This is a genomic window from Pseudoalteromonas sp. SG43-5 (assembly GCF_014164345.1).
Taxonomy (GTDB): domain Bacteria; phylum Pseudomonadota; class Gammaproteobacteria; order Enterobacterales; family Alteromonadaceae; genus Pseudoalteromonas; species Pseudoalteromonas distincta.
On the sequence record NZ_JACJFA010000005.1, the window covers coordinates 1 to 57671 of the forward strand.

Below are 57671 nucleotides of genomic sequence, written 5' to 3' on the forward strand. Positions count from 1 at the left end.
AGTGGTGTGAGCCATTAAGCTAACTTGTACTAATTACCCGTGAGGCTTAACCATACAACGCCAAACGCGTTTTATGCGACAGTTTGACAGAAGTTAATATGACTAAAGTAGATATTACTTAGAAAGACTTAAAAAATATTATCAGATATTTTCCAAATTCAGTTAATGCGTAGAGATACGAATTAACGCCCAAATTTGCTTGGTGACAATAGCGTTTTGGACCCACCTGATTCCATGCCGAACTCAGTAGTGAAACGAAACAGCGCCGATGATAGTGTAGCATTTGCTATGTGAAAGTAGGACATTACCAGGCTTCAAATTCAGTCGAAGGACTTTAACCTTAATAATTAAAATAAGAAAATTGAAAAGAATTTTCTTGGTGACAATAGCGTTTTGGACCCACCTGATCCCATGCCGAACTCAGTAGTGAAACGAAACAGCGCCGATGATAGTGTAGCATTTGCTATGTGAAAGTAGGACATTACCAGGATTTAATTAAGAGAAACCCGTTACAGTAATGTGACGGGTTTTTTGCTTTTTTGCTTTTTGGAATTTTGTAAATAGTCCATGCCGAACTCAGTGGCGAAATAAAATAGTTCTAAGGCGAGCCCCGCAGAAGGACGCCCCGACACAAAGATAGTGTAGCATTTGCTATGTGGCTCTCCACCGCTGTGGCACTACGATATTACCAAGATTTAATTAAGAGAAACCCGTTACAGTAATGTGACGTTTTTTGCTTTTTTAAATTAAGAAAAACATCCCCCATTAAATTCAACAACAAAACTAGTTGCGTTTATTCGCGCGTGCTAAAATCCAATTTTTATGAATGATGATATAGAGGTCTAGTTTGCCTACAGCTGATTACCAAAAGGTGCTTGATGAAATAGCACATGAAGTACGCCCTTTATTATCACAAGGAAAAGTAGCTGATTATATACCAGCCCTTGCAGAGGTCGATCCTGAGCAATTTTCTATCGCTATTTATACAACTGATGGTAAGACTGTATGTGCGGGGGATTGCTCTCAACGTTTTACCATTCAGTCTGTTTCAAAAGTTATGACACTTACTATGGCACTGCAACGTTATGGTGATGAACTTTGGCATCGAGTTGGAAAGGAGCCTTCAGGTACTGCCTTTAATTCGCTTACACAGCTTGAGTTTGAAAAAGGGATTCCTCGTAACCCTTTCATAAATGCAGGCGCAATTGTAACGTGTGATGCGTTATACAGCCGCTTATCTGCACCAATGCACTCTATGCTCGAGACCTTTAGGTTGTTAGCTGGTAATAGAGGGATAGTGATTGATAAAAAAGTCGCTAATTCTGAGTATGAATTTAGGCATCGTAATGCTGCTATGGCACATTTAATGAAGTCGTTTGGTAATTTTGAAAATGAAGTCGATGATGTTTTATGGTCTTACTTTAACTTTTGTTCTATTGAGCTCAACTGTATTGAATTAGCCAAAGCTTATAATTTTTTAGCAAATAAAGGTGTTGATAATCGATCGGGCGATCGTGTTTTAAGTAGCCGTCAAAATAAGCAGCTTAATTCGCTATTATTTACCAGTGGCTTATACGATGCTGCGGGGGATTTTGGTTACAGAGTAGGTATGCCAGGTAAATCGGGAGTGTCAGGGACTATTTTAGCCGTGTTACCAAATAAGTTTACGGTAGCTGTTTATTCTCCGGGACTTAATTCGTTTGGTAATTCGGTTGCAGGAATTGCAGCGTTGGAACTGCTATCTAAAAAGCTCGATATTTCTATTTTTTAGGAAGTTGATAGGGAGCAATGATTGCTCCCACCGTTATTATTGTTCCCAATAAACCTGTTCTAAGCAGTCTTCGCGTTCTGGTAAACCGCGAGATAAACGAGGAGAGTGCTGAACTAACACTTCATAACTAGCTCGGTTAGCATATTTACTAATTTGCGATAGTGACGAGTAAGTAATAGCTTGTTGCTGATGCTTAGCAGAGTTTGCCACATTAAGTTTATGATAAACATTTGCTGATAAGTCATGTAGCACAGCCGCTAAAGCACAATCGCCTGCACCATTGGTGTTTTTGATTGAATCAGGTCCACCCATAAATGGGGCTGTATGGCTATATGCTCTGATAGGCTCATCACACTCGGTTTTACGCATAGCACGTGAAAATTCGTATCGATTAAAATCAGGTATGGCGCCTGGTAATAATGGATATTCGGTTTCACGCTTTAAGCTTTCGTCTACGTAGCCGGCCATAAATAAGCCTTTTTCGCCAGCGGTGCAAATTACCAAATCTACCCAATCAAGTGCTTTATCGGCAGCTAGAAGAGGGTCTTCAAAACCTGTAATAGCTAACCCTTCTTCTTCGTTCATAGCAAGAATATCAACATGCTTTTCAACAAAGTTTGCCCACCAGGTCGGGTCTTGTTCAATTAAGAATTTAGTTCCGAGTGTAAGAACAACTGGCACACCTGCATCATTAGCGTATTTTACCGCTTGCATAGTCGCTTCAGTCATCGTTTCACTACCTTGCGTACGCATGAGGTAGGCACTGATCACTAATGCTGATGAATTTTCAATAAGGTTTTTATCGATAGATTCAGGACGTAAGTGATTCATTAGGCCCGCACTTATCGCAAAAGTACGCTCACCGGTTTCATCAATTAATGTAAAACAACGACCTATAGGCCCATCTACTGGTTGGAGATAGTTTAAATCTACACGGCTTGAGGTATTACATAAAAAGCGGTAAGCATAGCTACCTATTTTTATATTTTCGCTCATTACGCCTAATAAAACTGAGCGATCATCTGCAAGTACAGAGTAGTTGTGCATAGTGTTACCAATGGTCCCACCGGCAAACTCAAAATCAACCATATCGTTTAATTTTAAACGATCGTATAAGGCGTTCGTTATGTCGCTATCAATAACTTGTGACATACCTCTACGTAGTTGAAATTCGTCAAGGAAAGCTTGATCAACTTTTGCCTCTATATCAACAACGATCTGATCGATACCCGTAATATAACTACGTTGTAATCGCTCTGTTGCGTTAAGTTGATTAGTAAGTGGATCTTTGGCTTCCACTGGAAAATAATGTTTATGCCTGCGGCGTCCAGGAAATTTCATTTGCTACCCGTGTTGTGAGCTAAATAAAAAAAGCGTGAGATTATAGCGTAAATCCACACTAGTGAGCCATTACAAACAGGTAAATATCGTTTTATTTTTGCAATAAAGTAATGAATGACGCACTTTAGAGTGCTAACTAGGTATAATTACAGCATAAAAAGTTATTTAAGTAGAAAGAATGAACGAGCCATTTAATGATTCCTACTGGATGGAGCAAGCGCTTTTGTATGCAAAGCAAGCAGAGTTGCTTGATGAAATTCCGGTTGGAGCAATTGTAGTAAAAGATAACCAGCTAATTTCAGTGGGGTACAACCGCTCAATAACGGATAACGACCCATCAGCCCATGCGGAAATGATTGCAGTGCGAGAAGCTGGAAAAGTACTTAATAATTACCGCTTAATTGATTGCACACTATATGTAACGTTAGAGCCTTGCTCTATGTGTGCAGGACTGTTGGTGCATAGCAGAATAAAGCGTTTAGTATTTGGTGCCCTCGATGCTAAAACAGGGTCTGCAGGTTCAATTATGAACTTATTACAAGAGCCGAGGTTAAATCATCAAGTTGAGGTGTGCGGTGGTGTTTTGGCACAGCAATGCGGTGATACTATTTCGAATTTTTTTAAGCGTAGAAGAGCGCAAATTAAAGCAGCTAAGAAAGCTGCTCGTGATGAACAAATAAATAAACCTAGCTAGAGTTAACTAGCGATTGGCTCTATTTCTGTTTCAGCCATTTGCTGCATAGCAAACATTCGGCGGCGCCAGATGATTTTTTTGTGCAGTTTTCTTAGCATAACACGACGACGTGTGGCTGTTGAATAAATCACATTGCGTTTTAATTTTTGTGTGCGTCTACGTTTTAGCATGTTTTCTCCTAATGCAAGAGTGAGAAAGGCGCAGGGTATATCTTATAAAATAATAATATACAAGTAATACACATTAGTGATCATTTGATGACAAGTAAACAGATATTTAATTTACTTAAATTTTGCTTACTGGTTTGCTCAAAAAACTGATACCTATATAAATCTTAGTTATTGTTTTCACTCGGTTGTTCGGGCTCAATTATAGGCTGTTGTTTTTCTGTTTGCGCTTCATCTTTGTTACTTTTATCGTCACTTTCTTCATTTAAGTTTGGCTCGGTATCAGTGCTCTGCTCTGTGATTGGTTCTGGCTCAGACTCTACAGCAATAGCATTATTCTCATCTAGCCAAACAAGTGCATCGTAATAGCGACGAATATTATCAACATATTTAACCGCTACATCGCCACGCGCATAACCATAGCGAGTTTTACGGTAATAGCGCTTTTTAATTAACAGCGGTAAGCGTTTTTTTACATCAGCCCATTTATCAGGGCTTGCGCCTTGCTGCTCGGTAATTATACGCGCGTCGTTAACGTGCCCCCAACCTACATTGTAAGCCGCTAGTGCAAGCCATGTTCTATCAGGTTGAGGAATTCTATCAGGTATACGCTTAATCAGTTTACTTAAATACTTACCACCACCGCGAATATTTTGCTCTGGCTCTAAGCGGTTGGTAACACCTACTTGTTTTGCTGTACTGCGGGTTAGCATCATAATACCGCGAACGCCTGTTGGCGATTTAGCACGAGGATTCCACATAGATTCTTGATAGCTAAGTGCCGCTAATAAACGCCAATCAAGGCTACCAGCATATTGTTCAAACCATGGTTGGTATGTTGGTAAGGTTTCTTTGATAGCTTCGATATAAGCAAGGGTATTTACATAGTTAAATTGGCGTACGTGGCCAAAGTATTTTTCTTCAAGTACGTAGAGCTGATTACTCTGTTTTATATCGCCAAAAAATGGCACTAATAAGGAATATAAAGAATCATCTTTTGATTTATTAAGTATCCATGCAATCGGGTCGTTATGACTAACAGAAAAACCGATACTTAAATTTGGATGATAACGGCGAAATAACGATAGCGTATGTGTATCAGCGAGTGTGTAATCAATCTCGCCATCAATAACTGCTTGAAGTAGTTCTTCTTCATCAAACTCTTCGCTTTCTATCCAAGTAAGATCTGGATTGTTTTTTTTCATTTTTTGCAGAGTAAGCGAATGACTACTTTTAGCGATAACAGTAAAGTTGCCATCTAAGTCGGCAAACTCTCGAGGACGAACACGTCCTTGCTTATAAACTAATTTTTGGCTGATTGTTCTGTAAGTTGGTCCATAACGGTATTGCTCTGCACGGGTTTTATTATAGGTAAGTCCTGAGGCAATTAAATCTAAATCACCGCTTTCAAGGCGTTCAAACATATCGGATAAGTTAAAAAATGGCACTATTTCAAGCTCTACACCTAGATATTCAGCAAATGCTTGAGATAGCTCATATTCAAAGCCTTGTTCACCTTGAACGGCTTGATAATAATTACTAGCACTTGCAAGTGTACCCACACGTATTTTGTTTTGTTCTTTTATTTGGGCGAGTTGAGTTGGCTGCTCTTGCATATCACATGCACATAACAGCATAACTAAAGTAATGATTATTATTAGTTTTTCTTTGAACATTGAGTGCCCCTTAAGCTCGCCAGCCACCGTTATAGCAAAACTAAGCCATCGCGTCACTTTACCTTTTATTTTATTAACCAAAAGAGGCTATAAATAAAGCTAAAAAGTTAATTTTATGAAAAGCGTAATTTTGAGTTAAATCTGAATGCTAATTGGACTATAATGCGTGCCTAAAATATCGTTCAATCCCTAACCCCGGATGAAATTACCTATGTTGATCCTTCGTGGTGCACCAGCACTTTCAGAGTTCAGAGTTAATAAAATTTTAGCGCGTTGCCAACAATCGCAACTTCCAGTCACTAACGTATACGCCGAGTATACTCACTTTGCCGATTTAACATCGCCGTTGAGTAGCTCTGAGCAAACCAAGCTTGAAAAACTATTAACTTACGGTCCAACTATTGCTGAGCATACCCCAGCTGGCAAACTTGTACTTGTTACACCTCGCCCAGGTACCATTTCACCTTGGGCATCTAAAGCTACCGACATCGCCCACAACTGTGGTTTAAAGCAGGTTCACCGTGTTGAACGCGGTATTGCTTATTATGTTGAAGGTGATTTAAACGCAGAACAACTTGCACAAGTAACTGCGTTATTGCACGACCGCATGACTGAAGCCACACACAATGAACTTGAAGATGCGGCTCAGCTGTTTCGCAGTGATGCCCCACGCCAAATGTCGTCTGTCGATATTTTAGGTGGTGGACGCGAAGCACTAGCAACAGCCAATGTTGAGCAAGGCTTTGCGCTTGCTGATGACGAAATAGACTACTTAGTAGAAAATTTTACAAAGTTAGGACGTAACCCTAACGACATCGAATTGTTTATGTTTGCACAAGCGAACTCAGAGCATTGTCGCCATAAAATATTTAATGCTGACTGGACAATCGATGGTAAAGAGCAGCCAAAATCGCTGTTTAAAATGATTAAAAATACGTTTGAGCTAAATCCTGAAAATGTATTGTCGGCGTATAAAGATAACGCGGCAGTAATGAAAGGCTCAAAAGCGGGTCGCTTCTTCCCAAATGCGCAAGGTGAATATGCGTATCATCAAGAAGACATTGAAATACTAATGAAAGTTGAAACTCATAACCACCCAACAGCTATTGCGCCATTCTCAGGTGCTGCTACAGGTTCTGGTGGTGAGATTCGCGATGAAGGCGCAACTGGTCGTGGCTCTAAGCCAAAAGCAGGGTTAGTTGGCTTTACTGTATCAAATTTACGTATTCCAGGTTATGAGCAACCGTGGGAAAGCGATTTTGGTAAGCCGGGTCGTATTGTAAACGCACTTGATATAATGACAGAAGGTCCACTAGGTGGCGCTGCATTTAATAATGAGTTTGGTCGTCCTAACTTATTAGGCTACTTCCGTACTTACGAAGAAAAAGTAACAAGCCATAATGGTGAAGAAGTACGTGGTTACCATAAACCAATTATGCTTGCCGGTGGTTTAGGTAATATTCGCTCTGATCATGTTCAAAAAGGTGATATTCCTGTAGGCGCTAAATTAATTGCGCTAGGCGGGCCTGCAATGAACATTGGTTTAGGCGGTGGTGCTGCATCAAGTATGGCCTCAGGTCAGTCAAACGAAGATTTAGACTTTGCTTCAGTACAGCGCGAAAACCCAGAAATGGAACGTCGTTGCCAAGAAGTTATCGATAAATGTTGGCAGCTAGGCGATGAAAACCCAATCGCGTTTATCCATGATGTAGGTGCCGGCGGTTTATCTAACGCGTTTCCTGAGCTTGTTAATGATGGCGGACGTGGTGGTAAGTTCCAATTACGTAGCATCCCTAACGATGAGCCAGGCATGGCACCACACGAAATTTGGTGTAATGAATCACAAGAGCGTTATGTACTCGCTGTTGGCGTAGAGGACTTTGACCGCTTTGAAGCAATTTGTAAGCGCGAACGTGCCCAGTACGCTGTTATTGGTGAAGCAACAGCTGAACCTCACTTAACTGTGTCAGACAGCCACTTTGAAAATAACCCTGTTGATTTGCCGCTGGACGTATTATTAGGTAAAGCACCTAAAATGCACCGCGATGTAACGTCAAAGCAAGTTGTTGGCAAAGCGCTTGATATCACATCAATAAATGCAGCAGATGCAGCGCAGCGATTAATGCGTTTACCAACCATTGCAGAAAAAACATTCTTAATAACAATCGGCGATCGCTCAGTTACGGGTTTAGTAGCGCGCGACCAAATGGTTGGTCCTTGGCAAGTACCTGTTGCTAACTGTGCTGTAACTGCGGCAACGTATGATACTTACCACGGTGAAGCTATGTCACTCGGTGAGCGTACTCCGGCTGCATTACTTAATTACGGTGCATCTGCTCGTTTAGCTGTGGCAGAGTCGTTAACTAATATTGCCTGTGCAAATATTGGTAGCCTTGAAAACATTAAGTTATCGGCAAACTGGATGGCAGCAGCGGGTCACCCAGGTGAAGATGCTGGTTTATATGAAGCTGTTAAAGCCGTAGGCGAAGAGCTTTGTCCTGCGCTTGGTTTAACGATTCCTGTAGGTAAAGATTCTATGTCGATGAAAACGACATGGAAAGATGAAGGTGACTCACAAGAGAAGTCAGTAACATCGCCGCTTTCACTGGTTATAACTGCGTTTGGTCGTGTTGACGACGTACGTAAAACAGTAACTCCACAACTGCGCACAGATAAAGGCGATACATCGCTTATATTAGTTGATTTAGGTGCGGGTAAAAACCGCATGGGCGCATCAAGCCTTGCACAAGTTTATAAGCAATTAGGTGATGTAACCCCTGATGTTGATAGCCCTGAGTTATTAAAAGGCTTCTATAACGCAATGCAAGCACTTGTGGCTGATAGTAAGTTACTTGCTTATCATGACCGCTCAGATGGTGGTTTATTTACCACAGTAGCTGAAATGGCGTTTACGGGTCATACCGGTGTAACTGTTGATTTAGCAGCTTTAACAGGTTCAGACATTGAAGCGCTTTATAACGAAGAGCTAGGTGCGGTAATTCAAGTTGCAAATGCTGATTTAGATGCAGTAAATGCGGTGTTTGAACAACATGGTATAGCAGCCATTAGTCACAATATTGGCACGCTTAACAGTGACGATACGATTATGTTTAACCGTGGCGAAAATACGGTACTTAATCATACGCGTACTGAGCTTCGTACTATTTGGGCTGAAACAACGTATCAAATGCAAGCGCGCCGTGATAACCCTGAGTGTGCTAAGCAAGAGTTTGATGCTAAATTTGATGCAAAAGATCCAGGCTTAAACGTAAAACTTAACTTTGATTTAAATGAAGATATAGCAGCGCCATACATTGCAACCGGTGCTAAACCGCAAATGGCTATTTTACGTGAGCAGGGTGTTAACTCTCATTTAGAAATGGCGGCGGCGTTTAATCGCGCAGGTTTTGCAGCCGTTGATGTACACATGAGCGACATTTTAGAAGGTCGTTTAACACTAGAGCAATTTAAAGGTTTAGTGGCCTGTGGTGGTTTCTCATACGGTGACGTACTTGGTGCGGGTGAAGGTTGGGCTAAGTCTATTTTGTTTAACGACATGGCACGCGATCAATTCCAAAACTTTTTCCACCGTGAAGATACTTTCAGCTTAGGTGTATGTAACGGTTGCCAAATGTTATCAACGTTAAAAGAGTTGATCCCTGGTACTGAACATTGGCCGCGCTTTGTAACTAATAAATCAGAGCGTTTTGAAGCACGCTTTAGTTTAGTAGAAATACAAGAGAATCCGTCTGTGTTCTTTAACGGAATGGCTGGCTCGCGTATGCCTATAGCGGTTTCTCATGGTGAAGGTCATGCTGAGTTTGCAAACGATGCAGCCACTAAAGCGGCGCTTGATAGCGGCACTGTAGCGGTTAAATTTGTAGATAACTACGGTAACCCTACAACGCAGTACCCAGCGAATCCTAATGGTTCTCCAGAAGGTATTACCGGTATTACGTCAACTGATGGTCGTGCCACTGTAATGATGCCGCATCCAGAACGTGTATTCAGAAGCGTTGCCAACTCTTGGCACCCAGATGAGTGGCTCGAGGATAGCCCGTGGATGCGTATGTTCCGTAATGCACGTAAAAACGTAGGTTAATTATATTTACGTTTATACAAGTTAGATTCATAATCTTACTGTAAAATAAAAAAGGCTGCATTGTGCAGCCTTTTTTGATTATACCAATCTGCTTATATATGGGGTCTATTTAACGTTAAAAAAATTACGCTAGAACTAGGCAAAAGTTTTTATATCTAGTTGTTCTAAATAAAAAACTTTTAACGACGTTATAGTGCAACTTAATTCGTTAAATTGATCAAAGATTTATGCAGGTTGGTATTAGTATAGCAAAAAGCACAAAGCATTTAAGGATAGTATGTTTAAGCGAATTGGTTTAATTGTTGGAGCTGTATTACTAAGTAACTTACTGCTTGGTTATGTATTTCGCTTGCCTTTATTACAGTGGGTTATAGCGCCTGAGCTCGAAAAAGCGGGTGTCACATTAAACTGCCTTGATTTTTCAATTACGTCTGAACTAAATATTCATGCTGATAAAGTGTGTTTAAATTATCAAAATCAACAATTACAACTTACTGGTGTTACTGCAAATACAAAGCGTGTAGATATTGAAAATGCAGTGCTAACAGTTAATCCACTCCCTAAAAGTGATAATGCTAATCAGCTTGCTAAAAATCTCGATTTAGCACTTCCCTTAAATCGCCCATTAATCAATATTAAACAGCTTGTAGTAAAAAGTGATGAGCTCAATAAGCCACTTAAAATAAGCATATTAGAACCCGAATTAAATAAATTTAATGTCTCAGGTGATATAAACGCAAGTGCAATTTTGACTGCTAATAAAGTAAGGGGTCAGTTTGAAATTAATGACACTTTTTTAAAGCACGTTATAAACACTAAAAATACATTAATAGCAGATTTTAACTTTAATACTCAGCAAGCATTTAGCTTTGATGGTATAGAACTTGAGTTAAATGGCGATATTAGCTCCCAGTTTGCTCACACGTATGAGCAGTGCAAAGTTAACGTATTAACCACTGGTAAATTGGCGACGCGTTTTAATTTAAATAGCCAAGCGTTAATGTTTAATACCGATTTGCTTAATAACAAAATTAATTTAACACCAAGCTGTACTGAGTTAATTCCACCAAGTGAATATGCAGGCTTTATTAGCAAACAAGTTCCTTTAAATTGGCAACTTAAACTCCCTCAATCAATTAGCTTAGAGGCTAGTGGGTTGAGGGTACCTGCAATTAATTTGGTAAGCGTGGGCGATAAGCAATTTGATATTTTAATAACAGATACAACACTAAATATTACATCTCCATTTAAAGACTTACAGTCAACTTTATCAGCTCAAATAAATACACCCGATATAAATAATATTAACGTTAATGCTCAGTTATCTGGCACTGCAATTAAAGGCGATTACGCCGTTATGCTTGAAAATTTACCTGAGTTTGTACCCGCAACAGCGGATGGGCTTAGCCTTAGTGGTCACTTTAATATAAGTGAGTTTATAGACTCAAAACCAATTGGGCTTATAAATGCTAAATTAACGCTTAATAGTGTAGATGCGTTTAATATAAGTGCAGTGCAATACCAAGGTGATTTAATAGCAAAAATGGATAAGCAGTTAAATGCAGAAGTAACATTAACTCAGCAATTAAAAAGCGCAGAAAATAAAGAATTTAAAGTCACAGATATAAGTAACACATTAACAGCAAACGCTAATTTAGGCGTGGGCGAGTTATTTGCCGAGTTAATAGCAAAAACGAATATAAAAGCTGTTAATAGCCCCGACATAAAACTTAATAATATAAAAGTAGAGTCTACGGGCTTGCAAAGCCGAGCGCTAAAAGCCACGCATCATGTATTTGTAAACGATGTAGAGTTAGTGATAAATCATCATGTATCGTCGCAAGCTCATCCGTTTGAAGTGATTATTCCTGAGCAAAGTGTACTGCCATTAAATACTTTTATTAATCAATTTGAGCCACTTTCACAGCTAACTGAGGGCGAATTTAATGGCTATATTAGTGGCGATGTAAACTTGCAAAATGCATCGTTCAATATGGGAATTAGTCATACAAGTGCATTGTATAACGATTACCTTGCGAGTGATTTAAGCAGTACATTTAGCGGGGAATATAATTCAGGTAAGCTTAATGTAAAACCAACTACCTTTAATTTAAATGAATTTAGAGCCGGTGCCGTAGTTAAAACTATTAAAGGTCAATGGCAAGTTAATAACAATACCGCGCTTATAAATGATGTAAAAGGAAGTGTGTTTGGTGGTGAGTTTTCATTAGATAGCTACACAGTAGGGAAGCCAAATCAAGTTGCTAATGTTAAGTTTGAAAATATTGATGCAAGCAAACTTGTTACACTCGACGATAAGTCGGGCATTGTATTAACGGGACGCTTGGCGGGGTCTTTACCGGTTCACTTTGATAGTGGAAAAATTGAAATAATTGACGGTAGCTTATTTAGCCAAGGAACAGGTAATTTAAAAATTACCAATAATGCCGCTTTTGATTCAGTAATGCAGCAACAGCAAGAGTTACAACCTGTGTTAGGGCTATTAACTAATTTAGATATTCAAAAACTTAATAGCAGTGTGGCACTAAAAAATGATGGTTGGTTAAAACTAGGGGTTAATTTGCAAGGCTATAATAAAGCAGAGCAGCAGCAGGTTAACTTTAATTATAACCACGAAGAAAACGTATTTACACTTTTACGCGCACTGCGTTTAAGTGACGAAATTACACAAAAAGTTGAGCAACAATACTCACAAAAAGGAAACTAATAATGAGACAGTCGTTATTGATAAAAGTACTGCTCGCGCTGAGTGCTATTAGTGCACTCAGTGCTTGCACGCATCGTGTTGAGGTGTCTGCTAAAGAGCCCATTACTATTAATTTAAATGTGAAGGTCGATCACGAAATTCGCGTAAAAGTAGATAAAGAACTCGACAATTTATTTAGTGACGACAGTGAGTTATTTTGAGGAGCTAGAACATGAATACGAAGAAAAAATTAAATATTATTACGTTAGTTAGTGCAGTATGTATGTCTTTCTCTGCTTGGGCTATTAGCCTTGATGACGCTAAAAACCAAGGTCTAGTAGGTGAAGATAGCTCTGGTTATTTAGGACTTGTTGTACAAAACGCAGAGGCAAAAGCCGTTGTTGATGACATAAATGCAAAGCGTAAAGCGCAGTACTTAAAGCTCGCTAAAAAGAATAACTTGTCGCTTTCACAAGTAGAAGCACTTGCTGCTGCTAAAACAATTGAAAAAACCCAAAGTGGTCATTACGTTGAAGTAAATGGTAACTGGGTTAAAAAATAAGCGTTTGTTATTGTCTTGTTCTGCACAAACCAAAATAAAACCGAGCATTTAAGCGCTCGGTTTTTTACAGCCTTCAAGTAACTGCTGCCAAAAATCAATCCCCTTACGCCTTGCTAGATTTATATTATGCTCAGGAATAGATTCAGGCTCGTTATAACTATCAAGTGCTTCGCTCATACTTGCTTCGCGGATTAAATGCAATGTAGGAAAGGGCGCTCTATTTGTGTAGTTTGCGGCATCGGTTTCATCACTGTCAGCAAATACGTAATCAGGATGAAAATTAGCGATTTGATACTTACCTTCAAAGCCTTGCGCGACTAAAAGTGCATTAGCTAAATCGACCAAGTCTAAAAAGTCTTCAAAGTCACTAAAGCCATTGTCAAACATGATAAGGGTTGTTTCGCGCTCTGGTTCACGGTCAAGCTCAACACATTGCTCAAGCATATCCATTACAGCATCATCCATGCTCGTTGCAGAGCTTACTATGTAATGAATACAGTTATTTTCCACTTCTTTACGTGCAAATGGGCAAAAGTTATATTTAACAATAACAGATGACACCCATTCACGGGTTTGGCTTATAGCTATGTTGGTCACGGTTTTGGCTCTAAATATTGATTAATAATGTTAAGTGTTTTTTGTATAGCACCTTGGTTTTTAGCTACGCATTGCGCAGCTTTAATACCTAAGGTTTGGCACGCTTTTGTGTTTTGGCTAAACGTTATAAGCTGCTTAGCTAGTTCGTCGTTACTATCAACCACTACAGCACCTTTGAGCTTTATTAGCTCTGGATAAACATGGTCAAAATTGTATGTGTGTGGACCTGTTATTACACCTACCGAAAACGCTGCTGATTCCAGTGGGTTATGCCCACCTCTGCGAATTAAGCTGCCACCAATAAAGCTCACATTTGCAGCGCCATATAAACACTGTAATTCACCAAGCGTATCAGCAAGGAGTATTTGCTCATTATTATAGTTATTTTGGCTACGACGGCTAAAGCTAAGTGGGCTTTGCGTTAAAAGCTCTGCCATTTTGTCAAATTGCTCTGGATGGCGCGGGGCAATTATAAGTAATGCGTTCGGTTGCTTTTTTAGTAATTCTTGATGGGCTAAAAGTACCAGCTCATGCTCAACAGGATGTGTTGAGCCTGCCACCCATACAAAGCGTTCATTACTACTATAAAGCTGTTTAAGGTTGAGTACTTTAGCTAGTTGCTCTTCACTTGGTGTTATATCAAATTTTATTGAGCCTGTTACATAGCTTTTTGAAGCTTCAAGACCAAGTTCAATAAAGCGTGTAGCATCTGTTTTATTGTGACTCGCAAGTACCGTAATTGAGCGCATAATAATATGCGTTAATTTAGCGACCTTTTGATAGCCCTGCTGTGACTTTTCAGAGAGTCTTGCATTGATGACAAGCACTGGTATGTTTTTTTTGTGGCTTATCGCCATTAAATTTGGCCATAGCTCGGTTTCTAAAATACATAATGCTTGTGGCTTTATACGCTTTAAAAATCGAGCCGTCGCAAACGGGAAATCGATTGGTAAATAGCTACACGCTACAGTATTTTTAAACTGGCTAAGTATTTGCTCTCTGCCTGTTGGAGTATTACAGGTTATAAGTATATTTAAATTTGGATGCACTTTTTGCAAAGCTTTAATAAGTGGCGTTGCGGCAAGTACCTCGCCAACAGAAGCACAATGAAAAACTAAAGGTTTAGTTTTAACCGTAAATAAAGACTTACTGACAAACCCAAAGCGCTCTTTAAAGTGTGCACGATAGCCTTGGTTTTTTTTACCTCGTAAAATATAGAGATAAAATACAATCAGTGGGCTAATAATAATTAATGCGAATGAGTAAAAAATGCGTGCCATACTGATCTTTCTTAAAGGGAATTGGCGTTAGTTTACCGTGAAATAGCCGTTTTCTAAACAGACTCGTTATAAAATATGGTCTGGGTTCAGTTATAACCCGATAAAATACACACAATTAAATAAAATTATGGAATAATGAATTTAATTTTTCCTGCCATTTCAGTTCCAAGAGGAATTTTTTCATGTCAATTATCGATTCAGTGGCAACTAGCTACGTTGAAACATTAAACCGTCATCAGGCATTATTTGAAACGATGGAGGCTTATCATCAAGAATCTATGCAATTGTTAGAAGCATGCCATAGTGCATTACAAGCTGGTGGCAAGATTGTTTGGTTTGGTAACGGTGGTAGTGCAGCAGATGCACAGCATTTAGCTGCAGAATTTGTAGTGCGTTATAAATTAGAACGTGGTCCGCTTGCTTCAATGGCATTGACCACCGACACCTCAATTTTAACAGCGCACAGCAACGACTATCACTTTGATACGGTATTTGAACGCCAAGTTCAAGCGTTATGTAAGCCAGAAGATTTAGTAATTGGTTTAACTACATCAGGTACTAGTAACAATATTAATTTAGCATTAGAGGCTGCAAATAAACTAGGCGCTTTTACAGTGGCATTAACTGGGCGTGATGGCGGTAAAGTAAAAGATATTGCTAAGTTACCTATTATTATAAAAAATGACGAAACAGCACGTATTCAAGAAGCTCACATGTTTATAGGTCACTGGTTATGTGAAGCCATGGATATGGTTGTTGCGGAGCAGCAGTAATGGATTTATCGTTATTAAAAAACTTATCAGCGGCACGAATATTAGTTGTTGGCGATGTAATGCTAGACCGCTATTGGTATGGTGATACAGGTCGCATTTCGCCAGAAGCGCCAGTACCGGTTGTTAAAGTAAGTAAATTTGAAGACAAAGCGGGCGGTGCAGCTAACGTTGCAAAAAATATAGCGCGGTTAGATGCAAAAGTTGGCTTATTGGGTTTAATTGGTGAGGACGAAAGCGGGCAGATTTTAGAGACCATCCTAAAAGGTGAAAAAATAAGCTCACAATTAGTGAGTGTATGTGATTTACCGACTATTTCAAAAATGCGTGTTATTAGCCGCCACCAACAATTGGTTCGACTTGATTTAGAAGAAATGTTTACTGAGCAACATAGCCAGCTTTTATTAAACCGCTTAGAGCTTGTACTTGATGAATACGACTTTATAGTGTTCTCTGATTACAGCAAAGGATCTTTAAGCTTAATTAAAGAGATGATAAGCCTTGCTAAGGGCGCCGGAAAAACGGTTTTAATCGACCCTAAATCGCCAGATTTACATTTATATGAAGGTGCTGATTACATTACACCTAACTTACATGAGTTTAAGTTAGCGGGTGGTCAAACCGATTCAGAAGAGGCTTTAGCAGCAAGTGCGCGTGATTTAATAAACAAAAATGGCATTAAAGCCATGTTACTTACGCGTTCTGAGCAAGGTATGTCGTTAATTAATGCAGATGAAAAGTTTGATTTTGCAGCACAAGAGCTTGAAGTAAGCGATGTGACTGGGGCCGGTGATACGGTTATAGCTACATTGGCCGTTATGCTTGGCGCAGGTATGGAAGCTAAAGATGCTGTCGAAATTGCTAATTTAGCGGCAGGTATAGCGGTTAGTAAATTTGGTGCAGCTACAGTTTCGCCAGAAGAGTTAAGTCGTAAGCTTGGTCAGTATTTACATACTACTGGTGAGCATTACCAAACACCATTTGATGATGTACTTCAGCATATTGAATTTGCAAAACAAAACGGCGAAACCATTGTATTCACTAATGGCTGTTTTGATATTTTACATGCGGGGCATGTACGTTATTTAGCGCAAGCTAAAGCACGAGGCGATAGACTCGTTGTTGGATTAAATAATGATGAATCAATTACGCGTTTAAAAGGGGCAGAACGTCCTATTAACTCACTAGATGAGCGTGCGATGGTACTTAGCGCACTTTCATCAGTTGATTGGGTTATTCCGTTTGGTAGCTTAGATGAAAACGACACTCCCGCTAACTTAATTGAGCAAATAAGCCCTGATATTTTAGTTAAGGGTGGCGACTACACTGTAGATCAAATCGCGGGTGCTGAGCATGTACTTCGCCATGGCGGAAAAGTTGAAGTGCTTGAATTTTTAGATGGGTGCTCAACATCAAAAGTAATAAGTAAAATTAAACAGTAATACCAATTTTATTAAAAACATGAGCATTCTAGCGTATTAAATAACTCACTAACTACGTTAAAAATTATTTATATAGAACAACTATGTATCATAATTTTAGCCTTGTTATTGAGCTGTTTTCTTATCGCTATAATAGAACACTAATTTAATGCAATTGGTATAATTACTGATTTAAGTTACTAAAAATACAAAAAAGGGATGAAAACAGTGTTTTCATCCCTTTTTATTTTTAATAAAGTAACTTACTAAAAATTTAATTCATACTTAGCAAATGCTGATGTATCGTTTTCAGCACCGTCATTGTTAGATGCAAAAGCACCTAAAGTGACTCGCCCTCCCATAGAAAGCATTCTATAACGCATTTCTAGCTGCTTAGAGTTAAACCCTATTTTAGTAATAGTGTTACCTAAGTCTGGATTGTTAGGATAAAGGTCACGGTTATCGCTGTTGTAATCAACACTGCGTAATTTTACCTGCCAATCGTCTCCATTAGATAACTGACCTAATAGGGTTAAAACAACTGACTGTGCATCGTTATCATAAGTAGAGCCAATAGTGCGACCGTGGTAACGGTAACCCGATTTGTAATCTGAATGCTCATAGTAGCAATTTTCATTGGTAGACTCTGCTGAACATGAAACACCTGTATCTATGTACTCTACATTTATTAATAAGTTTTGATCATATACACGTTGTGTTGTCTGTACACCATACAAATAGGCTCTATCGGCTGGCTTAAACTGTGAACTGGCATCTTCTCCAATCGTACTGGCATATACAGCATAAGGTTGGTTGAAAAGTGTATCTGACCAGCGAATATCTATGCCTGCTAATTGATTACCTATTTTTGACTCTAATTGGCTATCACAACTAACATTGCCATCAATACATGCTGTTTGCCCAGTTATGACATCAATAAAATCACCTGCAGAGCCTGGTTGGCCGTCTCCTGCCCATTGTGCAGACCAGCTAACAGCAATTTCTAATTGTTGTATTGGGCGTATATTTAATCTACTGCTCCAAAGTAAAGCATCAGGAATTACACGTGTAGACTCAAGTTTAGCCATTTGTGCGGTAAAGCCCCATTGACCAATCCAGCTTAACCATGGTGTTTCAAAAGCAGTACTTTTTTCTCTGGTTACACTTAGTGCAGGTAAAGGTTTCGCATTACCAGACATAATTAAGCTGTTATCAACACCAGGTCCCCAAAATTGCTCAACAGCACCGGCTCTAAAAATCCAGTTACCTAAACGGTAAGCTAAGTAACTATCGTCAAGTGAGGTATCGTTACAATCGGTTAAAGCTTGCTCATCGGTAACTATATCGTCAGTCGTTTTTCCATCAACTAAACATTTTTTACCGTCTTTTCTGTAATTTATAGCTACTTTAGCTGCAAAGTTATCGCCTAAATAAGCGTAAGCTGCTGAAAGCTCTGTTTCTTGTGTATTTGTTGCACCAAAGCTTGTTGCTATGATCGGATCTGTGGCTGCAAAAGCTGATAATTGAAGACTATGCGAGCTGCTATTTTCTGATTTATATCGATGCTTAACGCGAAGTAAAGCATCTTGCAAGCTTGGAGATAATTGCTCAAGCGGCATGCTTTGCACATCACTTATAAAACTTTTCCACATAAGCGGATAGGTAGTTACAGGAGCTAAAATCACACCGGCATCAGCTAATTGTTGAATATCAGCTCTAAGACCGTAATCATCGGGTTTTACCCATGGTTCAGCATTAACTGACGCGCTCATAGCGCAAAAAAGAGTAGAAAGTAGAAAAATTCTGTTTCGCAAAGTTCAGATCCTTGTGATTTAGATTGCGGCTAAGTTTATCAACCTAAGCTTGTTATTGCAGTAAATAATCAAATTTATAGAGCTAATTTAATATATTAAAATGTAACCTAGCTATCGTAATAAGTATCTGATTGGTATACTGGAGTTCAAATAGGAAATTGAGAATGTAATGAGCAACAAACGACTTTTATTTATTCCCGTATCATCACCAGAAGGCATTGGTGAATATATGCGCTCGTTGTTGTTGGCTCAAAGTTTAAAGGCAGAACTTACTGATTCTCTCGATATTCACTTCATACTAAACAAGCATACAAGCTACGCAAAAAAGTGTCCTTTTGAAGCAACATTGCTTGAACACTCAGCGACTAAAGAGCTTGATTCTGTTTGCGACTTTATAGAGCAATTTAAACCTGACGTCGTTGTTTTTGATTGTGCAGGACGTGCAGGGCATATGAAAGCGGCTAAAAAAGTAGGCGCTAAAGTTGTATTTATTTCTCAGCATGCAAAAAAACGCGCTAAGGGATTGAAGTTAAACAGGATTAATTTAATTGATACACATTGGGTTGTACAGCCTGATTATTGTATTGAGCCACTTACATGGGCTGAAAGTGCGAAGTTAGACATGTTTCCCTTGGCACACCCTCGTAATGTAGGCCCTTTTGTTCCATTTGCTTCTTGTGAGCAAAAACGTGATGTTTTAAATCGCTATAACTTAGTATCTGATGGCTATTTTATTGTTAATGCGGGTTCTGGCGGGCATATATTAAATAATCTTAATTGTGCTGAGGTTTACTTTAAAGCCGCGCTTAAAATTACTAAGCATACTGGTTTAAAAGCAGTTGTTGTGTTTGGTGCAAATTATAATAAAGCAATTCCTAAAAGTGATGAGGTTACTTGTTTATCAAGCCTGCAAGGAACCGAATTTTTGGCATTAATGAGCCAAGCTAAAGTCGCATTACTTAGTGGTGGAGATACTTTATTGCAAGCAATTGCAGTTCAAACCCCTGTTGTGGCATGTGCTATCTCAAAAGATCAAAATACACGTTTGGATCATTGCGTTAATGCAGGTGTTGTAATAAAAGCAAATCTTGATATTGATGAAATTACAACGAAAATAGCTCAAGTTATTACCGAGCCTTTTTATAGTGAATTTATTGGTAAATATAAGCAACTCGATAGCACACATAGCTTCGACGTGATCACTACTGGCATAAAAAATATGCTTGTAGGAGATCGCTTATGAATATAGTGATTGTAATTGATTCACTAGTAGGTGGTGGTGCTGAAAAAGTAATGCTTACTTTGGCTGAAAAAATGGCGAAACTACAGCACAATGTCACTATATTATCTCTTGCGAGCAACGCTGAGTATGACATTCCTGATATAGTTAAAGTTGATAGCCTTTTTCCTGATAGAGCATCTAAAGTAGATAGATTCTGGCAGCGAAAAAATAGTATTTTGCGATTAGAAGCGTGGTTTGAAAAAAAACAAAGCGAGATTGGCAATATTGACCTAGTGCTTTCTAACCTTGATAGAAGTAATAACTTGCTCGCGCTTAGTAATATCAAAAATGTTCACTTTGTTATTCATAACTCCGTCAATGCAGAACTTGCCCGTCAAAAAAAGTTAGGTCCATTTTCATATTTATACCTTAAAAAAAGTAAGCAAAACTTAAATGGTAAATCACTTATTTGCGTATCAAAGGGTGTTGAAAAAGAAATAACACAAGGGGATTTAATTAACCCAAGTGCAATCGCGACTATTTATAACCCGTTCGATTTTGAAAAAATAAACCAACAAGCAAATGAGAAAAATAACGACATCCCAAATGAGCCTTACTTAATTCATGTAGGAAGGCTCGCTAAACAAAAACGCCACGATATATTATTTGCAGCATTTGCAAAGCTTGATAAAAAATACAAGTTAGTCCTTTTATGTAATAAACCTGCAAAAGTGTTAAAGCTTGCACAGCAATATGGCATAGATAAACAGTTAGTAGTGCCTGGATTTCAACAAAACCCGTACAACTGGATTCAGCATGCCAAAGCTTTAGTTTTGAGCTCTGATTTTGAAGGGCTGCCAACGGTATTAATTGAGGCTTTAACGGTGGGTACTCCGGTAGTTAGCACTAATTGTACATTTGGACCAAGCGAGATATTAACAGGCGAGCTGAGTAAATATTTAGTACCCGTTCAACAAAGTGAGGCATTAGCCAATGCCGTTGAGCAGGTGCTAGCAGATAAGCCAAATGTAGAAAACGCAGATATTCTAAAACAAGTACAGGCAGAGCAGGTTGCTCTGCAGTATTTAGCATTGGCTAACTAAGTTAACTTATATTAGCGAGTGTTTTGAGGTAGTTGCTGTGCAGAGTTTGCCAGTCATTCACTTGCCAATTAAATACATCATTTCGACCTTGCTCTTTTAAAAATGAGCGCTCAAGGCGTGCCATATTACTTTGTTGCCACTGTGGGTTCGGCGCTCTTATTTCACCTCTATCAAAGTCGATAATATACACATCACCAGTATCATTAAACAATATGTTATTAATGTTTAAATCGGCGTGATACACACCTTTTGAATGAAATAGCGCGATTGTTTTAGCAATGCGCTCCAACTCATCTTCAGTCAATGAGCGTTCAATTAATATATCGAGTACACTTTTAGCGCCTTTAACAGCCTCGGTAATGATATCACCACGGTAAATTAATCCGCTGTGGGTTACTTTAGCTGCAACAGGGGTTGGTACGTTTAAACCAAGCTCTATAAGCTTACTCATTAAGCTAAACTCTTTAAATACGCGGGTTTGTTCAAGTCCTGGGTATAAATATTGATCGCTTAGCAATTTACCCACTAAGCCACCGCGCCAATAATGCCTAAGTACGGCTGTTAATTCGTCTTGCTTAAAAAACCACGCAGTTGCTCGACCTTTTTTAGCGCCCACAATTTTATTTTGTTGTTGCCAATAATTTGCATCAAACCAATCGAGGGTAATTTGGCTTGTGTATTTAGGGTGGCTTAATAGCGTGTGATTGCCTTGCACGTGTTGTTTAAACATAGCTCTGTGTAATTGCTAAATAATGAGTCTATATTAGCGCGTTTTAAAGCGCAGGATAAGTGCTTGCAATAGCGTGATTATAATTTAAGATCGGCTTTTGTATTTAATACCTAAGGGAATGTGTGACTCAAGCTCCTAATTATTCATCTATTTGTATATTAAGACTCTCAGCCATTGGTGACGTATGTCATGCTGTGAGTGCAGTACAAGCTATTCAAAAGGCACACCCGAATGCAAAAATCACCTGGGTAATTGGCAAAATAGAAGCCATGTTACTTGCTGACTTACCGGGTGTTGAGCTGGTGGTATTTGATAAAAAGCAAGGCAAAGCAGCGCTTAAAAGCTTAAAGCAACGCTTCAACAACCAAAAATTTGATGTGCTTCTTAATATGCAAGTTGCATTAAGGGCTGGGTTTGTAGCGCGTTGTATTCCTGCAAAAGTAAAAATAGGGTTCGATAGGGCTCGTTCAAAAGAATTGCACAGCTTATTTATTAATAAACGAATAGACCCACAAGCCCAGGCGCATGTGCTTGAAGGCTTTAAAGGTTTTGCAAAAGCCATTGGTGTTTCTGATTATAAACCGAGTTGGGACATGCCATACACCGAGCAAGACCAAGCGGTTGCAGATGAGTTATTAACATCAGAATACCTAACTAATAAACTATTAGTAATATCGCCCGCAGCTAGTAAAGCGCAGCGTAATTGGCTCGCTGATCGTTATGCCACATTGGCTGATTATGCAAGCGAGCAAGGCTTTAAGGTGGTATTGACGGGTGGCCCAACAGAGCTTGAGATTAACCTAGCAAATAGCATTATTGAGCACAGCAACACGCCTATTTTAAATTTAGTAGGTAAAACAAAACTCAAAGAGTTGTTGTGCGTGTTAAAGCGTGGCAGCTTAGTGCTCGCGCCCGATACGGGTCCTGCGCATATGGCAGTAACAGTTGGTACGCCGGTTATTGGTTTATATGCACATTCAAATCCAGCACGCACAGGTCCTTATTTATATCAAGACTACGTGGTAGAGGTTTATCATCAAAACTTGTTTAAGCAAACAGGTAAAACGGCTGAGCAAGTACCGTGGGGTACACGCGTAAAAGGCGATGATTTAATGAGCCAAATTACAGTTGATGATGTAAAAGCGATGTTTGACCATGTTGTACAAAAAGAGTCTTTGTAATGAATGCACAACAAAAAAATAAAGCGCTTTTTTTAGATCGAGATGGCGTGGTAAATGTTGATCATGGTTATGTGTATCAAAGCGATAAATTTGAATTTATTGACGGTGTTTTTAGCACTTGTAAAGCATTTTATGATGCAGGCTATAAAATCATAATCGTCACTAATCAATCTGGAATTGGTCGAGGTTATTACACCGAAGCTGATTTTTTAGCACTGACCGAGTGGATGAAAGACCAGTTTAGTGCCCACAGCATTGCAGTTACCGATGTGTATTTTTGCCCGCATCACCCTAAAAAAGCGGGCCCTGAATATTTGAAAGAGTGCAGTTGCAGAAAGCCTGCGCCAGGTATGTTATTACAAGGCATACAAGAGCATAATATCGACCCTGCTTGCAGTATTATGGTGGGCGATAAACTCAGTGATATGCAGGCTGCGAAAAAAGCAGGGATCACTACCCGTGTTTTAGTGCGTTCAGGGCAAAGCTTTGACGAAAGCGCTAAGCAAGAAGCTGATTTAATTATCGATTCTATAAGTAGTTTACCTGCACTTTTAAACACATAAATAAACAGCCTGTAAACTGGCAGGAATTCCTTCCAACTTAGGGTGTTTGCGACGAACTGCAAACCGTGCATTTTACCCATTAAACTTTTACAATACCCCGCATAATAAACAGCCGTGAAAGTGCGGTTGTTTACCCGTTCAAATAGATGGAGAACCTAGATGAGAGCATCTGCTTTTTTTAGCCAGTTACAACAGCAAATTGAAGACGTAAAAACCGAAGGTTTGTATAAAAACGAACGTATTATTAAGTCCCAGCAGCAAGCTCAAATCGAAGTTGCATCAGGTAAAGTAATCAACTTTTGTGCTAATAACTACTTAGGTTTAGCTAATAGCCCAGAGTTAATTGAAGCGGCGCAAAATGGTTTAAATAATCATGGTTTTGGTGTGGCTTCAGTACGTTTTATTTGTGGCACGCAAGATATCCATAAAACACTAGAGCAAAAAATCAGTGCGTTTTTAGAAACAGAAGATACTATTTTATATTCTTCATGTTTTGACGCAAATACAGGTTTGTTCGAAACTATTTTAGGCGCAGAAGACGCTATTATTTCTGATTCATTAAATCATGCATCAATTATTGACGGTGTACGTTTATGTAAAGCTAAACGTTTTCGTTATGCAAATAACGACATGGCTGATCTTGAGAAGCAACTTATTGCAGCAGACGAAGCCGGTGCTAAAACTAAACTAATTGCTACCGATGGCGTGTTTTCTATGGACGGCGTTATTTGTAATTTAGAAGCTGTGTGCGACTTAGCCGATAAATATGATGCGCTTGTAATGGTAGATGACTCTCACGCAGTTGGCTTTGTTGGCGAAAACGGTAAGGGTACACCTGAGTACTGTAATGTATTAGACCGTGTAGATATTATCACCGGTACATTAGGTAAGGCGCTAGGCGGTGCTTCAGGTGGTTATACATCAGGTAAAAAAGAAATTGTTGAATGGTTACGTCAGCGTTCACGCCCATACTTGTTCTCAAACTCATTAGCGCCTTCAATTGTTACTGCATCAATTAAAGTACTTGAAATGCTTGAAAATGGCGGCGAGCTTCGCGCTAAACTTTGGTCAAATGCTAAATATTTCCGTGAGCAAATGGAAGCTGCTGGTTTTACGTGTGCAGGTAAAGATCATGCAATTATCCCCGTAATGCTAGGAGATGCCAAAGTAGCCTCGTTAATGGCTGATAAATTACTTGCTGAAGGCATTTACGTAACCGGTTTTTCATTCCCTGTAGTACCAAAAGGGCAAGCGCGTATTCGTACACAAATTTCAGCGGCACATAGTATTGAGCAACTCGATACAGCTATCGATGCATTTACCCGTATTGGTAAAGAAATGGGCGTTATTTAATTTTATTTTAAACCGAAGCCTCGCTTCGGTTTTTTAATTGAGTGTGGATTATGAAAGCATTATCAAAATTAAAAGCAGAACCGGGCATTTGGATGACAGATGCACCAAAGCCAGAAGTAGGTCATAACGACTTACTGATTAAAATTCGCAAAACAGCTATTTGTGGTACCGACGTACATATTTACAAGTGGGACGAATGGGCAAGTAAAACCATTCCAACGCCTATGGTTGTTGGCCATGAATATGTTGGTGAAGTCGTTGATATGGGCCAAGAAGTTCGTGGCTTTCAGGTTGGCGACCGCGTATCTGGCGAAGGGCATATTACGTGTGGGCATTGTCGAAATTGTCGTGCAGGGCGTGTACATTTATGCCGTAATACAACGGGTGTAGGTGTAAACCGTGAAGGTGCGTTTGCCGAATATTTAGTTATTCCTGCATTTAACGCATTTAAAATTCCAGATAATATTTCTGACGAACTCGCTTCTATTTTCGACCCATTTGGTAACGCAGTTCATACCGCACTATCGTTTGACTTAGTTGGCGAAGATGTACTTATCACTGGTGCAGGCCCAATTGGTATTATGGCAGCAGCTGTTGCAAAACATGTTGGTGCTCGCCACGTTGTAATTACCGACGTAAACGAATACCGCCTAGATTTAGCTCGTAAAATGGGGGCTTCACGCGCTGTAAACGTTGCCAATGAAAAGCTTGAAGATGTAATGAAAGAGCTAGGTATGACAGAGGGTTTTGATATTGGCCTTGAAATGTCAGGTGTGCCAAGCGCGTTTAATTCAATGCTTAATAATATGAACCACGGCGGTAAAATTGCCATGCTGGGTATTCCACCATCTGATATGGCAGTTGACTGGAACCAAGTTATTTTTAAAGGTTTAGTGATTAAAGGTATTTACGGTCGCGAAATGTTCGAAACGTGGTACAAAATGGCAAGTTTGATTCAATCTGGCCTAGATTTAAACCCAATCATTACACATCAATATTCTGTGGATGACTTCCAAGCTGGCTTTGATATGATGATTTCAGGTCAGTCAGGTAAAGTAATTTTAAACTGGGATTAGTTCCTAACAAAATTACAAGAAGGGCGGCTTTAGCCGCCTTTTTTATACTATTAATTAAAGAGATTTCAATGGCATTTAAACATATTTCTATAGCGCAAACGTTAGAGCTTTTAGATAAAGAAGACGTGGTAATTGCAGATATTCGCGATCCTAATTCGTATCAAGCCGGTCGCATTCCAGGCTCAGAAGCACTTTCTAACGGTAATATCGCACAATTTATGATGGAAAAAGAATTCGATCAGCCAATTATTATTGTCTGCTACCACGGTATGAGCTCACAAGGCGCAGCTAGCTACTTAGTTGAGCAAGGTTTTGAAGACGTTTACAGTATGGATGGCGGCTTTACAGCTTGGGAAGCTGCTTACAGCGAGAAAGTAGAGCGATGATAGAGCTTGGCAGTTTAAATAACCCGCGCGCCGCACAGGGCTTTATAGATTATTTAAAAAGCCAAGGTTTACAAGGACAATTAAGCTCCTCAGATGGTAGCAATGTCATTATTAGTGTTGCGCCTGAGCATTTTCATCAAATACAACCTTTATGGGCCGAATTTACACAAAACCCTAACCATGAACGCTATCAACAAGCTTCATGGGATGTAGGTAGCACACAATCGCCGCTTAAATACCAAGGGCAATCACTTAATCTAATGACGCGATTTAAAGCGCTTAGCTGGTTAAATCAAACCGTAAGTATTGTAAGCGTTATAATTTATTTTGCTTTTTTACTAGGTGGTTTTGAGACCATTTACACCATGATGCAGTTTAAACCTACGCAGCCTTTAAGTTGGTTAACGCCCGCCCTCGTACATTTTAGCGCGATGCATATAGTGTTTAATTTAATTTGGTGGATGTCGCTTGGTGACAATATCGAAAAACAATGCGGAAAACTCACCCTAATAGGTTTGTTTTTAGTAACTGCACTTATTAGTAATTGGGCGCAATACCTAATGGTTGGTCCTAACTTTGGCGGTTTGAGTGGCGTAGTATATGGATTACTTGGTTTTTGTTGGATTCATAGCTTTTTAAATCCTAACAAGCCTGCCCTAGTTAGTACGGCTATTATTGGTTTTATGTTGATTTGGTTAGTGCTTGGGTTTGCTGATGTATTGTTTGTAGGTATGGCTAATTGGGCGCACTTAGGTGGGTTAGTTAGCGGTATGGCTTTTGCCTATACCGCCAAAATATTTAACGCAAAACGTTAAATACTAATGATATAAATATTTAGTGAACAAGACTTCACGGATGATCTCTTGTCCTGTTTCTTCTTTTAGCAGGCTTTTTAGTTTTTCGGCGCACTTTGCACGTATTTCTTCACGGCCAGTAAGTGATTTTATTTTTTCTTCTGGTTCTTTAGATAAAATCTCTACTAGGGCATCACGAAGTAATGGCGTGTGGTGTTCAACCACTGCAATATCAGAAGTATCAGTAAGCATTAAATCAATAGTTACACGCACATAGCCCATTTTTTTACTTGATGCGCCAATGTAGTTGGTGATTATATCTGGCTCAAAACCAAAATAACCAACTGTGGATTCAGCACGAGCTGTAAAGCTTATAACGCTTACAAAGAACGTAAAAAGACCTGCGTATACTATTTTTTTCATATTTAAAGCGTTTCTTAAAACTTGTTACAAATAGTTTATACTTAATAGTAGGTAATAAACAGCGCCAAGCAATTATTTATGGTTATAAAACATGACTTTTTCAAAAGCTTTGGCAATGGTATCATCTCGTTGTTTTTTATTTTGTTGAGCTATTGTGATTACTTATCCTCTGTCTATATCTGCTAATTGGCAGTCCACTTCTTATATAAGTGACTTATCTCCTCTAGAGCAAGAGTGGCTTTTTGAACAGAATTCATTAACGGCTAAATTAAAAAGTAACTCAAAAACTTTTAATGTAAAGGTATTAAGTGAGCAGTTATTTACTTTAAGCCCAGAGCAAAACTTACTACTAAACAGCACAGCTAAAACAGCTATTAATAGAGAAGTTCTCTTACTGTGCGATAACAAACCTGTGGTGTACGCACAAAGCTGGCTTCCTAAAAATGATTCTATTAATCCTTTGCACAATATGGGCGAGCGTCCTTTAGGTGATGTGATTTTTCAAGACCCAGCATTAAAACGAACGGATATAGAAATTGCTTATTTTGATGACACGCACCCTATTCAGCAATTAGTTACAAAATTGAACTTACCCGAGAAAAACTTACTAGGGCGTCGAAGTGTATTCTCACTCAAAGAATATAAGTTTTTAGTGTGTGAAGTGTTTTTACCTGGAGCATATTTATACTCATGAAATTAGCCGCTTTAAAGCCAAAACATATTCCTTATTATATACAGTTAATGCGTATAGATAAGCCCATTGGTACCTTGTTATTACTTTGGCCAACATACTGGGCTTTATGGCTTGCTAATAGTGGGGTGCCGAGCTTACTCAACTTTATTATATTTACGCTGGGCGTTGTTGTTATGCGTAGCGCAGGGTGTGTAATTAATGATTTTGCAGATAGAAAAATAGACGGCTCGGTAAAACGCACAGCTCAACGGCCGCTAGCTTCAGGACAGGTGAGTAGTGGTGAAGCACTTAGCCTATTTTTACTACTCATAGTTATTGCGTTCATTTTAGTATTAATGCTTAGCGTCAATACTATTTTGCTTTCTTTTGGTGCTTTGGCTTTAGCCTTTTGTTACCCCTTTATGAAGCGCTATACACAGTTACCTCAAGTTATTTTAGGGGCTGCATTTGGTTGGGCTATTCCTATGGCTTATATGGCTTCAATTAATGCACTACCACAGCAGGCATGGTTATTATTTATAGCCAATATTTGCTGGACAGTGGCTTACGATACCATGTATGCGATGGTTGATAGGGACGACGATTTAAAAATAGGGGTAAAATCAACCGCTATTTTATTTGGTAAATACGACCGCCATATTATCTTTTTACTTAATGCTGTATTTATAGCGTTGGTTGCTTTTATTGGTATAAGCAATCATTTAAGTGTCGCATTTGGCGTTGGTTTAAGTATTGCTGCGGGCCTATTGGCATACCAACAAGCGCTTATTCATAAACGTGAAAGAGATGCCTGTTTTAAAGCGTTTTTAAATAATCATTACGTGGGTTTGGCTATCTTTATAGGGTTATTACTTTCATACCCAATAGCATTTTAAAAGCCTCAATAAAGGCTGTTAAAATGCTCTATTAGGAGTTATCGGGGCGGATCAATAATGCCGCTAATAGAGGCGTTTTTCCTAAACCAGCCTGCAATAGAATAGCGATCGTCAACGGCGGGAAGTACTTCGTGGGCAAAGCGTTCGCTTTCAAACATTACTAATGTGCCAGCAGTTGGTTTAATTGTTATTTCTATCTCTTTACTTTTAGGTTTATAAATAACAAGTTCGCCACCTTGCTTAGGCGTATTTAAATAAAGTACCGTTGTAAATACTCGATTAGAGCGACCTTTAAATGCATCTAAGTGCTTTTTGTAAAAATCACCCTGTGTATATTTTGCATAATGGCATTCGTAATCAAATAACCCCATAAAAAAACTGCGATTTAACGTGGTCTTTATACTTTGCATTATTGCTTGATAGGTAAGCTGTGCTTGAGAGCTACCGTCAAACCAATAGGTTTTATCAGTACGTACGGCTTTATCTATTTGTAAGTCATTTAATCGACCAATACCAGCAAGGCTAAAGTGAGGGTTTATACGGTGGCAGTCTGCAACTAAATCGTTAACTAAATCGGCAATAAGCGCGTTATGAATTACGGTATATCCTTGGCGTTCTATATCATCTAAATAGACATCAGGACCAAAAAGTGTGTTCATTCACATCAGCTGTTTAAAAAAGGTGCGACAGTGTAGCCGAAAAGCTGTTAAAAGCTACTGTTTATTGTGCCGCACTTTTTGAAACATCAGATTAGCTAAATGCAGCACCCGCTTTTTTTATAAGCGATAGTAAATGCTCTACATGTTCAGTAATCGACGTCTGTTGGCTTGTTTGTACAACGAGTTGTTCGTGGTTTAAACCTTTATTTGTTTTAAGTTGTACTAATTCAGAATTCTCTGCGATTGCATTAGCATGTTCAATGCTTGCAATAGCAAAATGATCTGATTTAACTACACCTGCCATTACTTGCTCAATACTGCCCACTTTAATACTTGATGATTTATTTAAAGAATCAATTGCTTCATTAAGCATAGTTTGTACTTGTTTAGACTCAGAGAAACAGCCAAACATCGGGTAGCTATCAAGGTTTTGTTTACTTATATCGTTTTTATGGGCAAGAGGGTGGTTTTTTGAAACAAATAACACAAGCTGATCAGGTAAGTGAATGTCACTGCCAATACTATTAATAGCTTGAGAGTATACGCTAATGTCTATTTCACCTTGTTGGAGTTTGCGTGTTAGCTCTTGCTGATCTTGTAGCTGCATCTCAATTTTTATATGAGGGTATTGAGCTAAAAACTGTCCACAAGAAATAGGTACTATGCTGCTTGCCTTATTGGTATACCCAATAACGAGCTTTTCATTGGCATTACCGTTTACTGATTGAAAAATCCGCTTTTTCGTTAGCTCAAGTTCCGATAGGGTCGTTTTAGCATATTCTAGAAAAAGCTCGCCTTCTGGCGTTAATTTAACAGAGCGTGTTGAGCGTTTTACTAACTCATATCCCATTTCATCTTCAAGTGTTTGAATGCTGCGCGTTAGCGCTGAAGTACTAATTTGGGTTTGTTCAGCAGCTTGTCTAAAATGACGTAATATACCAAGTGCTACAAATTGCTCTAATTGTTCAAATCTCACTTTATAGTCCCTTTTTATAAGTAAGTCGCAGATACCACGGACATCAAATATATTAATTTTTATTCTAAAGTTTAGTAAAATTCTATATTGAAATACGGTTGCAAGTTCATACGTGTTTCCAGCAGGATACCCCCCTTTTAGTATTAATTAAAGAGAAAAGCGACCAAATAGTATTACTTTTTAAATTCATAATTAGTTGTTTATTGTATTTTATCTATGTTTTTGCAATGGGCTAGCTAAGTAAACTTATTTGTAGTCAGTAAGTTAGTTAGTATATTTGGATTAAATTGTTCTAATTAATAAAAAAGTACGCCCCAAAAAGGGGCGTTCATACAACATAATTGTGACAAATAATAGAGTGTTTTATTTATAATAAACTATTTTACAAAATTTCTATTTATTCGGCTACTTAGTGGTTTATTTTCAATGCTTTGCAGTTCTATCTCGATTGCATCACAGGAAATATGTATTTCAAATAAAGACGTTAATAACGATAAACTTAAGCAAGCTAAGCTAATGCCAAATAAAATAATTCCTGTGGCATTAAACTCAATAAATAATGCAAACATTGATAGTGTACACAGTAGAAAAGAGGCTACCCCGTACACTTGCATCGTTCTAATTAGCTTAATGCGTTTACGTAAGTTAGTGATTTGAGCCACTACAACAGGCCGAATAGATTCACCTTCACGCGCATTTAGCTCCCTAATTAATTGCGCTAAAACTAAAAATCGGTTTGTATAGGCGAGTAATAGCAGCGATATGGCCGGAAAAAGTAAGCCTGGGGTTGTTAGTGTCATGTTTATTCCTTAAAAGTACAGCATGCTAATAATTTAGCGCAGGATATTGTTAACACAAAATAAATGAGGTGAATATTGCAAAATATTAATAATAACAATTCAACAGATAGCTCTTTTCAATGGGTTACAATTTATAAAGCTGAAAATACCTTGGAAGCGAATATCGTAAAAGGCTTAATACAAACTGCCGCAATAGAGTGTAAAATTAAAGGCGAGATGCTCCAAGGGGCGCTTGGAGAAATTCCATATGATCAGGCGCAAGTTAGTGTGCAGGTTTATGCGATAAAAGAGCGCCATGCGCGGCAAATATTGGTAAACTATCAACAAGTAAAACAATCCGCTCCAGATTGGGTATGCCCTAATTGTAATGAGCATAATGGATCAACATTTGATTTTTGTTGGTCGTGTGAGACGTTAAAGAATGACTAAAGCAAATAATTTTCAGCGTATTAGAGAGCTTAACTATTTACAAAAGGCCGTCTTAGCAAGTGCTTTAATAGAGCGAATGCTGCCAAATTACGGTTTATTTAGCGAAGCAACGGGGTTTGGTGATGAAACCTTATTACGTAATTCGCTTAATGTTTGTTGGGAAAAAATCTTACTGCCTAAAAGTAAAATAGATCTCGAAAAACAAGTTGAAAAAATAGAGCCAAATGTTCCTGAACTTGCTGATTTTGATATGTTTGGTACTTATCCTGCTATTGATGCTGCAACGTCTTTACTTAGCTTAATGCACGGTTTAGTGGCGCAAGATGAGCAAGAGTTCATTAGTGTGAGCAAAATATCTCAAGCAACAGTGGCTCGCTTTATTGAATACCAAATGACGGTTGAAGGTGAGATTGCTGATAACACAGCAGTGAGAGAGCACCCATTAATGCAGTACGAAATTGAAGTATTAGGTGAGCTAATTGATTTTGTAGAAAATATGGGGCGTATTACCTCTGATAGCGTAAAGGCACTTAAAAAGTTTGCCCTTGAAGATGGCCAAACAAATATTGGTCTTACGTTATAAAAGAAGCAAAGTAGAATTTAAAAGGCAGGAGAAGTACAGTGCGAATTTTAGGCATTGAATCGTCATGTGATGAAACGGGTATTGCAATATATGATGACGAAAAAGGCTTGTTAGCTCATCAATTATACAGCCAAGTAAAAGTACACGCTGATTACGGCGGTGTAGTGCCGGAACTTGCATCGCGCGATCATGTTCGTAAAACATTACCACTTATAGATGCAGCATTTGCGCAAGCAGGTTGTGGCCCTGAAGATTTAGACGGTATTGCTTATACTGCAGGCCCAGGTCTAGTTGGTGCATTATTGGTAGGTACGTCTATTGGTCGCTCATTAGCATACGGCTGGGATATACCTGCGGTAGCAGTACATCACATGGAAGGGCATTTACTTGCTCCGATGCTTGAGGAAAATACCCCTGAGTTTCCGTTTATTGCATTGCTTGTATCGGGCGGTCATACCATGATGGTTAAAGTAGCAGGTATTGGACAATACGAAGTACTAGGTGAGTCAGTTGATGATGCCGCAGGCGAGGCCTTTGATAAAACGGCTAAGTTACTTGGTCTTGATTACCCCGGTGGTCCACGCTTAGCTAAAATGGCCGAACAAGGCGTAGCAAAGCGTTTTGTATTTCCTCGCCCTATGACCGACAAGCCAGGACTTGATTTTAGTTTTAGTGGTTTAAAAACAGCGGCATCAATCACGATTCGTGAAAATGACGACGATGATCAAACCAAAGCTGATATAGCGCATGCATTTCAAACTGCGGTTATTGATACCCTCGTTATTAAGTGCAAGCGTGCGCTTAAACAAACAGGTATTAAGCGTTTGGTTATCGCCGGTGGCGTAAGTGCGAATACACAGCTTCGACTGCAGCTCGAACGCGTAATGAAAGGTATGAAAGGCGAAGTGTTTTATCCGCGTACTGAATTTTGTACCGACAATGGTGCAATGATTGCTTATGCCGGAATGCAACGTTTAAAAGCAGGGCAATTTGCCACGCTTGATATGAAAACAAAACCTCGTTGGCCTATAGATAGCCTTGAGCCGATTTAATGACTCATATTTTAGATATTTTTGTTTTCATCGGTGGGTGCTTTTTTAGCACCCACTTTTGGTTCTTCCCCACTAAATAATCGAATAATATTAGTACGGTGACGAAATATAATTAACAGCGTGATAAAAGTAACGGGAAGAGTATAAAGTGGCTTTATTAGCCATGTATACAAGGGCGCTAAAGATACAGCTACAAGCGCCGCCAGTGATGAATAGCGTGTTATTGCCACTATAACTAACCAAGTACACACAAGTAAACCTGCCAATGATAAGCCAATAGGTAATAATGAGCCAAATGCCGTTGCTACGGCTTTACCGCCTTTGAAGCTAAAAAACAGTGGGTACATATGGCCTAAACAAGCAGCTACTGCGACTAAACCAAGCTCTAAAGGTTCAACTTCTAAAAAATAAGCCCCCCATACCGGAATAGTGCCTTTTAAAATATCAAACACTAGAACCAAGCAAGCCGGAAATGCTCCGCCTAATCTATAAACATTTGTAGCTCCTGGGTTATTAGAACCACTATTACGAGGGTCTGGGAGTTTGAACAACCGCGACACTAAAATAGCCGACGAAATCGACCCAAGTAAATAAGCTAAAACAAACATTATAGTGGCTAACACGCGCTTCCTTATTTTTTAATTGCTATACCAATTGATAGTGCTTTTAGGCTATTATTGACAGCAAAATTTATCGTAAAAATTATTAACAGGCTATTTAATAGCTAGTTTAGTTATTTTGCTATTGTAGAAGTTATTTTTACATATTTAAACACTGGCTAAACCATATACAGTATTAATTTTATTGATGCTTAGTATAGTTGCTTAGTAGTTTGTTGTTATTTGGAGTATCAATGGATAAGGTTTTTATATCTCAATTGCACGTCGACACTATTATTGGAGTGTACGACTTTGAAAAAGAAAGTAAACAGAGCCTTTATTTTGATATTGAAATGCTAAGCGATATTAAGCCTGCAGCTGAAAATGACGATATTAATTTAGCACTGGATTACTCAAAAGTAAGTGAGCGAGTTATTGAGCACTGCACTTTAAAACCTGTAGAGTTGCTAGAAACTTTAGTTGAACAATTAGCGCATATTATTTTAAGCGAGTTTAATACTCCACAAGTTACTATAAGAGTAAGTAAACCAGCAGCAGTAGCACAAGCGCAAACTGTAGGTGTTGAAATTACACGTGTTAAGGCAACTGACTAAATGGCTCAAATTTATATCAGCCTAGGGTCAAATATAAATAAAGCGCATTATATACAATGTGCATTAATTGCACTTAAGCAGCACTTTGAACATATTGTACACTCGTCTGTTTTTGAAAGTGAAGCAGTAGGGTTTGCTGGCAATAATTTTTATAATTCAGTCGTTGGCGCTACAACTGATATGTCGCTTGTTGATGTATGCGCTTTATTAAAACAAATAGAGCGTGATAATGGACGCACAGCGAACGATAAAAAGTTTAGTCCACGAACGCTCGATTTAGATTTACTATTTTATGATGATGTAATTTGCGCTTCTCCAGCACAATTACCACGAGATGAAATAACTAAAAACGCATTTGTATTACAACCTCTTAGCGAGGTTGCCCCAGATTTCTATCATCCTGTAGCTAAACAAACGATTGCGCAGTTATGGAATGAATATAATAACCCTCAACAAAAGCTATGGAAGGTGGAGTTTTCTAACCCATGAGTATCATCGAAATAATTATTTTAGCCCTCATACAGGGATTTACTGAGTTTTTACCAATTTCTAGTTCTGCGCACTTAATTCTCCCATCGCAAATTTTAGGCTGGGAAGATCAAGGGCTTGCGTTTGACGTGGCAGTCCATGTTGGTACTTTAATTGCTGTTGTTATTTATTTTCGCAAAGAGGTCGTCGACATACTCAGTGCGTGGTTTAAATCCTTTGGAGCACAGGGTACTAGTGATGATAGTAAGCTAGGTTGGTGGATAATTTTAGGCACTGTGCCTGCCGCTATTTTAGGCTTACTTTTAAAAGACTTTATAGAGTTGTACCTACGAAGCGCTTGGGTAATTGCTACTACCACAATTGTGTTTGGTTTATTGCTTTGGTACGCGGATGCAAAAGGTAAGCAAATTAAAACTATTTATCAGCTTAATTGGAAAACAGCACTTATTATTGGTTTTGCACAAGCTGTTGCAATGATCCCGGGAACTTCTCGCTCAGGTATCACGATGACTGCTGGTTTAATGCTTGGAATGAATAAGCAAAGCGCAGCGCGTTTTTCGTTCTTACTGGCAATTCCAATTATTTCTATGATGGGGCTTTATTATACTGCAGAGCTTGCTTTGGGTGACCATGTGGTTGATTGGAATACATTATTACTAGGTGTAGTGCTATCGTTCTTATCGGCTTATGCATGTATATTTATGTTTTTAAAAGTAATAGAGCGAATGGGCATGTTGCCATTTGTGATATATCGTTTATTGCTCGGTGTAGGTTTAATAGTATTTTTAATGATGTAAGTAGTCGTTAACCACTAATTAAATGTAACTGTTATACACAAAGCCAAAAAAGCACCTTGAGGTGCTTTTTTTGATTTTTAAATTCAGCTTACAAATTTAACAAATAAGATTCTATAAACTGACGTTGGTTAGCGGCTTTTGGCGCTGTTTTAAATATCAGAGTATTACCATTTTTACGTAACTTTAGCTCATTAGTAAATTTACATTCAATAGCGTTAAATTGTGCAATGTCATTTTTAAAGCTTTGATCTTTTTCGCACATGTAAGCCATTTCGTTTGCAACTTGTGCACAAAATGAACCCACGGCATATTTTTTTAAGTTTTCATCATCAATGCCTTCCCAATTTACATTGGTATTTATTTTTAATCCACATTGCTTATCTATTTCGTTATTAGCGGCAGCTATATTTTTTTGTTGATACCCTAAATGCTTTTCACGATTAAACTTCGCTAGTTTAGCTTGAGTACCTTTATTCAACTGTTGATCGTATTGCGCTTTTAAATCTTCAACAATGGCAGGGTTTGATTCTTCTTTTTTTGATAAGTAAGTTCCATCACGAGTGTCTGGAATATAAAGGGTGTAAGAGCAACAGCGATAGCCTTCTTCAACACTTACTAAACTTCTTTGTGACCCATCGTAAGTATATTTGTACGCTTTATTACTACCGTGGGGCTTTAAATCGGTTAAAAATACAATGCCATCAATATCATGATTTATGCCTGTTACTTTTACTAAAGCTTGTTTTTTATCTGTTGTTGGGGCAATAACAACATTAACGCCTTCGCCTGAACTTAGTTCTATTGGGTACTTAGCAAATTCCAAAGCAAAGCTTTTTTGACTAAGTAAAATACAGGCTATAAAGAATAGTTTTTTCATATTAAGTCCTTTTTAAGTTTTAAAGTTATACAGCAAGCTGGTTTATAACATTGATAATAATTGATTAAAAGCAATGCAGGGTAGGTGAACGTGCCTATTTTTTGATTTTTAGCGTTTAAAAAACTAATTAACGTGTTTTTGGCACGAGTGAATTGTGCAGACGTACATAGTAACTAAGCACGAATTTTGGCATTATACCGCTATTAAACTTTGCATAGCTGTAAAGTGAGCATACGATTTAAGGAAAGTATATGCATATACATATTTTGGGCATTTGTGGCACGTTTATGGGTGGCATTGCAGCCATTGCTAAATCATTAGGTCATAAAGTAACGGGTTCTGATCAGAACGTTTACCCACCAATGAGTACGCAACTTGAAGAGCTTGGCATTGAACTGACTCAAGGCTACGCGGTATCTCAGTTAGAGCCAAAGCCAGATATGGTCGTTATTGGTAATGCAATGAGCCGGGGTAACCCATGTGTTGAATATGTGCTTGATAAAGGCCTGCCTTATACTTCAGGCCCTGAGTGGCTTAAGCATAACTTACTGCAAGATTCTTGGGTGCTTGCGGTTGCTGGTACGCATGGTAAAACAACCACAGCAAGTATGCTTGCGTGGGTGTTAGAGTACGCAGGTTTAAAACCAGGTTTTTTAATTGGCGGCATAGTGCAAAATTTTGGTGTATCGGCAAAAGTGGGTGAAACGCCATTTTTTGTTATTGAAGCCGATGAATACGACACTGCTTTTTTTGATAAGCGCAGTAAGTTTGTGCATTACCTCCCGCGTACACTTATCTTAAATAATCTTGAATTCGATCACGCTGATATTTTTGAAGATTTAAACGCAATAAAAAAACAATTTCATCACTTAATGCGTACATTACCTCAAAGCGGCAAGGTAATTTGGCCAAAACAAGACGTAGCGCTTAATGACGTAATAGCACAAGGGCTTTGGAGCGAAAGCGAAACGCTAGGCGATGATTGGAGCTATGAATTAATAAAAGCCGATGGAAGTGAGTTTAATGTATTACTTAATGGCGAAAAGCAGGGCACTGTCTGTTGGCAAGCAATAGGCGAGCATAACGTTAAAAATGCGATTATGACTATCGCAGCAGCGCGCCATGTGGGTATAGCCATTGATCATAGTATTGATGCTTTAGGAGAGTTTATTAGCCCTAAAAGGCGTATGGAGCTAAAGGCGGATATAAATAATATTAAAGTGTATGACGACTTTGCGCATCACCCAACAGCAATTAAAACTACGCTTGCAGGATTGCGCGCAAAAGTAGGCGATGAAAAAATTATCGCTATTTTAGAGCCGCGCTCAAACACCATGAAAATGGGCGTGCACCAATATACATTATTAGATTCATTACGTGATGCTGACAACGTACTCCTTTTTGAACCAGAGAATCTAAATTGGTCGCTAAAAGAGCAAGCAGATAAAGCAGGCATGCAGTGCTTTAACAGCACACAAACAATTATTGATACAGTGCTTGAAAATATTGAGCCTAATCAACATATTTTAATTATGAGCAATGGCGGCTTTAATGGCCTTCATCAACACCTTGTTAATGGCTTAGCTGATAAATACAGCGGAGAATAGTGTGCAATTTAAAGATAGAATTACGCTCGCTTTTAGTGGTGCATCGGGTGCGCCTTATGGGCTTAGGTTACTTGAAGTATTACTAGAGCAGCAATTTCAGGTCTACGTTCTCATTTCAAGTGCAGCACGCGTGGTGCTTGATACAGAATCAAATATTAAGCTCTCTGGTAATGAAGATAAAGCCACAGAGCAGTTAAGTTCGCTGTTTAATGCCAAACCTGAACAGCTAAAAGTATACGGTAAAGATAACTGGTTTAGCCCTGTGGCTTCGGGCTCTGCTGCTCCTAAAAAAATGGTAGTATGCCCATGTAGTGCCGGATCGGTTTCTGCAATTGCAGTGGGGGCGTCTGATAATTTATTAGAACGCGCCGCTGATGTTGTAATTAAAGAACGCGGACAGCTCATTTTAGTGCCTCGCGAAACACCATTTAACGAAATTCATTTAGAAAACATGCTTAAGTTATCTCGTTTAGGGGTAACAATTATGCCAGCCGCCCCTGGTTTTTATCATAAGCCACAAAGTATCGAAGACTTAGTTGATTTTATGGTGGCGAGAATTTTAGATCATTTAAATATTGAGCATAACCTAACAAAACGTTGGGGTTATGGTGAGGGTAAGTAATGAATAAGCAAAATATTGCTTTAAATATAGAAGGCCTTACCAAGGTTTATAAAAATGGTGTTGAGGCAATTAAAGGCGTTGATTTACAAGTTGAAGAGGGCGATTTTTTCGCTTTGCTTGGTCCAAATGGAGCCGGTAAATCAACCACTATTGGTGTTATTTCGTCACTTGTTAATAAAACAAAAGGCAAAGTAGAAGTTTTTGGCTGTGATATTGATACTGATTTAGAAGCTGCAAAAGCGCATTTAGGCTTAGTGCCGCAAGAATTTAATTTTAGCCAGTTTGAAACGCTTAGCCAAATATTGGTTAACCAAGCCGGTTATTATGGTGTGCCACGTGGTGAAGCCCATAAACGTGCTGATAAATACCTAGCACAGCTGGGTTTATTAGAGAAAAAAGACAAGCAAGCTCGTACGCTTTCAGGCGGAATGAAACGTCGATTAATGATTGCACGCGCCCTTATGCACGAGCCAAAATTACTTATACTTGATGAGCCAACAGCGGGTGTAGACATAGAGCTTCGTCGTTCAATGTGGGATTTTTTACGCCAAATAAATGAGCAAGGAGTTACTATTATTTTAACCACACACTACCTTGAGGAAGCTGAGTTACTGTGCAAAAACATAGCGATTATTGATTCTGGTCGAATTGTTGAAAACACCACTATTAAAGTGCTGCTTGCAAAACTTGATAAAGAAACCTTTATTTTAGATTTAAAAATGCCAGCAAACCCTGTCACGCTTGAAGGTTATAAGTTTACGATGACGGACGATCATACTGTTGAAGTAGAAGTCGCTAAATCACAGGGCTTAAATGCGGTATTTAGCGCATTAACAACCCAAGGTAATACAGTATTGAGTATGCGAAATAAAGCAAACAGACTAGAAGAGTTATTTGTAGGATTACTAGAGCAAGGGCGGGGCGAATAAATGTTTAAATATGGCGTAGCCTTAAAGAGTTTATGGATTAAAGAGTGTATTCGTTTTTTACGTATCTGGGTACAAACCTTAGTGCCGCCAGCAATTACGATGAGCTTATATTTTGTTATTTTTGGTAACTTAATTGGTTCACGTATTGGTGATATGGGCGGCTTTAGTTATATGGAGTTTATTGTACCTGGCCTTATAATGATGTCGGTTATTACTAATTCCTATTCCAACGTAGCCTCTAGTTTTTACTCAACAAAATTTCAAAAAAGCATTGAAGAGCTTTTAGTTGCACCTGTGCCTAATTACATCATTGTACTGGGTTATATGGGCGGCGGTATGACGCGCGGTATTATGGTGGGCTTTATAGTTACTTGTGTATCGTTGTTATTTGTTGATATTCAAATTCATAATATTTTTGTAATTATGGCGACCGTTATTTTAACCTCAGCTGTGTTTGCTTTAGGTGGTTTAATTAATGCAATTTATGCAAATAGCTTTGACGATATAAGCATTATTCCCACCTTTATACTAACGCCATTAACTTACTTAGGCGGTGTATTTTATTCAATAACGTTATTGCCAGAATTTTGGCAAAACGTATCGCAAATAAATCCTATTATTTACATGGTAAATGCATTTCGCTATGGCTTTTTAGGTGTGTCGGATGTTGATTTAAGTGTAGCGCTAGGTGTTATTTTGGTGTTTATTACGGTGTTATTTACTTTAGCGCTAACTTTAATTAAAAAAGGTGTGGGGCTAAGACACTAATGAGTGATGCAAATTCACGTAGTATTGTATCTAATCAAGCGGGTATTCACGAAAAGCTTGATGAAATAGTAAATAAGCACTTAGATGCTGAATTTAAAAAGCCAATAGCAGCGCATACCCAAGCCGCATTTGACGAGGTTAATGCTAAAGTACAAGCCTTTAGTGGCCCGCTTATTTTGGACTCGTGTTGTGGCGTGGGTGAAAGCTCAGCTAACTTAGCTAAGCGCCACCCTGATGCACTTATAGTTGGAATTGATAAATCTTCGCACCGATTAGATAAGCATGATGTTGAATATAAGCAAACCGACAGTGGTCAGTACATCTTAGTGCAAGCAGATTTAAATGACTTTTGGCGTTTAGCGGTAGCCGCCAATTGGCAACCTACGCACCATTATTTGTTGTATCCAAACCCGTGGCCTAAATCTAAGCATATTCGTAGGCGCTGGCATGGCGCAGCTATTTTTCCATTTATCGTTAAGTTAGGTGGAAAATTAGAAGTGCGCAGCAATTGGGATATTTACGTTAAGGAGTTTGCTCGGGCGCTTGAATTAACAGGCAACCCTTGCGATGTAACACTTTATGAGTCAGACGATGCAATTACGCCTTTTGAGCGTAAATACTGGGCCAGTGGCCAGCAAAGCCACCGACTCGTTATAAACTTACCTAGGGCGTGTTGACCTTTCGTGATTGATTTTGCAGAAGTATGTTTGGTTTTTAGGCAAGGCGGAGCCTATGTAGTGTGGTTATTCCCCATAAATAGGCGATAACGCAGCATAAAGACCAAACATGTGCTGCCCTTTGGGTTCTTTCTAGGGACGATTAACTCTTTGTTGCTCAGTTTTTACTTAGCCCACTAGGTTACAAACCTCGCGCCGCGATTTAATCGCCCCTAGATTGAACAAATTTCAATCCACAAAGATCAACACGCCCTGGTTAAAGTAAGTCAAAGTGCTAATTCTTCTGTAACCGTATTAACATGTGGCACTGGGTGGGCAAAATAATTGCCTTGCATTAGTGTCACATTCGCCTTTTTAAGTGCGGTTACTATGGTTGTATTTTCTACCGATTCTGCCATTAATTGTAAACCAAGTTGATTAGCAAAGCTGGCTATATGCTCAATAAACAAGTAGATATCTTTGTCATTCACTATTTGCTTTATTAGTGCGCCATCTAATTTAATACCATCTACTTCAAGCTTAAGTACGTTTGATATATTTGAATAACCACTACCAAAGTCATCAATAATAACCTTAACGCCTTTTGTTTTAACCATTCCAATAAATGCTTTTACTTCAGAGAAGTTGGCAATAGCTTGGGTTTCTAAAAGCTCTAATGTGATATTACCAGGATGCGGGTAGCGCTTAAGTTCGTCCGCAATAAACTCACTTAAATTAGGGTCGAGCATATCTTGTGCTGTTATATTTAAACTCCAGCAAATATCGGTTTTTCTAAAGCGACTAACACATTGTGAAAATATAGTACGGGTAAGTATTCCGTCCATTCTTGAGCGGGTAACAACATTTAAAAATGCATCAGGTTTTAATACTTCCCCTTGCGCTGTTACCATTCGAGCTAAACATTCGTATTGAACGACCTTATTGGTATTTGTGTCAATAATGGGTTGAAAGTAAGGCACTATACGATTGTTATCAAACGCTTCTCGCACTTCTTTAGCCATTTCTACATTGTATTGATATTGCGTTTTTACATCGTGTAGCGCTTTTGAGTAGTTAACTACACTATGCCTGCCTTGTTTAGCTTGCAGCGCTGCTATATGAGCGTTTTCAAGTAGTAGCGATTTATTACCACTGGCAATACCTGCACATAGGGTTATGTAGATAAAAGGGTCAGTTAATACCGGTGTATTAAAGTTATATGTTTTTACGAGGTCGGTAAATTCGTCATTACTCATTTCCTTAGGCGCGAGTAATACTATTTTATTTGTTGCTAGTCTGTATATATGGCAATGCGTAGAGCTTCTAAGTTTAAAGTGAATAAGTAAGTTTTTCATTACCTTGTCACCCACTTCAGTGCCATAAAAACTGTTTATATCTTCTATTTCATTAACCCAAATAACGGCTAATTGCATGTGATGTGCATTACTTTTTTTAATAAAGTACTCAAGTGCAATATGATTTGAAAAACCAGTACTTGAGTCAGTTGCTAAAGACCGTTTTAGTAAATAAATATATATGGCGGCAACGAGTATCGCGATAAAAAAGAAGAAGCTAGCCATTGCAGCAGCTTTTGATACGCTTTCTTTAAGTTTCTCGTTTAAGTCATAAATAGTTATATCGGCACCCGTTAAATAGGTATTGCCGTTGATTGGGTCAACGTAAGGAATAAAAATTGTTTTAAAGTGGCCCCACTGATCGCTCGATATTTCAAATACTGGCTCTGTTGAATAAAAAGCACTTATATTTGCATCGGTAGCTTCAGGGTAGAGATCTAAAAATTGAGTTACCTTGCCATTATTCTGATCGTCTTGCGTGTAGCTTGATGAGCTAAAAAGCACCTTACCGTCTTTTAAAATCATTGAATAGACATAAGCAATATCAAGTGCTTGAGCAAACTCAGAGAGTTGTTTACTTTTATCTTGATAGTAAGAAAAACTTATATTATCGCCTTGATTAACCGCACTTAAATAATCGTCACCTAAAATATGTTTAACGCTGGTGGCGGCATTAAGTAAGCGATTATCAACCGACTGCATTATTTCAGCACGCGTGGTTTGGTAAGTGTAGTAAACGTAGGTTAGCAAGCTTATTAAAAACAAGCTAAAGCCTGCCACTATCCAACTAACTTTGACTCTTCCTTCTGGCATATGTGTCCCTTTTTTGTTATCAAATTTATTATACCCAAAATAAGTAAATGCCCAATAAATAATTAGGTTTGGTAGAGTTTTAATTAGGGTCTGTTTATCTTTGCGGATTATAATTTGTTCAAACTAGGGGCGATTTAATCGCGGCGCGAGATTTGTAACCTAGTGGTCTAAGTAAAAACCGAGCAACAAAGAGTAAATAGACCCTAGGCAGAACCCTTTGGGCAGCGCCTGTTTGGCATTAATGCTACGTTATCGCCTATTTATGGGGAATAACCACACTACATAGGCGCTGCCTTGCCTAAATACCAAAAGGCTGCTGCAAATTTAACCTTGAAAGATAAATAGACCCTAAATTATCATTTTTTTGTCATCGCTTTGATTGCTTTTATAGGTTTAAACGAGACATTTTAGTTATATTGCAGTAAAGTTAGCGCAATTTTTAAAGAAACACGATTGCTCCAAATGTCCTAATAAGTAGGCGTTTTTGATGGGTAAGCGCGTGTTTTAGCTACACACACTAGGTATTAAGATGGATCAAAAGCGTTGTGCCGTCGCCTCTAAAGAAAGCCTTAAGCGTATATTTACTGTACCTGAAGCGCCAGACTCAACTTTAAGCAAAATCGAGCTTGAAATTTCGAGTAATTTAGCAGGTTTTCTAAACGAAAATATAGCGGCAATTGAAAAACCATTACATGAAATAGAAAAAGATTTTCAATCGGCAGTGATCCCAGAAGATCCAACGTTTGTCTCTGCTTATGCCCAAGACATAATGGAGCAGCTTGTTGCACACTCTGTGCATACAGCTGCGCCTAGTTTTATTGGTCACATGACCTCTGCCTTGCCGCACTTTTTATTGCCGCTGTCAAAATTGATGGTAGGGCTAAATCAAAATCTAGTAAAAATAGAAACATCTAAAGCGTTTACGCCTCTTGAGCGTCAAGTGCTTGGAATGATGCATCATTTAGCTTATGGGCAAGAAGACTCATTTTATTCTAAATGGATGCACAGTGCTAAAACCTCATTAGGTGCATTTTGCTCTGGTGGTACGGTTGCTAATATTACTGCGCTTTGGATTGCGCGAAACCGCTTATTAAAACCTGATGGCGATTTTAGAGGCATTGGTGCACAAGGCTTAATTGCTGGTATGCTGCATTACGGTTATAAAGGTTTAGCGGTATTAATATCAGAACGCGGGCATTACTCGTTAGGTAAATCGGTTGATTTACTCGGCATTGGTCGCGATAACTTAATTGGTATTAAAACCTGTGAAAATAATAAAGTCGATGTAACAGCTATGCGCGAAAAAGCACGTGAGCTTGAAGCGCAAGGTATTAAAGTAATGGCGATTATTGGGGTCGCGGGGACAACCGAAACCGGTAATATTGACCCACTTGATGAAATGGCCGACTTAGCACAAGACATTAACTGCCATTTTCATGTAGATGCAGCATGGGGGGGAGCGACCCTTTTATCGAGTACGCACCGTCCTTTACTAAAAGGGATTGAGCGAGCAGATTCAATTACCATCGATGCACATAAACAAATGTATGTACCAATGGGAGCGGGTTTGGTTTTATTTAAAGACCCCGCTGCAACTGATGCAATAGAACATCACGCTGAGTATATATTACGTAAAGGTTCAAAAGACTTAGGTAGCCACACGCTTGAAGGCAGCCGACCGGGTATGGCAATGTTAGTACACGCTTGCTTACGTGTTATTGGTCGTAAAGGTTACGAAATGCTGATTGATCGCAGCATCAAAAAAGCACATTACTTTGCTGATTTAATTAAGGCTGATGAAGACTTTGAGCTTATTTCGGAGCCTGAGTTGTGCTTATTAACGTATCGTTATGTACCTAAGCAAATTAAACAAGCAATAGCCGATGCAGATGCTGCAACTCGGTTAGATATTTTTGCTTCACTGAACCGTTTTACTGCCAGTATGCAAAAGCGTCAACGCGAGTCAGGTCGCTCATTTGTATCACGTACACGCTTAACGCCTTCTAAATACGACAATCAACCAACGGTTGTATTTAGAGTGGTTCTTGCTAACCCGCTTACCTCAGGCGCTATTTTAAAAGAGATATTAGCTGAGCAAAAAGAGTTGGCTGCAACAGATCCGGTATTCAAAAAATACTTGAGAAAGTATATGTAATCTAAATACAAAAAAGGGTCCATAAGGACCCTTTTTTAATATCAAAGAATGGTTAATGTAAAATACGTGCTCTAATTGTACCCTCAACAGCGCTCAGTTCTTTAAGTGCTACTTCAGATTGATCTGTATCAACATCAATAACTACATAACCAATAGATGCGTCTGTTTGTAGGTATTGCGCAGCAATATTAATACCGTGCTGTGCAAACGCTTGGTTAATTTGCGTTAGTACACCTGGGCGGTTGTGGTGTACGTGTAATAAACGGCTACGATTAGCAAGCTCAGGTAGCGATACTTCAGGGAAGTTAACCGCAGTAATAGTTGAGCCATTATCTGAATATTTAGCCAATTTACCCGCTACTTCAATACCAATGTTTTCTTGCGCTTCTTGTGTAGAACCACCAATGTGCGGCGTTAAAATAACATTGTCGAATTGGCGCAGTGGCGATACAAATTCTTCATCGTTAGATTTTGGCTCAGTAGGGAACACATCGATTGCTGCACCACTTAGTTTTTTCTCTGTAAGCGCTTCTGCAAGAGCATCAATATCAACAACAGTTCCGCGTGATGCATTGATCAAAATAGACCCCTGCTTCATAACTGCAAGTTCTGCTGTACCAATAAGGTTTTTAGTTTGCGGTGTTTCTGGTACATGTAAGCTAATAATATCAGAGCGTTGTAACAGCTGAGTAAGGTTATGAACTTGTGTTGCATTGCCCAGTGATAACTTATCTTCGATATCGTAAAACTCCACGTTCATACCGATATTTTCAGCCATAATACCTAGCTGAGTACCAATGTGACCGTAGCCAATAATACCTAATGTTTTACCACGTGCTTCAAACGAACCATTTGCTGTTTTTAACCAGCCACCACGATGAGCCGCTGCATTACGCTCTGGAATACCACGTAATAAAAGTAGAATTTCGCCAAGTACAAGTTCAGCAACTGAACGAGTATTAGAAAATGGAGCGTTAAATACAGCAATACCACGTTCGCGTGCTGCATCTAAATCAACTTGGTTTGTACCAATACAAAAACAACCAATAGCAACTAGCTTTTCAGCTGAGTCTAATACAGCTTGGTTAATATGAGTACGAGAACGAAGTCCTACAAAGTGAACATCTTTAATGCGCTCTTTAAGCTCGTCCTCAGGTAAGGATGTTTTAACGTAGTCGATATTGCTGTAACCGTTACGTTTTAGCGTTTCAACAGCGCTTTGGTGAACACCTTCAAGCAAGAGAATTTTAATTTTGTCTTTTGCTAACGATACCTTACTCATAACCTCATCCTATTTAATTTGTGGCCCATTTTTGGTACCGATAATCACTTTATCAGCACCTCGCATCGCAAATAGGCCGTTGGTAACTACGCCAACAATTGAATTGATTTGTGTTTCAAGTTGTTTGGCATTGGTAATTTTTAAGTTAAATACATCTAATATAACGTTACCATTATCGGTAACTACGCCTTGGCGATAAACAGGGTCACCACCAAGTTTTAATAATTCTCGTGCAACGTAGCTGCGCGCCATTGGAATAACTTCTACCGGAAGCGGGAAGTCGCCCAATGTATCTACCAGCTTTGTGTCATCAACAATACACACAAACTGTTTTGCAACTGCTGCTACTATTTTTTCACGTGTTAGCGCTGCGCCGCCGCCTTTAATCATTTCGTTTTGAGCGTTTATTTCGTCAGCGCCGTCAACGTATACATCTAAAGCATCAACGTTATTAAGTTCAAACACTTCAATACCTAACGCTTCCAAACGTGCAGTTGACGCTTCTGAGCTTGATACAGCGCCTACAATAGTGTCCTTTACTGAGCCAAGGGCATCAATAAAGTGATTAACAGTAGAGCCTGTACCGACACCTACAATGGTGTTTTCTTTTACAAACTCGAGTGCTGCCCAGGCAGCTGCTTTTTTTAATTCGTCTTGTGTCATTGCTTTGTGCTCATGTATGTCAGAAATATGCGGCTAGTAACCAAAATTAAATGTTACCAACAGTATGTTTTATCTGGGGTGATAATGGTTTCAAGTGGTACGTCCCATGACTCGATTGGTAGAGCATCAACTTTTTGGCATTCATGTGCAAGGCCAATTAGTTGCGGTTTTTGCCAATTTTGTTCATGTAAACGTGCCAATGTCCGGTCGTAAAACCCACCTCCCATTCCTAGGCGATTACCTTGTTTATCAAATGCCACTAATGGCATAAGGAGGTAATCAAGCGCTGGTAATGGGCATATTTGAGAGCAGTTCAGCTTAGGCTCCAAGATACCATAGCGATTTGCCCTCATGGGTGAGTTTTTCTCATAGCGCTGAAATAGTAAATTAGCGCCATTGAATGGGTGTATTATAGGTAGATAAACAGCATGGTTTAAGTTCCATAATTCTTTAATTAACAATGAAGTGTCTAGTTCTCCGTCGTTACTTAAATAAATGGCAATATGCTTTGAATTCGTTATGTTTTCGCTTTTTAAGTGTTGAATAAAATTCATTTTTAGCGATTGCGCAGCAATTATTTGCTGATTATTTGACAAGTTTTTACGGGTGTTACGAATTTCAGCTCTTATTTGTGCGCGTTCATTGCTCATTAAACTAATTAGCCATTTTTAAAAAGAGAATAAATCGGGAAAAATCAAAAAAACAGCCAGTACGACTAGCAAGATGGTGGCAGTTGCAATCAATGAATATAAAAGTAAGTTACTGCGTTTTTTAGGAGTCGCTAAATCCTCATCTAGCATTAGGTCATCATTTTGCCATTCGTCTACACTTTCGTCTGGTGTATTTAATTGAGCTTCAGGAAGGCGTTGCTCTAGCTCATCTAGCTTTTCTTCAAGGCGTATTAAGCTGCTAGTGATGTAATCAAGTGCATCAAAAATACGTTCATCACGTTGGTTGTTATTTGCAGCTGCGGGGGAGCTATTTTGAATCGCATTTGAAACAGCTTGCAGCTTACTTTTAATACCTAGGCTTGCTAATAACTTAGTCTGTTTTAACGCTTTGTCTTTATCGCTTGGCGCAAACAGCGGCTTACCTTTAAAAAAAAGAGCTACTTTTTCATCTGACGTTTTTAATTTTGCAGCTAAGTTTGCGCACGCTGTTTTTATGTCAACGTTATCGGCAAGTCCTGCAAATATAACGCGAAAGTTATCGGCCATTTAACTATCCCTAAAGCTTTTATAATGAAATGAGTATATACCTAAAGTACAAAAGAATTCGAGGTTGATTTTATAGTTATTTTGTAGACGTACTACAAACAATGTAACTGATAAGTTTTAGATACAAAAACGGCCCTATTAAGGGCCGTTTTTAATTTACTTCAACACTTTTAGCTTAAAGGCCAGCAGCTGCACGAAGTGCATCAGCTTTATCTGTACGTTCCCAAGGGAATTCGTCACGACCAAAGTGGCCGTAAGCCGCTGTAGGAAGGTAGATAGGGCGCTCTAAATCAAGCATTTGAATTAAGCCGTAAGGGCGCAGGTCAAAGTGTTCACGAATAAGTTCGATTAAACGGCTTTCTTCTAACTTGCTTGTACCAAACGTTTCAACGCTGATAGATGTAGGCTCTGCAACACCGATTGCGTAAGAAACTTGTAATTCACATTTATCAGCAAGGCCAGCCGCAACTACGTTTTTAGCAACGTAACGTGCAGCGTATGCAGCTGAGCGGTCAACTTTTGATGGATCTTTACCAGAGAAAGCACCACCACCGTGACGAGCCATACCACCGTATGTATCAACGATGATTTTACGACCTGTTAAACCACAATCGCCCATTGGTCCGCCAATTACAAAGCGACCCGTTGGGTTAATGAAAAATTTAGTCGCGCTTGTAATAAGCTCTGCAGGAAGTACCGGCTTGATGATAGTCTCCATCACCGCTTCTACTAAATCTTTTTGCGAAATGTCTTCGCTGTGCTGAGTAGATAGTACTACTGCATCAATACCTACTGGCTTACCATTTTCGTATGCAAAAGTAACTTGAGATTTTGCATCTGGACGTAACCAGTTAAGCTCGCCGCTTTTACGTACTTGCGCTTGGCGCTGTACTAAACGGTGTGAGTAAGTAATTGGCGCAGGCATTAGTACTTCTGTTTCGTTACATGCGTAACCAAACATAAGACCTTGGTCGCCAGCACCTTGTTCTTCTGGGCTAGTACGGTCAACACCTTGGTTAATGTCAGGAGACTGTTTACCAATAGTGTTTAAAATTGCACATGAATCTGCATCGAAACCCATGTCTGAATGCGTGTAGCCAATTTCACGTACTGTTTTACGTGTAATTTCTTCAATATCAACCCATGCGCTAGTAGTGATTTCACCACCAACCATAACCATACCTGTTTTTACGTAAGTTTCGCACGCAACACGGGCATGAGAGTCTTGCTCTAGGATAGCATCAAGTACCGCATCAGAGATTTGATCGGCGATTTTATCCGGATGACCTTCAGAAACTGATTCAGAAGTAAATAAATGTTTTGCCATTGTAATTCTGCTCACAAATATTGCGCTTCACAAACGTCGGTATTAGCGCTAAAAAATTAAGGGGCGTATTTTATCGAAAACAAAACACCTTGCATAGTGTTTTTACGCCTAGACGTCTAAATAAAATTACTAATAACTTTTTGGTCTTAAAAAATATTCATAATGCCTCACTTTTATAGGGTTTTTAATTGCACACAGCCCCCACAATAAGTAAGAATGGTCGATATAAACAAACCCAAGTTACTTGGGTGCATAAACAAACACATAAATACCCGCGCAAATACACATAAAGGTAGGAGAATTCATGCCATCTCGCAAAGAACTTGCAAATGCTATTCGCGTCTTGTCAATGGACGCAGTACAAAAGGCCAAATCTGGCCACCCTGGAGCCCCTATGGGCATGGCTGATATCGCAGAAGTATTATGGCGCGATTATCTAAAACACAACCCAACAAATCCAGAGTGGGCTGACCGTGACAGATTTATTCTTTCAAACGGCCACGGTTCAATGCTTATCTATTCTCTATTGCACCTAAGTGGTTACGACTTACCACTAGACGAAATTAAAAACTTCCGTCAAATGCATTCTAAAACACCAGGTCACCCTGAATATGGCTATGCACCAGGAATCGAAACTACTACGGGCCCATTAGGTCAAGGGATCACAAATGCCGTAGGTATGGCAATTGCTGAAAAGGCACTAGCTGCACAGTTTAACCGTGAAGGTCACGATATTGTTGATCACTTTACCTATGCATTTATGGGCGATGGCTGCCTTATGGAAGGTATTTCTCATGAAGCTGGTTCACTTGCAGGCACATTAGGTCTGGGTAAACTTGTTGCATTTTGGGATGACAACGGCATTTCAATCGATGGTGAAGTAGAAGGTTGGTTTACAGATGACACGCCAGCTCGCTTTAAAGCATACGGTTGGCATGTAATTAGTGGTGTTGATGGCCACGACAGCGATGCTATAAGTGCTGCAATTGCAGAAGCTAAAAGTGTTACCGATAAACCATCACTAATTTGTTGTAAAACAATTATTGGTTACGGCTCACCTAATAAATCTGGTAGCCACGATTGTCACGGTGCACCACTAGGTGATGACGAAATTAAAGCGTCTCGCGAATTCTTAGGTTGGACTGGCGATGCGTTCGAAATTCCTGATGATATTTACGCACAATGGGATAGCAAAGAAAAAGGTCAGCAGCTTGAATCAAGCTGGGACGAAAAATTTGCAGCATACGCAAAAGCATACCCAGAGCTTGCGGCTGAATACAAGCGTCGTATTAATAACGAACTGCCTGGCGATTGGGCTGAAAAATCTCAAGCGTACATTGAGCAATTACAAGCAAACCCTGCAAACCCAGCGTCTCGTAAAGCATCGCAAAATGCATTAAACGCATTTGGTCCGTTATTACCAGAATTTATGGGTGGCTCAGCCGATTTAGCAGGCTCAAACTTAACAATTTGGGATGGCTCTAAAGGTTTAACACACGACGATGCAAGCGGTAACTACATTTACTACGGTGTACGTGAGTTTGGTATGTCGGCAATTATGAATGGTATTGCCCTTCATAAAGGCTTTATTCCTTACGGTGCTACGTTCTTAATGTTTGTTGAATATGCAAAAAATGCCGTACGTATGGCTGCATTAATGAAGCAACCAAGCATTTTTGTATACACGCACGATTCAATCGGTTTAGGTGAAGATGGTCCAACTCACCAACCAGTAGAGCAAATTGCAAGCATGCGTTTAACGCCTAACTTATACAACTGGCGCCCATGTGACCAAGTTGAGTCGGCAATTGCATGGCAACAAGCTATTGAGCGTAAAGACGGTCCTACATCGTTAATCTTTACTCGCCAAGGTCTTGAGCAACAAGCGCGTGACGCACAGCAATTAAGCGATGTTAAAAAGGGTGGTTACATCCTTAGCTGTGACGGCAACCCTGAAATTATTTTCATTGCGACAGGCTCTGAAGTGCAACTAGCACAAGATTCAGCAACTGAGCTACGCAGCCAAGGTAAAAAGGTACGTGTTGTATCTATGCCATGTACTGATGCCTTTGAAGATCAAAGCGCAGAGTATAAAGAAAGCGTATTACCGGCATCTGTTACACGCCGCGTAGCAGTAGAAGCAGGTATTGCTGACTACTGGTACAAGTACGTAGGTCTAAATGGCGCAGTAGTAGGTATGACTACCTTTGGTGAGTCGGCACCTGCTGGTGAGCTGTTTGAGCACTTTGGTTTTACAGTGGCAAACATTGTAAGCAAAGCAAACGAGCTTTTTTAATCGCTTTGATTAAATAAAGTAAGTAATTGAAAAACCCGCACATGTTGCGGGTTTTTTTATGCCCTAACATGAAGCAACTTCACCTTGAACAATGCTGCTTTCCTTGCAAGAAAGTAAGCTATCAGGCAAGGTAGTGCGATAAAATTTATAAATAAAAATCTTAAATTAATAGCAGGAGCTAAAAATGCCAAAGTTCGATAACGTAAGTGTAGTAAAAAAAGCCAATGTATATTTTGACGGAAAAGTGTCGAGCCGTACCGTTATTTTAGGTGATGGAGAAGCGAAAACTTTAGGCTTTATGCAACCTGGTGAGTTTGTTTTTGATACAAACCAAAAAGAATGCATGGAGCTTTTAGCTGGCCAATGGGATATTTTATTACCAGGGGCAAGTGAGTGGAAAACATTTAACGCGGGTGAATCGTTTAATGTTGATGCAAATGTAAGCTTTAAAGTAAAAGTATCTGATTTTGCTGACTACTGTTGTTCGTACACAGATTAATCAATACAGCTAGACGTCTGAAAGCCCATGCACTATGGGCTTTGCATAAACTTTGCACAACGCATGATTTAAATCACCAAAAACCGCAAATAAACCTCAAATATCTCTCTTTTTTCCTTGTGTTAATCTAAATAGCCCCCAATACTATTTATGAGGTAACAAATAAAAGGATACCCTATGAAAATTAATCTTTCTGGTCACCATGTTGAAGTTACTGACTCTATTAGAGAGCACATCAACGAAAAATTTTCAAAAATCGAGAGCCACTTTCCATCGCTTATTGCACTCGATATTATTTTGTCTAAAGAGCATCATAAAATCCAAGCTGAAATTAGCACTAATTACGAAGGCACGCGCATATCGGTAAAAGGGGAAAACGAAGTTATGTACCCAGCCATTGCAAGCGCAGCTAAAAAACTCGATGCGGCACTAAAACATCGAAAAGGGCAGATAAAAGCAAACTTACACGAAAAGCCTGTTAGCACTACACCTGAAATCGCACACGAGATCATCCAAGAGATGGATCTTAAATAAAATTTAGTTCCAAAGTATTGTAAAAAAGAGCCGTATGGCTCTTTTTTATTGCCTGTAATTTAGGTAAGTTATGCGTTCTTGCAGTTTATTAATCAAAAAAATTAATAAAAGCAGCGTATAACACACATATTTTGAGAAATTAATGCACACAACAAAAGCAGTATGGAAGTCTCGACTAGGTGCGCTTGGACCTGGAATACTCATGGCAACAGCCGCTATTGGCGGATCTCACCTAGTTGCCTCTACGCAAGCTGGAGCAATATTTGGTTGGCAACTATTTTGGCTTATCCTCGTTGTTAATGTTTTAAAATATCCGTTTTTTCGCTTTGGTATGGAATACACACTCGCGACTAAAAATAGCCTAGTGGAGGGCTATAAGAGTAAAGGCCCGTTTTATTTTTACAGCTTTATTGGCTTAAACATTGTAGCCGCTGTTGTTAATACCGCTGGCGTATTACTGCTTACCGCAAGCTTACTGCATTACGCCTTACCTGTGGTTATCGAAGTAACCTTACTTTGTTGGATGCTGCTGGGTGTATGTTTAGTTATATTACTACTTGGACACTTTAAAGCGCTAGATAACGTTGCCAAAGGCATTATGGGGCTACTTACGCTCGCTACTTTGATTGCCCTTGCCATTGCATTTAGTAACGGCCCAATGGCACCTGCTGATTATGTGGGTCCTTCACCGTATGAACTTGCCATGCTTAGCTTTATGGTGGCTTTAATGGGCTGGATGCCAGCACCTATCGAAATATCTGCATTAAGTTCTTTATGGCTAAAAGAAAAACAAGCGCAGCAAACAGTTTCTAAAAGCCAAGGCTTGTTCGATTTTAACGTAGGTTACTGGCTTACAGCTGGCTTAGCCTTGGTATTTTTTAGCTTAGGTGTATTAGTGCAGTACGGGCAAACCAGTAGTATAGAACTCGGCGGTGTCGCGTTTGCCAAGCAGCTTATTGATATGTACGCATTAACAATAGGCGAGTGGGCAAGGCCGCTTGTATCAGCAATCGCCTTTTTATGTATGTTTGGCACTACACTTACCGTGCTAGATGGCTACGCCCGCACGCTTAACGAATCTCATAAACTACTTGGCTTTAAGCAATCAAAACACAGCCTAAATATTTGGCTTGTACTGCAAGCACTAGCTGGCATGGCCGTTATTTTATTCTTTAAATCAGCCCTTGGTCCAATGCTTACGTTTGCAATGACACTTTCGTTTGTTACCACCCCCGTTTTTGCATGGCTTAACTTTAGCTTAGTACGCTCAAACCCCGATATTAAACACAGTGTATTACTGCGTATTTTAAGCTGGTTAGGTTTAGTCTATTTAATCGGGTTTGCCCTAGCGTTTATAGTGTGGAAGCTAGCTGCATAAACCAATTATATAAATATGATATTTTTAAGTTAGTTAAGTATATATGTAGGCATTAATTTGAGTTTATGAGGAAAGTGACATGAAATTTGATATGTCTATTACAGATAATTTTGCATCCTTTTTTGATGAACAAAAAGAAAGATATATTTTTATTGATAGCTTTGATAATAAAACATTTGAGGTGCGAGTAGGGGATTTAGATAACTCGAAATCAGTCGGTAGCGTTTTAGCTTCTAATAATGATGAATTGAATGTTAAGTTATTGGCGCTTTACAATAAATATTAATACACTAAAAAATGAGCTATAAATGAAAATTAAAACAGGCGAGCTTTCAAATCCTGAAGTTATAAAGCTACTACAAGCACACCATAACGATATGCTAAAGCACTCACCTGTTGAGAGCGTGCATGCACTTGATGTGAGCAAACTCACTCAGCCCGATATAACTTTTTATAGCTTATGGATTGATAATAATTTAGCGGGTGTTGGCGCTTTAAAAGCACTAAATACAACGCATGGCGAAATTAAATCAATGCGCACATCAAGCAACTATTTACGCCAAGGCATCGCTGCTAAATTGCTCACGCATATTATTGAGCAAGCGACCTTGCGAGGTTATAAAAAGTTAAGTTTAGAAACAGGCACTGCAAAGGCATTTTTACCCGCACAAAAGCTTTACGCTCAATTTGGCTTTAAAGAGTGCGAACCATTTGGTGATTATGAGTTAGATCCGTACAGCTTGTTTATGAGTAAAGCGCTTTGAATTAATAAGAAATATAATTAGTCTTCGTTTAGAACCTTAAATTAAATTTTAACACAGGAATATTTATGTCATTTAAAGGAACTAAGTGGTTCTATGAGGATTCGCCTGAACAGTTTGAGTCGTTAGATGAGCTAACCGAGCACCTTCATTCTTTGTTGTCTTCACAGACTCTAGTTAGTGATGATATAGATCCGGATGGACCTGTTTTAACTGAAATAAAGCAATTAGTTAAAAGGGTTGATGGTCTTAAAATAGAGATTTATTCTAACGAACACCCTCCACCACATTTTCACGTTATTACCTCAGACTCGAAAGCTTCTTTTAGGCTTGATAATTGTGAATTAATTGAGGGTAGCTTAACAAGCAAACAAAAAAGAAAAGTTGAATATTGGTTTAATGAAATGAACGCAAAGAAAGCATTGATTTCAGTTTGGAACAATACAAGGCCTGCAAACTGTACAGTAGGGAAGTATTATGAAATTGGTAACGAATAAGTATATCGACGTTTTATAGGTATGTAGGCGTTACTTAATTTAAATAAAATAGAAATTAATAATGAACCCATTAAAAAGACCGAAAGCTAATTTTAAAAGGAAAGTTGCAAAAGCAACAGGTATTCCAACATCAAGAACAGGTCGAGCACGTAAAGTTGATAGAATGAAGGGTTATATATTAATTGGAATAATAGTTCTTTTAATGTACGTATTTAATAATTGACGCAGTTTTTTATCGATTTATCTATCAGCTACTTCATAAATAATTGGTAGTAAAGCCAAGGCTCAACGAGTTGTGAGTTTAGCCAATCTAGCCTAATTGTTACTCATTTGAGTAAACAATAATTTCGTCAGAATTTGGTAATTTATAAAATCCAACATTTTTTGATTGCTTACCAATGAAATCAATAGCATATTTCATCTCTGCAATTGTTCTTACTGTAGAAAATTTATCTTTAAAACATGCTGAGAATTCGTATGTGAAAGATGTTGACTGATCATAACCTCCCAGCTCTAAAAGGTTATATTCAGTAAAGGGATCTGGTCCTAAAACTTGATGAGAGGTAATAAAAGGCACCCTAGAGTCTTGTGATTTCCAATCATTCAAGCATTTAGCTTCAACATTGCTTGCTAATAAATAAATGCTTTTATCCTTTTTAGAGTCACTTATAAAGATAGTTATAAAAACCAAATTTATAATAAGTGATGCAAACAAAATTAATTTTAATATATTTCTATTATTCACTTTAACTCAGCTCTTTTATCGCTCTACTTATCCCATCTAAACTCAGCGCATACATGCGGTTGTTCATTAACTCTTTTATAAAGCCAATTGATTGATAGTACGGCCAGTGTTCAACGGGTTGTGGGTTGAGCCAGGCGACTTTATCAAAGTGGTTTGTGACACGTTGCAACCATGCACTGCCAGGCTCTTCGTTGTAATGTTCTACCGAGCCGCCAGGGTAGGCTATTTCATATGGGCCCATAGTGGCATCGCCGACAAATATTACTTTATAGTCGCTGGTAAATTTATTAATCAGCGTCATGGTGTCAATTACGTTTGAATGGCGGCGTGCGTTGTCTTGCCAAACGTGCTCGTATAAACAGTTATGAAAGTAGTAAAACTCTAGGTGTT

58 protein-coding genes and 2 rRNA genes (1 of these 60 running past the window's edge) are annotated in these 57671 nt (G+C 38.9%); 39 read left to right on the plus strand and 21 right to left on the minus strand.

Annotation, left to right across the window (positions count from 1 at the left end; translation table 11 throughout):
- The first annotated feature begins 198 nt into the window (after nt 1–198).
- The 3 genes from rrf (H5161_RS06820) to glsB all read left to right on the plus strand — a co-directional run bounded on the left by rrf (H5161_RS06820) (nt 199) and on the right by glsB (nt 1771).
- Nucleotides 199–313: ribosomal RNA gene (rrf, locus tag H5161_RS06820) — 5S ribosomal RNA — on the plus strand.
- Between the two features lie 62 nt (nt 314–375).
- A 5S ribosomal RNA gene (gene rrf / locus H5161_RS06825) occupies nt 376–490 on the plus strand.
- A 357-nt stretch (nt 491–847) separates the two neighbouring features.
- The gene (gene glsB / locus H5161_RS06830) at nt 848–1771 is read left to right on the plus strand and encodes a glutaminase B (protein WP_002961081.1); all 924 of its coding nucleotides are present in this window, start codon (nt 848–850) and stop codon (nt 1769–1771) included.
- Nucleotides 1772–1807: 36 nt separating this feature from the next.
- On the opposite strand, the gene H5161_RS06835 is transcribed toward glsB, so the two are convergent.
- The gene (locus H5161_RS06835) at nt 1808–3112 is read right to left on the minus strand and encodes an inosine/guanosine kinase (protein WP_033021433.1); all 1305 of its coding nucleotides are present in this window, start codon (nt 3110–3112) and stop codon (nt 1808–1810) included.
- Nucleotides 3113–3290: 178 nt separating this feature from the next.
- Between H5161_RS06835 and tadA the strand changes: the two genes are divergently transcribed.
- Entirely contained in the window at nt 3291–3806 is a 516-nt protein-coding gene (gene tadA / locus H5161_RS06840) for a tRNA adenosine(34) deaminase TadA (RefSeq protein ID WP_002961078.1), read from the plus strand.
- Between the two features lie 2 nt (nt 3807–3808).
- On the opposite strand, the gene H5161_RS06845 is transcribed toward tadA, so the two are convergent.
- Both H5161_RS06845 and mltF read right to left on the minus strand, forming a co-directional pair.
- Nucleotides 3809–3976, minus strand: a complete 168-nt coding sequence (locus H5161_RS06845) for a hypothetical protein (protein WP_002961076.1) — start codon at nt 3974–3976, stop codon at nt 3809–3811.
- 164 nt (nt 3977–4140) lie between these two features.
- Entirely contained in the window at nt 4141–5649 is a 1509-nt protein-coding gene (mltF, locus tag H5161_RS06850) for a membrane-bound lytic murein transglycosylase MltF (protein WP_182712290.1), read from the minus strand.
- A 211-nt stretch (nt 5650–5860) separates the two neighbouring features.
- Here mltF and purL point away from each other — a divergent pair, with 211 nt between their 5' ends.
- The 4 genes from purL (at nt 5861) to H5161_RS06870 (ending at nt 13020) form a co-directional block, all read left to right on the plus strand.
- Nucleotides 5861–9751 carry a phosphoribosylformylglycinamidine synthase gene (purL, locus tag H5161_RS06855; RefSeq protein ID WP_182768984.1) on the plus strand — a complete coding sequence of 1297 codons (3891 nt, stop codon included), beginning with the start codon at nt 5861–5863 and terminating at the stop codon, nt 9749–9751.
- 277 nt (nt 9752–10028) lie between these two features.
- Nucleotides 10029–12479 (plus strand): YdbH domain-containing protein, encoded by a 2451-nt coding sequence (locus H5161_RS06860; protein ID WP_182768985.1) that lies wholly within the window; start codon nt 10029–10031, stop codon nt 12477–12479.
- A gap of 2 nt (nt 12480–12481) precedes the next feature.
- Complete coding sequence (locus tag H5161_RS06865; RefSeq protein WP_007378800.1) at nt 12482–12679, plus strand: YnbE family lipoprotein; 198 nt, start codon at nt 12482–12484, stop codon at nt 12677–12679.
- Nucleotides 12680–12690: 11 nt separating this feature from the next.
- Complete coding sequence (locus tag H5161_RS06870; protein ID WP_002961068.1) at nt 12691–13020, plus strand: YdbL family protein; 330 nt, start codon at nt 12691–12693, stop codon at nt 13018–13020.
- A gap of 48 nt (nt 13021–13068) precedes the next feature.
- Here H5161_RS06870 and H5161_RS06875 read toward each other — a convergent pair whose 3' ends face one another.
- Nucleotides 13069–13617, minus strand: coding sequence for a DUF1415 domain-containing protein (locus tag H5161_RS06875; RefSeq protein ID WP_002961067.1), 549 nt, complete (start codon nt 13615–13617; stop codon nt 13069–13071).
- A complete protein-coding gene (gene waaA / locus H5161_RS06880) occupies nt 13614–14897 on the minus strand; it encodes a lipid IV(A) 3-deoxy-D-manno-octulosonic acid transferase (protein WP_182768986.1) in 1284 nt (427 codons plus the stop codon). Before waaA ends, H5161_RS06875 begins: the two co-directional genes overlap by 4 nt.
- A gap of 182 nt (nt 14898–15079) precedes the next feature.
- On the opposite strand from waaA, the gene H5161_RS06885 reads away from it, so the two are divergent.
- Together H5161_RS06885 and hldE are read left to right on the plus strand one after the other, a co-directional pair.
- Nucleotides 15080–15670: an SIS domain-containing protein gene (locus H5161_RS06885; RefSeq protein ID WP_002961065.1), complete on the plus strand. Its 591-nt coding sequence runs from the start codon at nt 15080–15082 to the stop codon at nt 15668–15670.
- Complete coding sequence (gene hldE / locus H5161_RS06890; RefSeq protein ID WP_182768987.1) at nt 15670–17109, plus strand: bifunctional D-glycero-beta-D-manno-heptose-7-phosphate kinase/D-glycero-beta-D-manno-heptose 1-phosphate adenylyltransferase HldE; 1440 nt, start codon at nt 15670–15672, stop codon at nt 17107–17109. Before H5161_RS06885 ends, hldE begins: the two co-directional genes overlap by 1 nt.
- Nucleotides 17110–17354: 245 nt before the next feature.
- On the opposite strand, the gene H5161_RS06895 is transcribed toward hldE, so the two are convergent.
- A complete protein-coding gene (locus H5161_RS06895; protein ID WP_182769067.1) occupies nt 17355–18860 on the minus strand; it encodes a capsule assembly Wzi family protein in 1506 nt (501 codons plus the stop codon).
- Nucleotides 18861–19071: 211 nt separating this feature from the next.
- On the opposite strand from H5161_RS06895, the gene H5161_RS06900 reads away from it, so the two are divergent.
- Nucleotides 19072–20145: a glycosyltransferase gene (locus tag H5161_RS06900; protein ID WP_024604042.1), complete on the plus strand. Its 1074-nt coding sequence runs from the start codon at nt 19072–19074 to the stop codon at nt 20143–20145.
- Nucleotides 20142–21227 carry a glycosyltransferase gene (locus tag H5161_RS06905; protein ID WP_182768988.1) on the plus strand — a complete coding sequence of 362 codons (1086 nt, stop codon included), beginning with the start codon at nt 20142–20144 and terminating at the stop codon, nt 21225–21227. Before H5161_RS06900 ends, H5161_RS06905 begins: the two co-directional genes overlap by 4 nt.
- 1 nt (nt 21228) lies before the next feature.
- On the opposite strand, the gene H5161_RS06910 is transcribed toward H5161_RS06905, so the two are convergent.
- Complete coding sequence (locus H5161_RS06910; protein ID WP_182735910.1) at nt 21229–21957, minus strand: 3-deoxy-D-manno-octulosonic acid kinase; 729 nt, start codon at nt 21955–21957, stop codon at nt 21229–21231.
- A 122-nt stretch (nt 21958–22079) separates the two neighbouring features.
- Between H5161_RS06910 and H5161_RS06915 the strand changes: the two genes are divergently transcribed.
- The 6 genes from H5161_RS06915 (at nt 22080) to glpG (ending at nt 27331) form a co-directional block, all read left to right on the plus strand.
- A complete protein-coding gene (locus H5161_RS06915) occupies nt 22080–23138 on the plus strand; it encodes a glycosyltransferase family 9 protein (RefSeq protein WP_182768989.1) in 1059 nt (352 codons plus the stop codon).
- Nucleotides 23138–23701 carry a D-glycero-beta-D-manno-heptose 1,7-bisphosphate 7-phosphatase gene (gene gmhB, locus H5161_RS06920; protein WP_182768990.1) on the plus strand — a complete coding sequence of 188 codons (564 nt, stop codon included), beginning with the start codon at nt 23138–23140 and terminating at the stop codon, nt 23699–23701. The genes H5161_RS06915 and gmhB overlap by 1 nt, the downstream gene beginning before the upstream one ends.
- A 159-nt stretch (nt 23702–23860) precedes the next feature.
- Nucleotides 23861–25054 carry a glycine C-acetyltransferase gene (locus tag H5161_RS06925; RefSeq protein ID WP_002961055.1) on the plus strand — a complete coding sequence of 398 codons (1194 nt, stop codon included), beginning with the start codon at nt 23861–23863 and terminating at the stop codon, nt 25052–25054.
- Between the two features lie 50 nt (nt 25055–25104).
- A complete protein-coding gene (gene tdh, locus H5161_RS06930; RefSeq protein ID WP_024595694.1) occupies nt 25105–26130 on the plus strand; it encodes an L-threonine 3-dehydrogenase in 1026 nt (341 codons plus the stop codon).
- A gap of 68 nt (nt 26131–26198) precedes the next feature.
- A complete protein-coding gene (gene glpE / locus H5161_RS06935; protein WP_010554397.1) occupies nt 26199–26516 on the plus strand; it encodes a thiosulfate sulfurtransferase GlpE in 318 nt (105 codons plus the stop codon).
- Nucleotides 26513–27331 (plus strand): rhomboid family intramembrane serine protease GlpG, encoded by an 819-nt coding sequence (gene glpG / locus H5161_RS06940; protein ID WP_182768991.1) that lies wholly within the window; start codon nt 26513–26515, stop codon nt 27329–27331. The genes glpE and glpG overlap by 4 nt, the downstream gene beginning before the upstream one ends.
- Before the next feature lie 3 nt (nt 27332–27334).
- Here glpG and H5161_RS06945 read toward each other — a convergent pair whose 3' ends face one another.
- A complete protein-coding gene (locus H5161_RS06945) occupies nt 27335–27733 on the minus strand; it encodes a flagellar basal body-associated protein FliL (protein ID WP_002961049.1) in 399 nt (132 codons plus the stop codon).
- A gap of 154 nt (nt 27734–27887) precedes the next feature.
- On the opposite strand from H5161_RS06945, the gene H5161_RS06950 reads away from it, so the two are divergent.
- Together H5161_RS06950 and ubiA are read left to right on the plus strand one after the other, a co-directional pair.
- Nucleotides 27888–28427 (plus strand): chorismate lyase, encoded by a 540-nt coding sequence (locus tag H5161_RS06950; RefSeq protein ID WP_002961048.1) that lies wholly within the window; start codon nt 27888–27890, stop codon nt 28425–28427.
- Nucleotides 28424–29302 carry a 4-hydroxybenzoate octaprenyltransferase gene (gene ubiA / locus H5161_RS06955; protein ID WP_182768992.1) on the plus strand — a complete coding sequence of 293 codons (879 nt, stop codon included), beginning with the start codon at nt 28424–28426 and terminating at the stop codon, nt 29300–29302. The genes H5161_RS06950 and ubiA overlap by 4 nt, the downstream gene beginning before the upstream one ends.
- A 38-nt stretch (nt 29303–29340) precedes the next feature.
- Here ubiA and H5161_RS06960 read toward each other — a convergent pair whose 3' ends face one another.
- The 3 genes from H5161_RS06960 to H5161_RS06970 form a co-directional block, all read right to left on the minus strand.
- On the minus strand, nt 29341–29961 hold the full coding sequence (locus H5161_RS06960; protein ID WP_154903688.1) for a 2OG-Fe(II) oxygenase: 621 nt from the start codon (nt 29959–29961) through the stop codon (nt 29341–29343).
- Nucleotides 29962–30052: 91 nt separating this feature from the next.
- Nucleotides 30053–30937 carry a LysR family transcriptional regulator gene (locus H5161_RS06965; RefSeq protein ID WP_002961044.1) on the minus strand — a complete coding sequence of 295 codons (885 nt, stop codon included), beginning with the start codon at nt 30935–30937 and terminating at the stop codon, nt 30053–30055.
- Nucleotides 30938–31314: 377 nt separating this feature from the next.
- Complete coding sequence (locus H5161_RS06970; protein ID WP_002961042.1) at nt 31315–31737, minus strand: DUF2721 domain-containing protein; 423 nt, start codon at nt 31735–31737, stop codon at nt 31315–31317.
- Nucleotides 31738–31812: 75 nt separating this feature from the next.
- Here H5161_RS06970 and H5161_RS06975 point away from each other — a divergent pair, with 75 nt between their 5' ends.
- The 3 genes from H5161_RS06975 to tsaD are packed head-to-tail and all read left to right on the plus strand — an operon-like array spanning nt 31813 to nt 33801.
- Nucleotides 31813–32166, plus strand: a complete 354-nt coding sequence (locus tag H5161_RS06975) for a DUF2007 domain-containing protein (protein WP_149603109.1) — start codon at nt 31813–31815, stop codon at nt 32164–32166.
- A complete protein-coding gene (locus tag H5161_RS06980; RefSeq protein WP_002961040.1) occupies nt 32159–32749 on the plus strand; it encodes a YjaG family protein in 591 nt (196 codons plus the stop codon). Before H5161_RS06975 ends, H5161_RS06980 begins: the two co-directional genes overlap by 8 nt.
- 38 nt (nt 32750–32787) lie before the next feature.
- Nucleotides 32788–33801, plus strand: coding sequence for a tRNA (adenosine(37)-N6)-threonylcarbamoyltransferase complex transferase subunit TsaD (gene tsaD, locus H5161_RS06985; RefSeq protein WP_165744224.1), 1014 nt, complete (start codon nt 32788–32790; stop codon nt 33799–33801).
- An 11-nt stretch (nt 33802–33812) separates the two neighbouring features.
- Here the strand turns inward: tsaD and plsY are convergent, their stop codons facing one another.
- Complete coding sequence (plsY, locus tag H5161_RS06990) at nt 33813–34424, minus strand: glycerol-3-phosphate 1-O-acyltransferase PlsY (RefSeq protein WP_002961038.1); 612 nt, start codon at nt 34422–34424, stop codon at nt 33813–33815.
- 230 nt (nt 34425–34654) lie between these two features.
- Here plsY and folB point away from each other — a divergent pair, with 230 nt between their 5' ends.
- From folB to H5161_RS07005, 3 genes are read left to right on the plus strand one after another with little or no spacing between them, the layout of a single operon-like run.
- On the plus strand, nt 34655–35014 hold the full coding sequence (folB, locus tag H5161_RS06995; RefSeq protein ID WP_024604056.1) for a dihydroneopterin aldolase: 360 nt from the start codon (nt 34655–34657) through the stop codon (nt 35012–35014).
- A complete protein-coding gene (folK, locus tag H5161_RS07000) occupies nt 35015–35503 on the plus strand; it encodes a 2-amino-4-hydroxy-6-hydroxymethyldihydropteridine diphosphokinase (protein WP_024604057.1) in 489 nt (162 codons plus the stop codon).
- Nucleotides 35500–36300, plus strand: coding sequence for an undecaprenyl-diphosphate phosphatase (locus H5161_RS07005; RefSeq protein WP_182670780.1), 801 nt, complete (start codon nt 35500–35502; stop codon nt 36298–36300). The genes folK and H5161_RS07005 overlap by 4 nt, the downstream gene beginning before the upstream one ends.
- Before the next feature lie 88 nt (nt 36301–36388).
- On the opposite strand, the gene H5161_RS07010 is transcribed toward H5161_RS07005, so the two are convergent.
- On the minus strand, nt 36389–37177 hold the full coding sequence (locus tag H5161_RS07010; RefSeq protein WP_002961030.1) for a hypothetical protein: 789 nt from the start codon (nt 37175–37177) through the stop codon (nt 36389–36391).
- 251 nt (nt 37178–37428) lie between these two features.
- On the opposite strand from H5161_RS07010, the gene mpl reads away from it, so the two are divergent.
- Genes mpl through H5161_RS07035 form a run of 5 tightly spaced genes read left to right on the plus strand, consistent with a single transcriptional unit; the run spans nt 37429 to nt 41780 of the window.
- Nucleotides 37429–38784 (plus strand): UDP-N-acetylmuramate:L-alanyl-gamma-D-glutamyl-meso-diaminopimelate ligase, encoded by a 1356-nt coding sequence (mpl, locus tag H5161_RS07015; protein WP_182768993.1) that lies wholly within the window; start codon nt 37429–37431, stop codon nt 38782–38784.
- 1 nt (nt 38785) lies between these two features.
- A complete protein-coding gene (locus H5161_RS07020) occupies nt 38786–39406 on the plus strand; it encodes a flavin prenyltransferase UbiX (protein WP_182749313.1) in 621 nt (206 codons plus the stop codon).
- Nucleotides 39406–40335, plus strand: a complete 930-nt coding sequence (locus tag H5161_RS07025) for an ABC transporter ATP-binding protein (RefSeq protein WP_182768994.1) — start codon at nt 39406–39408, stop codon at nt 40333–40335. The genes H5161_RS07020 and H5161_RS07025 overlap by 1 nt, the downstream gene beginning before the upstream one ends.
- Complete coding sequence (locus H5161_RS07030; protein ID WP_002961025.1) at nt 40336–41103, plus strand: ABC transporter permease; 768 nt, start codon at nt 40336–40338, stop codon at nt 41101–41103.
- Nucleotides 41103–41780 carry a tRNA (guanosine(46)-N(7))-methyltransferase TrmB gene (locus H5161_RS07035; protein ID WP_002961024.1) on the plus strand — a complete coding sequence of 226 codons (678 nt, stop codon included), beginning with the start codon at nt 41103–41105 and terminating at the stop codon, nt 41778–41780. The genes H5161_RS07030 and H5161_RS07035 overlap by 1 nt, the downstream gene beginning before the upstream one ends.
- 266 nt (nt 41781–42046) lie before the next feature.
- Here the strand turns inward: H5161_RS07035 and H5161_RS07040 are convergent, their stop codons facing one another.
- The gene (locus tag H5161_RS07040; protein WP_033020723.1) at nt 42047–43927 is read right to left on the minus strand and encodes a GGDEF domain-containing protein; all 1881 of its coding nucleotides are present in this window, start codon (nt 43925–43927) and stop codon (nt 42047–42049) included.
- A 529-nt stretch (nt 43928–44456) separates the two neighbouring features.
- On the opposite strand from H5161_RS07040, the gene panP reads away from it, so the two are divergent.
- A complete protein-coding gene (panP, locus tag H5161_RS07045) occupies nt 44457–46082 on the plus strand; it encodes a pyridoxal-dependent aspartate 1-decarboxylase PanP (protein ID WP_002958981.1) in 1626 nt (541 codons plus the stop codon).
- Between the two features lie 52 nt (nt 46083–46134).
- On the opposite strand, the gene serA is transcribed toward panP, so the two are convergent.
- The 5 genes from serA to metK form a co-directional block, all read right to left on the minus strand.
- On the minus strand, nt 46135–47364 hold the full coding sequence (gene serA / locus H5161_RS07050) for a phosphoglycerate dehydrogenase (protein WP_024595232.1): 1230 nt from the start codon (nt 47362–47364) through the stop codon (nt 46135–46137).
- A 9-nt stretch (nt 47365–47373) separates the two neighbouring features.
- The gene (gene rpiA, locus H5161_RS07055; protein ID WP_002958979.1) at nt 47374–48027 is read right to left on the minus strand and encodes a ribose-5-phosphate isomerase RpiA; all 654 of its coding nucleotides are present in this window, start codon (nt 48025–48027) and stop codon (nt 47374–47376) included.
- Nucleotides 48028–48080: 53 nt separating this feature from the next.
- On the minus strand, nt 48081–48677 hold the full coding sequence (locus tag H5161_RS07060) for a 5-formyltetrahydrofolate cyclo-ligase (protein WP_182716857.1): 597 nt from the start codon (nt 48675–48677) through the stop codon (nt 48081–48083).
- Between the two features lie 18 nt (nt 48678–48695).
- Nucleotides 48696–49244 (minus strand): hypothetical protein, encoded by a 549-nt coding sequence (locus H5161_RS07065; RefSeq protein WP_024595234.1) that lies wholly within the window; start codon nt 49242–49244, stop codon nt 48696–48698.
- 175 nt (nt 49245–49419) lie between these two features.
- Complete coding sequence (gene metK, locus H5161_RS07070) at nt 49420–50571, minus strand: methionine adenosyltransferase (RefSeq protein ID WP_002958976.1); 1152 nt, start codon at nt 50569–50571, stop codon at nt 49420–49422.
- A 304-nt stretch (nt 50572–50875) separates the two neighbouring features.
- On the opposite strand from metK, the gene tkt reads away from it, so the two are divergent.
- From tkt to H5161_RS07105, 7 genes are all read left to right on the plus strand, one after another.
- Nucleotides 50876–52867 (plus strand): transketolase, encoded by a 1992-nt coding sequence (tkt, locus tag H5161_RS07075; RefSeq protein ID WP_138489545.1) that lies wholly within the window; start codon nt 50876–50878, stop codon nt 52865–52867.
- Between the two features lie 184 nt (nt 52868–53051).
- Entirely contained in the window at nt 53052–53366 is a 315-nt protein-coding gene (locus H5161_RS07080; RefSeq protein ID WP_002958974.1) for a pyrimidine/purine nucleoside phosphorylase, read from the plus strand.
- Between the two features lie 177 nt (nt 53367–53543).
- The gene (gene hpf / locus H5161_RS07085; RefSeq protein ID WP_007376058.1) at nt 53544–53900 is read left to right on the plus strand and encodes a ribosome hibernation-promoting factor, HPF/YfiA family; all 357 of its coding nucleotides are present in this window, start codon (nt 53544–53546) and stop codon (nt 53898–53900) included.
- Between the two features lie 202 nt (nt 53901–54102).
- Nucleotides 54103–55278, plus strand: a complete 1176-nt coding sequence (locus H5161_RS07090; RefSeq protein ID WP_182734198.1) for an NRAMP family divalent metal transporter — start codon at nt 54103–54105, stop codon at nt 55276–55278.
- A 79-nt stretch (nt 55279–55357) separates the two neighbouring features.
- On the plus strand, nt 55358–55564 hold the full coding sequence (locus H5161_RS07095; RefSeq protein WP_182734156.1) for a hypothetical protein: 207 nt from the start codon (nt 55358–55360) through the stop codon (nt 55562–55564).
- Between the two features lie 22 nt (nt 55565–55586).
- Nucleotides 55587–56042 (plus strand): GNAT family N-acetyltransferase, encoded by a 456-nt coding sequence (locus H5161_RS07100; RefSeq protein WP_182694096.1) that lies wholly within the window; start codon nt 55587–55589, stop codon nt 56040–56042.
- 65 nt (nt 56043–56107) lie between these two features.
- On the plus strand, nt 56108–56536 hold the full coding sequence (locus H5161_RS07105; protein WP_007584766.1) for a DUF4160 domain-containing protein: 429 nt from the start codon (nt 56108–56110) through the stop codon (nt 56534–56536).
- Between the two features lie 322 nt (nt 56537–56858).
- On the opposite strand, the gene H5161_RS07110 is transcribed toward H5161_RS07105, so the two are convergent.
- Nucleotides 56859–57281, minus strand: coding sequence for a hypothetical protein (locus H5161_RS07110; protein ID WP_182692905.1), 423 nt, complete (start codon nt 57279–57281; stop codon nt 56859–56861).
- 1 nt (nt 57282) lies between these two features.
- Nucleotides 57283–57671, minus strand: partial view of a VWA domain-containing protein gene (locus H5161_RS07115; RefSeq protein ID WP_182768995.1) — the 3' portion only. Its footprint extends 799 nt past the window's final position; 389 of the gene's 1188 nt are visible here — the last part of the coding sequence; its start codon lies beyond the right edge, outside the window; the stop codon is at nt 57283–57285.

Coding starts and splice junctions, on each gene's coding strand:
- metK (WP_002958976.1), bottom strand. CDS start 50,571: ATGGCAAAACATTTATTTACTTCTGAATCAGTTTCTGAAGGTCATCCG.
- H5161_RS06970 (WP_002961042.1), bottom strand. CDS start 31,737: ATGACACTAACAACCCCAGGCTTACTTTTTCCGGCCATATCGCTGCTA.
- H5161_RS07065 (WP_024595234.1), bottom strand. CDS start 49,244: ATGGCCGATAACTTTCGCGTTATATTTGCAGGACTTGCCGATAACGTT.
- panP (WP_002958981.1), top strand. CDS start 44,457: ATGGATCAAAAGCGTTGTGCCGTCGCCTCTAAAGAAAGCCTTAAGCGT.
- H5161_RS06900 (WP_024604042.1), top strand. CDS start 19,072: ATGAGCAACAAACGACTTTTATTTATTCCCGTATCATCACCAGAAGGC.
- H5161_RS06835 (WP_033021433.1), bottom strand. CDS start 3,112: ATGAAATTTCCTGGACGCCGCAGGCATAAACATTATTTTCCAGTGGAA.
- H5161_RS07005 (WP_182670780.1), top strand. CDS start 35,500: ATGAGTATCATCGAAATAATTATTTTAGCCCTCATACAGGGATTTACT.
- H5161_RS06960 (WP_154903688.1), bottom strand. CDS start 29,961: ATGAACACACTTTTTGGTCCTGATGTCTATTTAGATGATATAGAACGC.
- H5161_RS06845 (WP_002961076.1), bottom strand. CDS start 3,976: ATGCTAAAACGTAGACGCACACAAAAATTAAAACGCAATGTGATTTAT.
- H5161_RS06910 (WP_182735910.1), bottom strand. CDS start 21,957: ATGTTTAAACAACACGTGCAAGGCAATCACACGCTATTAAGCCACCCT.
- H5161_RS07100 (WP_182694096.1), top strand. CDS start 55,587: ATGAAAATTAAAACAGGCGAGCTTTCAAATCCTGAAGTTATAAAGCTA.
- H5161_RS06980 (WP_002961040.1), top strand. CDS start 32,159: ATGACTAAAGCAAATAATTTTCAGCGTATTAGAGAGCTTAACTATTTA.
- H5161_RS06905 (WP_182768988.1), top strand. CDS start 20,142: ATGAATATAGTGATTGTAATTGATTCACTAGTAGGTGGTGGTGCTGAA.
- hldE (WP_182768987.1), top strand. CDS start 15,670: ATGGATTTATCGTTATTAAAAAACTTATCAGCGGCACGAATATTAGTT.
- H5161_RS07025 (WP_182768994.1), top strand. CDS start 39,406: ATGAATAAGCAAAATATTGCTTTAAATATAGAAGGCCTTACCAAGGTT.
- tadA (WP_002961078.1), top strand. CDS start 3,291: ATGAACGAGCCATTTAATGATTCCTACTGGATGGAGCAAGCGCTTTTG.
- glpG (WP_182768991.1), top strand. CDS start 26,513: ATGATAGAGCTTGGCAGTTTAAATAACCCGCGCGCCGCACAGGGCTTT.
- H5161_RS07090 (WP_182734198.1), top strand. CDS start 54,103: ATGGCAACAGCCGCTATTGGCGGATCTCACCTAGTTGCCTCTACGCAA.
- H5161_RS06870 (WP_002961068.1), top strand. CDS start 12,691: ATGAATACGAAGAAAAAATTAAATATTATTACGTTAGTTAGTGCAGTA.
- H5161_RS07035 (WP_002961024.1), top strand. CDS start 41,103: ATGAGTGATGCAAATTCACGTAGTATTGTATCTAATCAAGCGGGTATT.
- H5161_RS06945 (WP_002961049.1), bottom strand. CDS start 27,733: ATGAAAAAAATAGTATACGCAGGTCTTTTTACGTTCTTTGTAAGCGTT.
- waaA (WP_182768986.1), bottom strand. CDS start 14,897: ATGGCACGCATTTTTTACTCATTCGCATTAATTATTATTAGCCCACTG.
- purL (WP_182768984.1), top strand. CDS start 5,861: ATGTTGATCCTTCGTGGTGCACCAGCACTTTCAGAGTTCAGAGTTAAT.
- mltF (WP_182712290.1), bottom strand. CDS start 5,649: ATGTTCAAAGAAAAACTAATAATAATCATTACTTTAGTTATGCTGTTA.
- H5161_RS07030 (WP_002961025.1), top strand. CDS start 40,336: ATGTTTAAATATGGCGTAGCCTTAAAGAGTTTATGGATTAAAGAGTGT.
- folK (WP_024604057.1), top strand. CDS start 35,015: ATGGCTCAAATTTATATCAGCCTAGGGTCAAATATAAATAAAGCGCAT.
- H5161_RS07040 (WP_033020723.1), bottom strand. CDS start 43,927: ATGCCAGAAGGAAGAGTCAAAGTTAGTTGGATAGTGGCAGGCTTTAGC.
- H5161_RS06925 (WP_002961055.1), top strand. CDS start 23,861: ATGAGAGCATCTGCTTTTTTTAGCCAGTTACAACAGCAAATTGAAGAC.
- folB (WP_024604056.1), top strand. CDS start 34,655: ATGGATAAGGTTTTTATATCTCAATTGCACGTCGACACTATTATTGGA.
- rpiA (WP_002958979.1), bottom strand. CDS start 48,027: ATGACACAAGACGAATTAAAAAAAGCAGCTGCCTGGGCAGCACTCGAG.
- hpf (WP_007376058.1), top strand. CDS start 53,544: ATGAAAATTAATCTTTCTGGTCACCATGTTGAAGTTACTGACTCTATT.
- serA (WP_024595232.1), bottom strand. CDS start 47,364: ATGAGTAAGGTATCGTTAGCAAAAGACAAAATTAAAATTCTCTTGCTT.
- glpE (WP_010554397.1), top strand. CDS start 26,199: ATGGCATTTAAACATATTTCTATAGCGCAAACGTTAGAGCTTTTAGAT.
- H5161_RS07060 (WP_182716857.1), bottom strand. CDS start 48,677: ATGAGCAATGAACGCGCACAAATAAGAGCTGAAATTCGTAACACCCGT.
- tdh (WP_024595694.1), top strand. CDS start 25,105: ATGAAAGCATTATCAAAATTAAAAGCAGAACCGGGCATTTGGATGACA.
- H5161_RS06885 (WP_002961065.1), top strand. CDS start 15,080: ATGTCAATTATCGATTCAGTGGCAACTAGCTACGTTGAAACATTAAAC.
- ubiA (WP_182768992.1), top strand. CDS start 28,424: ATGAAATTAGCCGCTTTAAAGCCAAAACATATTCCTTATTATATACAG.
- tkt (WP_138489545.1), top strand. CDS start 50,876: ATGCCATCTCGCAAAGAACTTGCAAATGCTATTCGCGTCTTGTCAATG.
- H5161_RS06865 (WP_007378800.1), top strand. CDS start 12,482: ATGAGACAGTCGTTATTGATAAAAGTACTGCTCGCGCTGAGTGCTATT.
- H5161_RS07080 (WP_002958974.1), top strand. CDS start 53,052: ATGCCAAAGTTCGATAACGTAAGTGTAGTAAAAAAAGCCAATGTATAT.
- H5161_RS07095 (WP_182734156.1), top strand. CDS start 55,358: ATGAAATTTGATATGTCTATTACAGATAATTTTGCATCCTTTTTTGAT.
- H5161_RS07010 (WP_002961030.1), bottom strand. CDS start 37,177: ATGAAAAAACTATTCTTTATAGCCTGTATTTTACTTAGTCAAAAAAGC.
- mpl (WP_182768993.1), top strand. CDS start 37,429: ATGCATATACATATTTTGGGCATTTGTGGCACGTTTATGGGTGGCATT.
- H5161_RS07105 (WP_007584766.1), top strand. CDS start 56,108: ATGTCATTTAAAGGAACTAAGTGGTTCTATGAGGATTCGCCTGAACAG.
- H5161_RS06860 (WP_182768985.1), top strand. CDS start 10,029: ATGTTTAAGCGAATTGGTTTAATTGTTGGAGCTGTATTACTAAGTAAC.
- gmhB (WP_182768990.1), top strand. CDS start 23,138: ATGAATGCACAACAAAAAAATAAAGCGCTTTTTTTAGATCGAGATGGC.
- H5161_RS06895 (WP_182769067.1), bottom strand. CDS start 18,860: ATGAGCGCGTCAGTTAATGCTGAACCATGGGTAAAACCCGATGATTAC.